Genomic DNA, 51,128 nt, shown 5'->3' with positions numbered 1-51,128 from the left:
CCATCAAACGCTACATCGTCGAGCACAACCAAAGGCCCAGACCCTTCGTCTGGACCAAACCCGCCGCTGCCATCTTCGACGCTCTCAACCGAACCCCTGAACCATCCGTCTGAGTCAGTGCACTAGCGTATTCGAGGGGCTCCTCCGGCAAAGCATCGAGATCAGGATAATGTCCGACGCTCGCAAGAGCCCGATCATGCCGGTAGCTCCGGCCCTCGAGATGCTGCTCTGCGAGCCGTGCGACATCGGCTTGGCTGAGCTTGCGATCGAAGCGAACCATCGTGAACAGGGTTTCCGTCGCATCCCAATAACGCTGAGACAGCCTCCGGGCCTCGCCGGCGGACGCATGGCCGAGCGACCGAATGATCTCACGTCGATCGAAACGGGCTCGGAAATCGTGGGGGATGATACGACGAAACAGGGCGGTCTGTCCGCGCTGACGAATGTGGATCCTGGGCAAGGCTTGAACCCTTGACGTCCTGGGGAATGGACCTGGACGGTGTGGTCGACCCGGGCGGGTCCGAAAAGCGCAGGAAGATCAGCGTTTGGCTGAGAATCTGAAGCCTTTGGCTGGGGCGCCAGGATTCGAACCTGGGAATGGCGGTACCAAAAACCGCTGCCTTACCACTTGGCGACGCCCCATCGGCGCAAGGCCGGGTGGTGTCTAGACGGAGTGGGGGAGGCTGGCAACAGGGCGACGCCGCCTTTATGAGCGGTTGCGGAGTAGGGAGCACGCGGCGGATGGCGGGACGGATCGCGATGGTGACCGGGGCCGGCTCGGGCATCGGCCGGGCGGTGGCCCTGGGGCTCGCCGAAGCCGGATACGCCGTGGTGTTGGCCGGGCGGCGGCGGGCGCGGCTCGAGGCTGTCGCCGAGGCGGTGCGGGGGCAGGGGGGCGAGGCCCTGTCCGTCGAGGCCGATGTCGCCGACCCGGATTCCGTCGCGCGGTTGTTCGCGGCGACCCGGGAGGCGTATGGCCGCCTCGACGTGCTGTTCAACAACGCCGGCGTGTTCACCCCGAGCGTGCCCGTGGACGAGGTGGCGCTGGCCGATTGGCGCGCCAGCGTCGACGTGAACCTCACGGGCGCCTTCCTGTGCACGCAAGGGGCGTTCCGGCTGATGAAGGCGCAGGACCCGCGCGGCGGACGCATCATCAACAACGGCTCCATCGCCGCCCAGGTGCCGCGCCCGAACTCGGCGCCCTACGCCGCCACCAAGCACGCCATGACGGGGCTGACCCGCGCCACCTCCCTCGACGGGCGCGCCCACGACATCGCCTGTGGGCAGATCGACGTCGGCAATGCCGAGACCGAGATGACGCGGGCCTTTTCGCACGGCGCCCGGCAGGCCGACGGCAGCATCAAGCCGGAGCCGGTGATGGACGCGGCCCACGTGGCGGACGCCGTGGTCTACATGGCGGGGCTTCCGCTCTCGGCCAACGTCCAGTTCATGACCGTGCTCGCGACGAAGATGCCGTATATCGGCCGGGGCTGAGCCCATTCCGGCGGCTTTGCGCTTCCCCCCGGAAACGCCTACACAGCCCGCTCTCTCGGGTCGCCGTCCGGCGGCCATCGTCCGCCCGCCGCGGACCCGGAACACCGTTGCCCGCCATGCTGATGCAGACCGAGACCAAATCCGCCGAACACAAAGCGCCCGACCCGAAGAGCGATCCCGTCGCCCGGCGCCGCACCTTCGCGATCATCTCGCACCCGGATGCCGGCAAGACCACGCTCACGGAGAAGCTGCTGCTGTTCGGCGGCGCCATCCAACTCGCCGGCGAGGTCAAGGCCAAGCGCAACCGCGTCTCCACCCGCTCCGACTGGATGGGCATCGAGAAGGAGCGCGGCATCTCCGTCGTCACCTCGGTGATGACGTTCGAGTACGGCGACTGCGTCTTCAACCTCCTCGACACCCCGGGCCACGAGGACTTCTCGGAGGACACCTACCGCACGCTCACCGCCGTCGACTCCGCCGTGATGGTCATCGACGCGGCCAAGGGCATCGAGGCGCGCACGCGAAAACTGTTCGAGGTCTGCCGCTTGCGCGACATTCCCATCGTCACCTTCATCAACAAGCTCGACCGCGAGGCCCGCGACCCGTTCGAGCTGCTGGACGAGATCGAGAAGGTGCTGGCCCTCGACGTAGCCCCCGTCACCTGGCCCATCGGCCGGGGGCGGAGCTTTGCCGGCACCTACGACCTCGGCAACGGCCGGGTGCGCCGCCTCGACGCCGCCGACGATGCCGGCACCGTGCCGGTGACGGGCGTCGACGATCCGCTGTTCGATGGGCTCCTGACGGAGGAGGGCGAGGTCGCCACCTGGCGCGAGGAGGCGGAGCTCGCCGAGTCCGGCCTCAAGCGCTTCGACCTGGAGGCGTTCCGCGAGGGGCACCTCACGCCGGTGTTCTTCGGCTCGGCGCTCCGCAACTTCGGCGTGCGGGATCTCATCGACGGGCTCGCCCGCTTCGCCCCGCCGCCGCGCGGCCAGGACGCCGACAAGCGCCTTGTGGAGCCCACCGAGCCGAAGATGACCGGCTTCGTGTTCAAGATCCAGGCGAACATGGATCCGAACCACCGCGACCGCATCGCCTTCATGCGGGTGTGCTCGGGCCGGCTCAGCCGGGGCATGAAGGCCAAGCTCGTGCGAACCGGTAAGCCCATGTCGCTCTCCGCGCCGCAATTCTTCTTCGCCCAGGACCGCGCCATCGCGGACGAGGCGTTCGCGGGCGACGTCGTCGGAATCCCCAACCACGGGACCCTGCGCATCGGCGACACCCTGACGGAGGGCGAGGAGATCGTGTTCCGCGGCGTGCCGAGTTTCGCCCCCGAGATCCTGCGGCGGATCAAGCTCACGGACGCGATGAAGGCCAAGAAGCTGCGCGAGGCCCTGCAGCAGATGGGCGAGGAGGGCGTGGTGCAGGTGTTCCGGCCCCATGATGGGTCCCAGGCCATCGTTGGCGTGGTCGGCGCCCTGCAGCTCGACGTGCTGAAGGAACGGCTCCAGGCCGAGTACGGCCTGCCCATCGACTACGAGCCGACCCGGTTCTCCATCTGCCGCTGGATCGAGGCCGACAAGGAGACCGATCTGGACAACTTCATCGGCAGCCACGGCTCGGCCCTGGCGAGCGACCTCGACGGCGCGCCGGTGTTCATGGCCACCACGGCGTTCTCCCTGCGCTACGAGGAGGAGCGGGCGCCCGCATTGCGGTTCTCCGACATCAAGGATTACCAGAAGCGCGCGGTGGCCTGAGCCGGTTTCGGGTTCGCGGGCTTCGGGCGCAGGCTCACGCGGCCCCGCCCAGCTTGATGCCGGAGCGGCGGAAGAATTCGAGCAGCAGGTGGTTGAGTTCGCTGCGGGTCACGTCGCTCTGCGACACGTCGTGGACGAAGACGCGCGCCTCGACTTCGAGATTTTCGCCGAGCTTCGTCAGGAGCAGCACCGGCGCGGGGTCGGCCGCGACGTTGGGATGACGGGCGGCGACGGCGACGAGGATGTCGCGTGCCAGCGCGAGATCCGTGTCCTGGGCCAGCACCACCGGCAGGCGCAGGCGCTGGGACACGTCCGTCAGGGTCTTGTTGCGGACGATGGACGTGATGATGTCGGTGTTCGGCACGATGAGGTCCGTGCGATCGCCCGTGGCGAGGAGCGTCGAGCGGACGCTGATCTTCTTGACGCGCCCCTCCTCGCCCTTGACCGTCACGAGGTCGCCGACCCGGATCGGGCGTTCGGCCAGGACGATCAGCCCCGAGACGAAATTCGAGACGATGCTCTGCAGGCCGAACCCGACGCCGACGGAGAGCGCGCCGGCGATCACCGTCAGGCTCTGCGGATTCACCCCGAGCTGACCCAGCGCCAGGAGGAGGGTGAGCACGAGGCCGCCATAGCCCACCACCGTGATCACGGAGTAGCGGGCGCCGGCGTCGAGGCGCGTCTGCGGCAGGACCCTGCGGTCGAGCCAACCCGTCGCGGCCCGCGTCAGGGCCACGCCGACGATGGCGGTCAGGGCGGCGAACCCCGCAGCGCCGACGAGGGTGCGGACATCGCCCGGATGGGTGCCGAGGAACGCGTCCCGGAACGGGTTGAGTTCGCCGTAGGCGAGGTTCCAGGGGCCGATGACGACGAAGATCATCGCGGTCACCACGAGGACGTTCAGCACGCCCGAGACCACGGCCGAGCCGAGGGCCAGGGTGTCGGGCGGCACCGCCAGGGCCCGGCTCAGGCGCAGCAGCCGCGGGCTGGTCTCGATGTCGGCCCGGGTCACGAACAGGGCGTCGACGCAGATCAGCACCACCCAGCCCAGGGCGAGGAGCAGGCCCGTGACGATCAGGCGGCCGATGAGGAAGCCGCCGAGGGCCGTGTAGCCGGCGAGCATCGCCGCGAACGAAACCGCGACCACGGCCCAGACGACGGGCGTCAGGATCGTGAGGGAGGCGGCCGACCGCGCCGCCGGCATCGCGTCCGACTCGGCCGGGGCCTCGTCCCGGCTCAGGCGCAGGAGGGCCAGCCCCAGGAGCGCGCAGCACAGGGCGATCATCGCCATGGTGGCGGCCTGACTGATCACGATTCGGAAATGCGCCGCGACGGCGAACTCGGCGAACACCAGATCGGCGGCGTAGACCAGGATCAGGGCGTGGCCCGTACGCGCGACGATCAGGGCCGTCCCGTCGCTGACGGCGAGGAGCCGGTGGGCCGGATCGCGCGGCGCCACCATGGCCCGGAGGATGCCCGCCCCGAGGAGGGCGCCCGCGACGGCGGCGAGCACGCGGAAGATGATCGCGTCGAGGCTGCCGGGCGTGAAATCGATGTCGTCGTTCAGGACGAGGAGCAGCACGACCGCGAGGGGGAACGAGCAGACGGTAAGCGTCATGTCGAGGAGGGCGTGCACGGCGGCGCGTCGCCGGGGGCTGATGCTCGTCCGCGCGGCGAAACGCTGCCAGCGGTCCAGGGCGTACCGGCGCGCCTTCCGGATCGCCGCGTAGAGCAGCAGCAGGCCCGTCAGGACCACCGCGGCGCCGATGGCGATCTCGGCGGCGTCGTCACCCTCCTGGCCGGCCGCCATGGCGGTGCCGAGATCGGACAGCTTGCCGGCGACCTGCGGCAGCGCCCGGTCGACGAGTTCGCTCCAGAATCCGAAGGAGAGCGGGCTTGCGCCGCGGGCGAACAGGCGCGCGGCGAAGAGCCTGCGCCGCGCCTCGGTGATGCGATTGCCGAGGCCGTCGAGGTCGGCCGCGAGGGCCTTGTCCGCCTGGACCCGCTCCTCGGCGGACCGGAGGGCGTCGTCGGCCGCCCGGATGGCGGCGTCGCGCTCTGGTGGCGGTTCGATTCGGCCGGCGTCGAGCCGTGCCGTCCGCGCCCGTTCCAGGGCCGCCGCGTCCCGGGCCTGCACCTCGCGGCTCTCCGCCGCCAGGGCCTCGGCCCGGTCGCGGAGCGCGGAGAGCCCGGCGAAGTCGGCCTGCCGGAGGGGGAGTTCGGCGGCGATCTCGGAAAGGGACCGGCGCAGATCCGGGCGCGGGCCGTCCTGCGCCGCCGCGCCGCCGCCGACCACGCCGAAGAGGAGCGCGAGGATGAGGGACACCCGCTGGGCGAGCCGCCCGGCCGGGCCGGTGGGAGGGGCGATCATCGGGGACGGGCCGGCGCGTCGGAGCGGGTCCGCTCAGAACTTGCCCAGCATGGGGAAATCCACGCTGAGGGCGGACTCGGCGGCCAGCGGCGCCTCGCGCTTGCGCGGTTTGCGGTTGATGACCTGCTTCAGCTTCGACTTCAGCACCGACATGTCGAACGGCTTGAGGATGAAGGCGTCGGCGCCGGCCTGGTGGGCGAGGTTGATGTCTTCGAAGTCGAACGAGGCTTCGGTGAGGATGAAGGGCGTGTTCATCAGGGCGTCGTCGGCGCGGATCTCGCGCAGGAAGGCGAGGCCGTCCATGGGCTCCATGTCGAGGTCGGAGATCACCAGGGCGTATTTCCGCGTCCGCAGGCGCTCCAGGGCCGTCGGCGCATCGTTGACGCCGTCGACATCGGGAAACCCCAGCCGGTTCATGAGCAGGATGACGAGCTTCAGGAGCTTCTCCTGGTCGTCGACGATGAGGATCGGGGGCGTCTCGCTCATGGGTTTCGCGTCTCAAGGCCGGGGGCGGCGACGGGGCGTCCGGATGGGGTTCAGACGAACAGGTGGTCGATGCCCTGCTTCGACATGGATTCGCTCTGCAACTGCATGGCCAGGGCGTGGATGCCCGTGGCCTTCGGGGTGCCGCGCTGGAACATCGGCATGAGGTTGGCCTTCACGAACACGGCGTCGTTGGCCGGTCCGCGCACGCCCGTGGAGAACGAGTTCACGAATTCCCGCTTCACGATCTCGCGCCACTCGACGATCTGCACGTCGCGGTGGCGCGTGTCGTTGCCGATGCGGTTGAAGGTGTCGTTCACCGAGGCGCGTTCGCCCTCGATGATCTGCGCGGCGAAGTTCTGCTCCACGATGAGGAAGCTGGTGATGACGGAGAACTCGTTCTTCTTCTGGGCCTGACGGGTGATCTCGCCGAGCTGCCGGGCGCGCGTCGGCGCATCGGCGGCGAGGTTCAGCCGGGAGAAGTAGATGAGATGGACGAGACTCGTCCGTTTGGCGCGCATGATCGTGGCCCGTGATGGTCGCGTCCCGAGCCTAGACGCGCCGGCCATAACGGAGCGTAAAGACGCGCCACCCCGGATTCCTACAGGCTGCGCGACAGCACCAGGGGCTGGCTGCCGCCGTGGCCGGCGCGGGCATAGGGGGAGGGGGCGTGCGACGGGCGGCCGTAGATCGTCGGCGCGCGGGCGCGGCCCACCTCCTCGGCCAGGGACTTCACCAGACCCTCCGAAACGGAGCGGGCGGTGGCCAGCACCATCTGGTTGGCCTCCACGGCCTTGGTGAAGCGCCGGTGCGCCGCCTTCAGGGCCTCGATCCCCTCCGGCGCGAAGCGCGTCAGCGCGATGGCGTTGGCCTTGATGGTCTCCAACCCCTGCAGATAGGCCGCCGACAGGCCGGTCTTCCGCTCGGTTTCGGCCAGCCCCTCGTGCAGGCGCCCGACGCGGATGTGGTCGCTCTCGCGGGCCAGCACCGCCTCCAGGGCGTCGAGGGTCTCCATGACGCGGGCCACCAGGGCCCCGGCTCCGGCGCGGTCGACGATGCGCAGGGGGCCCTCAGTTGACGGAGCCATTCGCGCCCTCCTGCATCTTCATCATCTCGCGAAACACCTGATCGCCGATGCCGACGCCGCCGCTCTTCACGATCTGGCCGGCATATTCCTTGGTGAGCATCGAGCGGTAGACGCCGCCGCCCGTGCCGTTGTCGCCGAGGGGGCCCTCGGTGCCGTCGGACTGGGTCAGCCGGTCGAGGCTCTGCTCGAGGAACATGGTCTCGAACTCCGAGGCGGCCTTCCGGGCCTTCGCCTCGGCGGCGCTCTTGGTCGTCGCCGCCGCGCCGGTCGCCGGAGCGTTGGCCGCCGCGGCGGTCTTGGAAGCGCCCGCGGCGGCCCTGGTGGCGCCCGTGACGGTCTTGGCGATGTCGCCGACGATGGCTTTTCCGACGCCGATGGCGGCGGTGGCGGCAAGGGGAGCGAACAGCATGGTCAACGCCTCGTGCTGGGGGAGGGGGAAGAGCGCATCACATCACCTCTATGTCGGCCTGCAGGGCCCCGGCGGCCTTGATCGCCTGGAGGATCGAGATGAGGTCGCGGGGGCCGACGCCGAGCGCGTTGAGCCCGTCGACGAGCTCGCGCAGGGTCACGCCTTCCTTGACCAGGGCGAGCTTGTTGCCCTCCCCGGTATCGACCTTCACGCCCGTGCGCGGCACCACCGTGGTCTGGCCATTGGACAGGGGGGCGGGCTGGCTCACCTGCGGCTGCTCGGTGATGGTCACCGTGAGGTTGCCCTGTGCGATGGCGACGGTGGAGACCCGGACGTCGCGGCCCATGACGATGATGCCCGAGCGCTCGTCGACGATGACCCGCGCCGTCTGGTCGGGCTCGACCTTGAGCTGCTCGATCTCGGTGACGAGGCGGATCATGTTGCCGTTGTACTTCGGCGGGATCTGCAGGGTGACGGTGGCGGGGTCCGTGGGCTCGGCGGTGTCGGCGCCCATGAAGTCGTTGATGGCGGCCGCGATCCGCTTCGAGGTGGTGAAGTCGGGGTTTCGCAGGGACAGGCGCAGGGAGCGCATGTCGTTCATCTTGAACGCCATCTCGCGCTCGATCATCGCCCCGTTGGGCACCCGGCCGTTGGTGGGGACGCCCCGGGTGATCTTGGCGGCGTCGCCCTCGGCCGAGAAGCCCGCGATGGCCACCGACCCCTGGGCCAGGGCGTAGACCTCGCCGTCGGCGCCGAGGAGCGGCGTCACCAGCAGGGTTCCGCCCTGGAGCGACTTCGCATCGCCCAGCGACGACACCGTGATGTCGATGCGGTTGCCCTGCGTGGCGAAGGGCGGAAGGCTCGCCGTCACCATCACGGCCGCGAGATTCTGGGTCCGCATGGTGGCGCCGCGGGTGTTGACGCCGAGGCGCTCCAGCATCGATTGCAGGGATTGCCGGGTGAACGGGATGTTGTTCAGGGTGTCGCCGGTCCCGTTGAGGCCGACCACGATTCCGTAACCCACGAGTTGGTTCTGGCGCACGCCCTCGATGCTCGCCATGTCCTTCACCCGCGACAGGGCGAAGGCCCGGTCCGGGGCCGCCGTCAGCCCGGCGCAGGCCAGCGCCAGGAGGCAGCGGGCGATGGAGCGCCAGGCGAAGCGGAACGTCGAGCGGGGCATCTGAATGCGCATGGTGCGTTTCGATGGAGGGCGCGGTCTTGGGAGCCAATCTGCCAGGAGCGTGCCAAACCGACCGTTCCGGCAAACCCCTGTTTTTGAACGAATTTTTCTGAGGAGGTCCGGCGCCGGGACGGACGCGGCCACCGTCCTTCGTGCCGACCCGGCAGGATCTGCCGGGGGCTTTACCCGCGGTTAACCAATCCGGCCGGATTCTGCCGCCTCGTACCGATCCCGGGGCCGCGCGAGCGGGGGCCCGAATCGGCCGTCCCCCGGCGCCGCGCGGCTAGGGAGCGGATGGAACCGGCCGCGCGGATACGGAACGGTCGTCCCCCATGCGCATCGACCCCCGATTCGCCGCCGCCGCCGCGGGGGGCGCCACCGCACCGCGCCGGACCGAGGCGGGCCCGGCCTTCGCCCTCGGGCAGGCGCCGGCGACAGCGACCAGCGCCGCGGCGACGCCAGCTTCGTCCCTCGCCGGCCTCGATGCGATCCTCACCCTCCAGACCAATTCCGATACGCCGGAGGAGCGCCGCCGCCGCGCGACCCGGCGCGGCCACGACCTCCTCGACGGCCTCGACCGCCTGAAGGCCTCCCTCATCATGGGCCGGGTCTCGACCCGCGATCTCCAGGCCATCGCGGGTCGCCTCGCCCAGCGCTCGGGCGAGAGCGGCGACCCCCGCCTCGACGGCCTCATCGCCGACATCGAATTGCGGGCGGCGGTGGAACTGGCCAAGCTTCAGGCCCGCGAAGCGGCCTGATCCGGTCCTGAACGCGCCCCGACATTGACGCCCCCGCCACGATCCCCGACAAGCCGAGCCGTTCCCGGCCCCGGACACGCGGACGGGTCGCGATCCGTCGCACCCGTGACCCGGCGCGCATGCTGTTCAACTCGACGATCTTCCTGCTCGGCTTCCTGCCCGTCGCCCTCGCGCTCCACGGCCTCGTGCTGCGGTGGCGCCCGTTCCTGCGGCCCGACTGCCTGCTCCTGCTCTCGTTCGTGTTCTACGGCTGGTGGGACCCGCGCTTCGTGCCGCTCATCGCCGTGTCCATCGGAGCCAACTGGCTGGTGGCCCGGGCGTATCTCCGCGGCCGCCCGCGCGGGCTGATCCCGATCGCCATCGCGGCGAACCTCGTGGCGCTGGCGGTGTTCAAGTACCTCGATTTTCTCGCCGGACTCGTCGCCTGGGTGCCGGGCCTCGCGCTTCCCCCCGTCGGCCTCGCCCTGCCCCTCGGCATCTCGTTCTTCACCTTCCACCACTGCATGTATCTCGCCGACCTCCGGGCCGGCCGAGCGCCCGCCTACGGCCTTCGCGACTACGCCCTCTACATCGCGTTCTTCCCGCAGGTGCTGGCCGGGCCCCTCGTGCGCTGGCGCGAGGTGATGCCTCAGTTCGCCGAGCGTGGACCGGTGGCGCCGGAGCGCTTCGGACAGGGGGTGATGCTGCTCTGCATCGGCCTCGCCAAGAAGGTCTATTTCGGCGACCCCCTGGCCCAGGTCGTCAATCCGGTCTTCGAACTGGCGGCGGGCGGCGCCGGCGTGACGGTGGCGCAGGCGTGGCAGGCGACCCTCGGCTTCACCTTCCAGATCTACTTCGACTTCTCGGGCTACACCGACATGGCGCTCGGCCTCGGCCTGATGTTCGGCGTGATCCTGCCTCAGAATTTCGACGCGCCCTACCGGGCGACGTCCCTGCAGGATTTCTGGCGGCGGTGGCACATGACCCTGTCGCGCTTCCTGCGCGACTACCTCTACGTTCCGCTCGGCGGAAACCGGCACGGCCTCGCCCGCCAGATTCTCGCGCTCCTCGCCACCATGACCCTGGGCGGCCTCTGGCACGGCGCCGGCCTCACCTTCGTGGCCTGGGGCCTCGCGCACGGGATCGGCCTCGCCCTTGGCCTGCTGTGGCGGCGTGGCGGCCTGCCCATGCCGGTGCCGCTCGGCCGGCTCCTCACCTTCGGCTTCGTCGCGGCGACCTGGGTCCTGTTCCGCGCGCCCGATTTCCCGAGCGCCGTGCGCATCTTCGACGGCCTCGTCGGGCACGCGCCCCTCGGCACCGGCCTGCCGTGGCGCACCCTGGCGCCGGCCGCCGCCATCGCCTGCCTCGGCCCCACGGCCTGGAGCGTCGTCCAGCGCACGCCGCCGACCCGGTTCGCGGCGCTCGGCTTCGGCCTGCTGTTCGTCGCCCTGCTCCTGCGGATCGGCGAGGACGCGAACTACGCCTTCATCTACTTCCAGTTCTGAGCACTTCGGGACCGGCGCCGGTCGGCCGTTCTGCGGGGAATTTCGCAGGGTGGCGCCCGCGAAACGCGGGTATCCCGGTCGGTCGGGCAGCGGGCCCGGGTGCATCGGCACGCCATACATCCGTTGCGTGTTTGCCGCAGGGCGCGGATGCCTGTTACGAACCGGCCCGCCTGTGGTATCGGCGCGTTGTCGTGGACCGATCCCTGCATTATAGCGACGCAAAATATCGCCGCAAACTGGCCGCGACAGACTTGCGAGGGGCGCGAATGGCGAAGATCACACTCGAGGACGGCTACGTACCCAGTGAGAGCGAGCCGTTCATGAACGATCGGCAGCGTGAATATTTCCGGCGTAAGCTTCTCGGCTGGAAATCCGACATCATGCGCGAGGCCCAGGACACCCTCGTCGCCCTCCAGAGCGAGAACGAGAACCATCCAGACCTCGCCGACCGGGCCTCGTCGGAGACCGACCGGGCCATCGAGCTGCGGGCCCGGGACCGCCAGCGCAAGCTCACGGGCAAGATCGACGCCGCCCTTGCTCGCATCGAGGACCGCTCCTACGGCTATTGCGAGGAGACCGGCGAACCGATCTCCCTGAAGCGCCTCGACGCCCGCCCCATCGCCACCCTGTCCCTGGAAGCCCAGGAGCGCCACGAGCGGCGCGAGCGGGTCTACCGAGACGATTGAGGTCGCCGGGCACAAGATCGGGACGAAGGCCGCGGCCGAACCCGATCCGGTTCGGGCCGGCGCCGTTCGGCGCCAATTCGGATGAGCGGCGGTGGCCTCGGCGTCGAAGACTGGCGTCGACTTGGTCGGATGCCGGGCGTCGTTCGCGGAACCTTGGGACCGTGGTTCGGCTTCCCCACGATAACACTATCGTCAGGGAGCCAACGCCGTGAACAATGAAGTTCTCATTCTCGTCCTCGCCCTCGCGACCCTCGGCATCGTCATCGGTGTCGCCCTGTGGCAGCGCGCCCGCGTCGCCGCCAAGAAGAACGACCCGGAACGCTCCGCCTTCACGAAGACCCACGGCGAGGCGCCGCGCCCGAACCGGCCCGGCACGGAGCACTAGATTTCCCCGGGGACGATCGTCCCCGGGCGAGGGCTCGCGGTGCCGTCCGGGACCGCGTCAGAACGGCAGCAGCACGTCGACGATCTGCTGGCCGTAGCGCGGCTGCTGCACGTCGGTGATCTGGCCGCGGCCGCCATAGGCGATGCGCGCCTGGGCGATCTTGGTCGACTCGATGGTGTTGTCGGATTCGATGTCTTCCGGGCGGACCACGCCGGCGATGATGAGTTCGCGCACTTCGAAGTTGATGCGGATCTCCTGCTTGCCCTCCACCACGAGATTGCCGTTCGGCAGGATCTGCGTGACGATGGCGGCGATGCTGGTGGTGACGGTCTCGTTGCGCTGAACCGAGCCGGTGCCGTCGCTCGACGTGGTCGAGGTCGCGTCGAGGAGCTTGTCGGCGGCGATGCCGGCGGCCGCCACGGCGGGGTTCTTCTCAAGGCCGAAGGCGTTGGGCAGGCCGAACCCCTCCGCGTTGGAGCGCGAGCGCTTGGTCTCGTTGTTCAGGTTGGCCCGGTCGGTGACGTTGACCTTCACGGTCACGAGGTCGCCGATGCGGGCGGCGCGCTGATCCTTGAAGAACGCCCGCGATCCCGTGCGCCACAGGGAGTTCGGCGCGTAGGAGACCGGCTGGACCTCCGGCATCGGCAACCGCACGGGCTTGTAGCCGGCCTGCGCCGTCGGGTCCTCGATGGCCGACAGGGCCGGGGTGGCGCCGATCTGCGACAGCCGATCGGCGGTGTTGCAGGCGGTCAGACCCGTGCACAGGAGCGCGACGGCGAGGGCGGGGCGAACGCGGTGGGTCATCGGGACCGTGCCTGAGGCGATTCGAAGGGGGAGGATCAACGGGTGCCGTCGAGGGCGGCGTTGGCTTGGCGCTGGATCGGCGCCGGCGCCGGGCCGACGGAAACGCGCCCCGGCCCGATCACGGTGGCGGGCAGCACCTTCTTGGAGACCGGGTTGGTCACGGTGATCGCGGCACCGAGGCGGCCGCTCTCGTTGGCCTGGCCCCGGAGGGACAGGGCGAGGCCAGGCGCGTCGAACACGATGGTGACGGCTTCGCCGCGTGCGACGAGGTCGGGCGGCGCGACATCGCCGCCGCGCAGGATCGCGCCCGCGCTCAAGCCCCGCTGCGCCACCTGTCCGGGCAGGTCCGCCGCGCCCGTCCGGGCATCCGTCGGCACCGCCTCCTTCGGCCGCCGCTCGACGGTGAAGTCTGCCGGCGTGACGGCCTCGCCCCGGTTGAGCTGGCGCCCGATGACCACCACCTCGCGAATCTCCATGACGAGGCCGGTGACCCGGAGCGAAGCCTGGCGGTCGCCGAGCGTCACCAGGGCGGCGAGGCGCCGGGACCGCGGATCGTAGGTGAGATCGACGGCCGAGGCCTGTCCGTCGAGGTCGACGGGGGCGAGCAGCACCGGCGCGTCGCCATCGAGACGGATCGCCACGGTGCGGCCGTCGAGGCCGTAGGCGGTCTCGAGGGACCGCTTCAGGGCGGCCTCGATCTCCGGTTGGGCGACGCGCCGGGCGGCGCGCTGGACCGCGACCTGGACGCGCCCGCCCGTCTCGATCTCGCCGAGCCCGAGGGCCGCGACGGCCTCGGCGATGCGCCGGGCCTGGATGGTGCCGTGCCCCCCGAGGGATGGCGCACGGAACAGCGGGCGCACCGAAAGATCGGCGCTCGCCCCCTCCACGAGATCGCCCAGCGTCAGCACGTCGCCGCGCGCCGTGACGTCGCCGCGCAGGCGAAGGCGCTGCGCCGGGCCCTCCGCCAGAACCGGGAGGGTGAGCAGTCCGAATGCCAGGAGCGCGAACAGGGCGCGGGCCACCATCGCCGGATTGACCGGCGAGACGCGGGGCCGAAGGGTCGGGGAAACGTATCTCAGGGCGTACATCTTGATGGCGCTCCCGATCAGCCGCGGAACATCTGCGAGGTGGTGGACATCATCTGGTCGGCGGCGGTCACGACCTTGGAGTTCATCTCGTAGGCCCGCTGCGCCGCGATCAGGGACGAGATCTCCGTCACCGCGTTGACGTTGGCTTCCTCGAGGTAGCTCTGCTGGAGATTGCCGAAGCCTTCCGCGCCCGGCGCAGCCGCGATGGCCGGGCCCGACGCCGCGGTCTCGATGAACAGGTTGTCGCCGATGGATTCGAGGCCGACCTTGTTGACGAACCGCGCCAGCTGAAACTGCCCGAGCGCCTGCGGCGCCGTCTGGCCCGGCACCGTCGCCTGCACCGCCCCCTGGGCGCTGATGGTCACGGAGGTGGCGTTGTTCGGCACCGTGATGCCGGGATCGACGAGATAGCCGTCGCGGGTGACGAGCTGGCCCTGCGCCGAGAGGTCGAACGAGCCGTCGCGGGTGTAGGCGGTGCGCCCGTCCGGCATGGTGACGCGGAACATGCCCTCGCCCCGGATGGCGACGTCGTAGTCCTTCTGCGTCGAGGTCAGGGTGCCCTGCGACATCACCCGGGCCGTCGAGGTGGTCTTCACGCCCGAGCCGATGGCGAGGCCCGCCGGCAGTTGGGTGTTCTGGTCCGACGTCGAGGAACCGGCCCGGCGCAGGTTCTGGTACAGCAGATCCTGGAAATGCGGCTGCTGACGCTTGTAGCCGGTGGTCCGAAGGTTGGCGATATTGTTGGAGATGACCTGGACGTTGAGTTCCTGGGCCGCCATGCCGGTGGCGGCAGCGTAGAGCGCGCGCATGTGTGCTGATCCTCAGGCGACTTCGGCGAGGCGGCGGATCGCCGTGCCGCGCAGTTCATCGAGGCGCGAGATCACGCCCGACACCATGGAGTAGGTCCGGTTGACGTCCATCAGCCGCGTCATCTCGATGACCGGCTTGACGTTGGAGCGCTCCAGGGCCCCCGACTCGACGCGGCCGGCGAGCCCTGCGGCCGTCGGCGCGGCCGTGGAGGCGTAGAGGTTCGCGCCTTCGTTGGTCAGCGCCTGCGGGTTCGCGAACGTCACGAGGCGCACCCGCCCGCGGATGCCGAGGTTGGTCGAGACCGTTCCGTCGGGGCCGATGGCGAGGCCGGTTTCCTGGGGGCCGATCTGGATCGGCCCGCCATCGCCCTGCACGGGATAGCCGTCGCTGGTCACGAGGTTGCCCTGGGGGTCGGTCTCGAAGGCGCCGTTGCGGGTGAAGCGGTCGCCGGCCGGCGTCCGCACGACGAGGAAGGCTTCGCCCCGGACGGCGACGTGGAGGGGGTTTCCGGTCTGCTCGATGGGGCCCTGACCGAGATCGAGGGCCGTGCCCTGGTCGATGACGTAGGACACGCGCCGATCCGGCTTCGGGAACGAGTCCGCGCTCGCCACCGGCATCAAGTATTCCTGGAACCGCGAGTTGCGGGCCTTGAAGCCGTTGGTCGAGACGTTGGCCATGTTGTTGGCGATCACCTCCAGCTCGCGCTGAAGCGCGACCTGGCTCGAGACCCCCACGAACATTGCGTTCTGCATGACACGATCCAACTGCGACGAGCGGTATTGATCGAACCAGTCCGCACGCGGCGTGCCAGCCGGCGCTACCATTTTTTGCCGAACGAAAACAAAGAGTTGTCCGATATGCCCGACCGGGCCGGTCGAGCCGTCCCCCGTCCTCGCGGCAAGTCCGACCCGGCAGCTTTTGCCGCCTTAACGACCCGTTAACCCTGCGGGCCGATATCTCGACACCAGGAGTTTCACGTTGACGCGGGACTCGAGGACGGCGGCGTTCCAGTCAGGGCAGGATCGATGGCGAAGAAGCCGACAAAGGCCGCCGTGGACGGTGAGGAGGGCGCGCCTCCGGCCGGTTCGAAGAAGAAGCTCATCATCATCGGCGCGGTGGCGCTGCTCGCCCTCGGCGGCGGCGGCGTCTTCGTCATGAAGAAGAAGGCCGGCGACGCGCACGCGGCGACCGCGGTAGAGGTCAAGGCCCCGATCGTCTTCCTCGACGTGCGGGAGATGATGGTCAACCTGTCGAGCGAGGCCGGTCAGGACAAGGCGCGCTTTGCCAAGATCAAGATCTCCATCGAGCTCAAGGACGCCAAGGTCGAGCAGGAAGTGAAGCCGCTGATGCCGCGCATCGAGGACGCCTTCCAGGTCTACATGCGCGAGTTGCGCGCGAGCGACCTCGCCGGTTCGGCCGGCCTGTACCGCCTGCGCGAGGAATTGCTGCGGCGGGTCAACGTGGCGATCCATCCGGCACGGGCCGAGGCGGTGCTCTTCAAGGACGTGATCGTCCAGTAGTTTCGGCCTCCTTCCACCACCGCATTCGGGACTCCCATGGCCGACGCCGACGAGGACGACTGGGCCGCAGCCCTCATTGCCCAAAACGAGGCCGGGGGCGATACGTCCCTGGCCGACGAGTGGGGCGCGGCGCTGGCCGAGCAGGGCACCACGACGCATGCGAGCGACGTCGCCGCCGAATGGGCGACGATGATCGAGGACGGGGAGACCGACAATCTTCCCGAACTCGCCGGCAACGACCGCATCCTGAACCAAGATGAGATCGACGGCGTCCTAGGGTTCTCCCTGCGCGAGCTGTCGGCCTCGGGCGCCGGCGGCGTGCGTGCCATCGTGGATTCGGGCGTCGTCCAGTACGAACGCCTGCCGATGCTGGAGATCGTCTTCGACCGGATGATCCGGTTGCTGTCGACGAGCCTGCGCAATTTCTTCCAAGACAACGTCGAGGTGACCCTCGACAACATCACCTCGGTGCGCTTCGGCGATTACCTCAACGCCATCCCCCTCCCGACGCTCCTGGGCGTGTTCCGGGCCGACGCGTGGGAGAATTCCGGCCTCGTCACCGTCGAATCGAACCTCGCCTACTCGACGATGGACCTGCTGCTGGGCGGCAAGCGCGGCGGCACCTCGACGCGCCTCGACGGCAGGCCCTTCACCACCATCGAGATGCAGCTCGTCCGCCGCCTCGTGGAGATCATCCTCAGCGACCTCGAACTCTCGTTCCAGCCGCTCTCCCCCGTGCGCTTCGCCATCGACCGGATCGAGACCAACCCGCGCTTCGCCACCATCACCCGCCCGGCCAACGCCGCGATCCTGATCAGCCTCAAGCTCGACATGGACGGGCGCGGCGGCCTGCTTCAGATCCTGTTCCCCTACGCCACCATCGAGCCGATCCGTGAACTGCTCATGCAGAGCTTCATGGGCGAGAAGCTCGGCCGCGACCACGTCTGGGAAAGCCATCTCGCCACGGAGATCTGGCAGGCGGACGCGACCATGGAGGCGGTGCTGCACGAAACGATGCTGCCCCTGAAGAAGGTGCTGTCCCTCAAGGTCGGCGACACCCTGATGTTCGACACCAAGCCCTCCGACCTCATCTCCGTGCGCTGCGGGGACTGGGCCCTGACGCAGGGCCGCATCGGCAGGGTCGACGACAGTATCGCCGTGCAGTTGACCCGGCCGCTGCGCCGGTCACGCACCACGTTCCAGGCCTTCGAAGCCTCCATGAACAACCGCAACGACGGGTGAGCCCACCATGAGTCTCCTCGTCACCCTGACGGCCGACGTTCTCGTGGCCATCCTGCTCGTCGCGACCATCGTGTCCTGTATCCGCCTCAGCCGACGCATCGCGCGCATGAAGGCCGACGAAGCCGGCATGCGGCAGACCATCGGCGAACTGATGGTCGCCAGCACCACCGCCGAGCGTGCCGTCGCGGGCTTGCGGGCGACCCTCGACGAATGCGATCGGACCCTGGCCGACCGCCTCGCCACCGCCGAGCGTTACGCCGCCGACCTGTCGACCCACGTCGCCGCCGGCGAAGCGGTCATCGGCCGGATCTCGGCCATCGTCGCCCAAGCCGGGGGAGGGCAAACCGGCGCGGGTCGAACCCAGGCGAGCACCCTCAGGGCACCGCCCATGGCCGACACGGCCGTCCGGCCCCATCCGCAGATCGTCCCGCCGCAGACCCGTACGCCCGCGGAAGTTCCGGCGAGCCCCAACGGTGAACGCCTCGGCGCCGCCGCCGCCGCCGCCCTCGCCATGTCGGAGCGGGCCCTCGGCCGCCTGCGGAGCAAGGCCGCATGACGACGCCGGTGCCGACCCGGATTCCCAGCCAAGCCAAGAAGCCCGGTCCGGCCAAGCAGCCTGGATCGTCCAAGAAGCCCGGTTCGGCGGGGAAGCCGAGCCTGCGGCTTCGCTTTCCGCAGCCGCGCCCGATCAAGCTTCGGCTCGTCGATGCCGTCACCCTCGCGGCCGTCGGCCTTCTGGTGCTGAAGCTCGCCGCGCTGACGGTCGAGGATGCGAAGCCGGTGCCGGGTGCGCCCCTGCCGGACTTCGCCCGTGTTCTCTCCAAGGCACGCACGGGGTACGAGCCGTCGGATCCGGCCACCACCGGCTCCGTAACGCCCAAGGAACCGGAGAAGCCGGCCGCCGAGCCCACGAAGGCACCGACCCGGCCCCCACCGCCTCCGGAAGCGATGCCGGAATCCGAGCGCGCGATCCTCGAACGCCTGTCGACGCGCCGTGAGACGCTCAAGCAGCGCAGCGATGCCCTCGATCTGCGCGAGCAGCTGATCGGTACGGCCGAGCGTAAGCTCGAAACCGGCATCGATGCCCTGAAACAGGGTGAAGGCAGCGCGGAGGGCGGCGCGACCCAGCGGGCGGAGGCGGAGAAGGCGGCGCTGAAGAACATCGTCACCATGTACGAGACGATGAAGCCCAAGGACGCCGCCCGGGTGTTCGACCGTCTCACCCTGGAGGTGCTGGTCCCCATCGTGCTGGCGATGAACCCGCGCAAGATGGCGGAGGTTCTCGCCCTGATGCAGTCGGAGCCGGCGGAGAAACTCACCGTCGCCCTCGCCAACCGCGCCCGCGGCATGGCGCCGGCACAGGCCCCGGTGGTCGCCGGCCTCGGCCCGAACGAGCTGCAGGCCATCGAGCCTTCCGGCCGGGTGGAACCGAAGCGCTGACGCTTGGGTCTCAGACCATCCTTATGGTTGCGCGCGCCGGGCGTCGGGGTTAGGCGGCAGGCTCGGATGCCACCATACGGCACCGCCCGCCGTCGATCGGAGGGCGGGCTTTCGCGGGAGTGGCGTCGCACACGCTCGAGACGCATCCCTGGAGGCCCAGCTTGTCGCCGCTCTATCCGTTCCGCCCGCAGACCGCCGCGCTCTTCGGCCTGTCCCTGTCGCTCGCACTCCTACCGTTCCTGACCACGCAGACCTTCGCTCAGGACGAGGGCGAGCCGGAGGCGCCCGCCGTGACGGCGCCGAAAGCCAAGCCGAAACCGAAGCCCGCCCCGGCGGCCAAGCCCGCGCCTGCGGCCAAACCGGCTCCCGCCACGACGGCGCCCGCCGCGACGGCGTCCACGGCCGTCTGGCCTGCCGGCGCGAGTTCGGTCAGCGAGGTCTACGGCGACTGGACCGTCGTCTGCGCCCGGGAAGGCGCCGGGCCGTCGACCTGCACGCTGATGCAGGCCCAAGGGTCGAAGACGGATGGACGCCGCTCCTTCGCCATCGAACTGCGCTCGCCCGCCGAGGGCCGTGCCGCCGGACTGATTCTGATGCCGCTCGGGGTCAACATCGAGGGCGGCGTCCAGTTCAAGCTCGACGAGGCGGTTCTCGGACAGGGTGCGCCCTATCTGAGCTGCAGTCAGGAAGGCTGCATCGTCCCCGTCAGCTTCCCGACCCTCGCGACGGACACGATGAAAACGGCCAAGGCTCTGACGGTCACGGCCACGCGGCCGGACGCCAAGGAACCGGTGGTCATCACCGTGCCCCTCGGGGGCTTCGGTCCCGCCCTGGCCCGCGCCGCCGCGTTGGCGGGCTGACACCGATGCGGTGGTGATCCGGCGCGCGCCGGCACCGCCGACGAACCGACCGAGAGCCAAGCGCAACAAAAATCCGCGCCCGACGAGACCATCGGCTCGGTCACACTCACAAGGAAACGCCCATGAAGTCCGTTCTGACCGCCTGCGTGTTCGCCGCCCTGGCGACGGCGCCCGCCCTCGCCCAGACGACACCGGACGCCCCGCCACCCGATGCCGCCGCACCGGAGAACAGGCCTCCGGAAACGAAGGCCGAACGCCAGCGCAACAGCGCCGCCAAACTCTCCGGGCTCCTGTACTTCGTGCAGAATGCGTGTCCGGACCTGCAGCCCGACTACGCCCGCTTCAAGACCGTGGTCTCTAGCCTCGGGGTGACACTGGAAGACCTCTCGGCCGGCGACCTCCTGTTGCGGTCGCGCACCTACACCGAGGTCTACACCAAGGACACGCCCGCGAACTGCACCCGGGCCGAGGCCAATTTCGGTCCGGCCGGGACGACGATCCCCGGGCTCGTCGTCAAGCGGGCGGCACAGTAGCGCCGCGCCCGGCTTTTAAGCCCACGTTAGCCCTGGCCTGAGAGAGTACCAGGACGGTGTGGCGTATGGCGCCCGTCTCGCGGTGCGAGTCGGGTGCCCCTCGGGTTTGGCGAATTCTGCGATGGGTCTGGGTGCCGGTATCGCGACTCGACGGCGTCGGCCCCTGGCCGGCCTCGCCGCGGCGTCGATCCTCGCCGGTCTGGTCCTGTGCGGACCCGCCGATGCAGGGCGCCTGACATCGGCTGCCGGCACGCAGGCCGAGCGCTACGGCCGTATCGCCCTGAGCTTCGACACCGCCGTCACGGTCAAGGCCCGGATTTCGGGGGCGGTTCTCGTCATCACCTTCTCCGAGCGCAGTCCCGCCTTCGCGGAACGCCTCGCCGCGCAGATGCCGGACTACGTGTCCGTGGTCCGGCGGGATCCCGACGGGGCCGGCCTGCGGCTCGCCCTGCAACGGCCCTATCGCGTCAACGTGCAGAGCGCGGGCGAGACGACGTTCATCGATCTCCTGCCCCTCGACTGGGCCGGTCTGCCGCCCCCCCTGCCGCCCGAGATCGTGGCCGAGCTGTTCGCCCGGACCCAGGCCGCCGAGGCCGCCCTGCGCGCTGCCCGTCCGAAGCCGCCCGAGCCCGTCCGGCTGCCCCTGGAACTGGCCCTTCGCCCCAACCTCATGCGCCTCAGCCTGCGTCTGCCCGAATCCGCGACGGCGCGGTTCGAGCGCGACGGCGCGGCCACGCGCCTCGACCTGCCCGGCGCATGGCGGATCGACGACACCGCGACGCGCGGACGTCTGAAGCCCGCGGTGGCGGCCCTGTCCGTGGAGGGGGATACGGCGGGCGCCCGTCTGCTGGTGACTCCCGCGGACGGGTACGAGGTCACCCATACGCGCGACGCCGACGGCGTCACCCTCGATCTGATCCCCAAGGCCCGGGAGACGAAGCCGTCCGAGGCCCGCGCGGCGGACCCCACGGCCGACGTCAAGCCCGCGGCGGTTGAGCCCAACCCGTCCTCCGGCGCGCCCGCGACCGCTCCGGTGCAGCCGGTCGCAGGCGCGCCGGCAAAGCCGCCGGCCGCCGTGGCGCGAGCGGCCGTGATCCGTCCCGCCGGCCCCGGGTTGGTGTTCCCCTTCGAGCGGATGCCGGCCGCGGCCCTGTTCGAGCGGGCGGGCATCGCCACCCTCGTGTTCGAGACGCCGGCCCCCGTGAGCGTTCCATCGGGCGATCCGATTCTGACGCCCCTGGGGCCGCCCGTGCGAACGGGTGGTTTCGTCACCATGCGGTTCCCCGTCCCGCGCGAGCGTCTGCTCGACCTCGTTCCGGTCGGCCCCACCGAGGCTCCGACGGGCTGGGAGCTCGTGGCGGGCACGGATCTCGCGGCGAGCGAATCCCTGTCGGCGGTTCGGAATGCGGGGGCGAACGGGCGCCTCGGCGTCGGGGTGAAGCTGCCCAGCCCCGGCGGTGCCACCTGGCTCGACCTCGACGGAGAACGCATCGGCGTCGTCACCGGTCACGGTCCGAAGCCCGCCGGCATCGCGAAGCGTCAGGCCTTCGTCGATTTCGAGTTGCTGCCGAGCCGGCAGGGCATCGCCGTCCTGGCGCAGGCGGACGATCTGCTGGTCCGGCCGGACCTCGACGGTGTCTCCATCGGCCGGGATTCCGGCCTGGCCGTGTCGGGCGTCGCGCGGGCGACCGATGCACCGCTGGCGGCCGTCGCCGATCTCGCCGTCGATCGCGGCCCCTGGGAGGCCTCGCGCCGGGGTGACGTTCGGGAGCTCCTGCGCCACCAGCTCGAAGCGGTGACGGAGGCGTCCCGCGTCGCCCGCGGCCCCCTGCGCCTGACCCTGGCCAGGAGTTTCCTCGCGAACGGCCTCTCGATCGAGGCTTACGGCGTCCTCAAGGTCGCGGTGGCGGAGGATCCGGTGCTGGCCGGCCAGCGCGATGTCTCCCTTCTCATCGCCATCGCGGCCGCCCGCATGGGCCACACGGGCGAGGCACGGCGCATTCTGGAGAGCGACGGCCTGAAATCCGATCCGGAGGTGCGCCTGTGGCAGGGCTACCTCGATGCCCTCGCGGGCCAGTGGGCCAAGGCCGACGGGGCGTTCCGGGAGACCGCCGGCATCCTCGAACGGTACCCCGACGATCTGCAGATCCTCCTGCGCAGCGCGGCCGCCGAAGCGGCCATCGAGGCGGGCGACTGGGACTCGGCGAGCCGCCACATCACCCTGGCGGGGGCGCGCTTTCCGGAGCGGCCGCTGCGCGATCGGCTCGCACTCCTGCGCGCCCGCATCGACGAGGTCACGGGCCGCACCACCGTCGCCCTGGAGAGCTACCGCCGCCTCGCGGAAGCGGGGGACGGCCCCGTCGCGGCGGATGCCGCGTTGCGCGCCGCCATCCTGGGCCATGCCTCGGCCAAGCTGCCGCTCACCGAAGCCATCGACCGGATCGAGACCCTGTCGCTCACCTGGCACGGCGACGAGATCGAGACCCGGGCGATCGCGGCCCTCGCCAATCTCTACAAGGAGGCCGGGCGCTGGCGTCAGGCCTTCACGGCCGCGCGACGGGCCGACGCCCTGCGCGGCCAGTCGCCCATCGCCCGCACCCTGCACGATTCGGCCCTGACCCTCTTCGACGAGCTCTATCTGGGCGAGCGCGGCGCGAACCTGTCCGGCGTCGAGGCCCTGGCGCTGTACTTCGACTTCAAGGACTACGCCCCGATCGGTCGGCGGGGCGACGAGATCGTGCGCCGCCTCTCGGATCGCCTGGTGGAGCTCGACCTCCTCGACTCCGCCGGGGACCTGCTGCAGCATCAGGTGGACCACCGCCTCGCCGGGCCGGCCCGTGCCGAGGTGGCCGCGCGGCTCGCCACCATCCGGCTCATGGACGAGAAGCCGCTGGCCGCGCTCCAGGTCCTCGACGCGACCTATCTGCCCGAACTGCCGGAGGATCTGCGCCGGGCCCGCGCGCTCCTCCGGGCACGCGCCCTGTCCGACCTTTCGCGGACGGACCTCGCCCTGGAGACCATCGAGGGCGAGCCGGGGGCCGATGCGGCGCGCCTGCGGGCCGACATCCTGTGGACCGGACGGCGCTGGCGCGAGGCCGGCGAGGCGCACGAGACCCTGGTGAGCGAGGCTTGGCGCCAACGGGCCCCCCTGGACGACAAGGAGCGGACCGACGTCCTACGCGCCGCCATCGCGTACGGGCTGGCCGGCGAAACCCTGAGCCTGGAACGCCTGCGGGCGAAGTTCGCCGACCCGATGGCGGACAGCATCGACGCGCGCACCTTCGCCCTGCTGACCCAGCCCAATGCCGTGCGCACGGCGGGCTTCCGCGAGATCGCCCAGAAGGCCACGAGTGCCGAGACCCTGCGATCCTTCCTCACGGAATACCGCAAGCGCTATCCCGACGCCGCCGTGCCCGAGCGGGGCAAGCGCGAGGGCGAGGCCCGCGCCGATGCGCAGGGACCGGCAACCCCGCCCGGCTGATCGGGACCGCCGGGCTGACCGGCGCCGAGCCGCCAGGCAAGTCTTCTTCGTCGCGCGGCATTTTCAGGTGCCGTAGCTCTGCACCAGGGACCCGGCCACCAGGGTCCAGCCGTCGACGAGGACGAAGAAGATCAGCTTGAACGGCAGGGCCACCGTGGCGGGCGGCACCATCATCATGCCCACCGCCATGAGGATCGACGCCACCACGAGATCGATGATCAGGAACGGGATGAACAGGAGAAAGCCGATCTCGAAGGCCCGCCGGAGTTCCGAGATCATGAAGGCCGGGGTGACGATCTCGAGGCCGATGGCCTCAGGGCCGGACGGGACCGGCACCTTCGCCATGTCGAGGAACAGCTTGAGATCCTTCTCCCGGACGTTCTTCAGCATGAACGCCTTGAACGGCGCCGAGGCGCGCTCGAACGCGACGCTCTGGGTGATCTGACCGGCGATGAGGGGCTCGATCCCGGTGCGGTAGGCTTCCCGCCCGACGGGGGCCATGACGAAGGCCGTGAGGAAGAGCGCGAGGCTCGTGACCACGGCGTTGGGCGGCGCGCTCTGGGTGCCCAGCGCCGAGCGCAGGATCGAGAACACCACCACGATCCGGGTGAACGAGGTCGCCATCACGAGGACCGAGGGCGCAAGCGCCAGGACCGTGATGAGGGCGACGAGCTGCAGCGCGCGCTCGGTGACGCCGCCGGCGCCGAGATCGACGGAGAGGCTCTGTGCCGTGGCCGCGCCCGCCGCCAGGGTCAGGCCGAGCGCCGTCGCAGCGAGCGCGACGGCGCAGCGTTTGGATCGGATCATCGTGGTTCCGCAGGGATCTGGCGGGGCGTCGCGCGATGCGATTCCCCGGAACGTCGCGTCCTCCACCGCAAACCTGTCGGTGTCATGACCGAAGCGGGGCCAGCCGAAGCGGGCCCGGCGGTCAGCTCTTCTTGTCGAGGGGACGGCCGAGCAGCCGGGCGAATTCGGCCTCGATCTCCTCGACGGAGAACGGGTTCGGTGCCGGAGCGGCCTTCGTCGGCGCGGGCTTGACCGGATCGGGCTTGACCGGCTCGGGCGCCGGCGGCGGGGCCTCCGGCGCGAGGGGTGGCGCCACCGGTCCGTCGGGGGGCAGCGCGGAAGGGTCCAAGTCGAGTCCAGAACGGTCGAGTCCGGAACGGTCCGGCTCGGTCACGGGGGCGGCGGGTTGGGGGGCTTCGAACAGGTCGTCGGCCTGCCCCGCATCGAGCTCGGGCGCCTCGGCGGTCGCGGCCATGGCGGCGGCGATCGGGTCGACGGCTTCGGGCTCGGCCGGCCGGGGCTCCGCGAAGGTGGGGGCGGCGGCCGGTTCGGCGACGGCGGCGACGGGGGTGAACACCGCCTCGGGTTGCGCCCGAGGCTCCGCCATCATCACGGGCGCGGGCGCGGGGATCGGAGCCGGCTCCGGGGCGACCACGAAGGTCGGCGCGGGCGGCGCCGGCACGGGTTCGCGGTTCGGCTCGGGCAGGCGCGGGGGCGCCGCGGCGGGAGACGGGCGGCGCACGGCCTGTTCGAGCTGGCGGGCCATGTCGGAGAGGATGGCCGCGTCGAAGCTGCGCTGCGGCACCGGCGCCTCGGGGCGAACTTCAGGAATCGGCTCGGGATCGGGGCGGGACGCATCCTCGGCGGCCTGGGCACGCTTGGCCGCGCCGGGCACGAGGTTGGCGAGGGAGGGCGGCAGGCGACGAGCCGGGCGCGACGCGGGGGGGTCGGTGCGGGGCGCCGGCTCGGTGGCCGGTTCGCGGATGCGAGCCGTCTCGGCGGCAAAACTCGGTTCTGGGGAACGGGTCGGCTCGGGCGCGCGCGGCGGCTCCGGCACGAAGATGTCCGCCGTGTCGGGTGCGGAGAGGTCGAGAGGGCGGCCGACGCTCGCCCGGCGGGTGGTCGAGCCGGGCAGGGGCGGGGCCACCACCACCGGCATCTCGAACGCCGGTTCGAAGGCCGGCTGGAACCGGGGCGGCTCGAGGGAGGCGGCGGGCTCCGCCTCGGATTCCAGCTCGGGCTCCCGGCGGGCCGCCTCGTCGGTGCCGAGCCGCGCGCCGACGCCGCGCGAGATGTTGCGCTCGATCACGACGTCGTTGGGGCCGCCCACGAGGAGCAGGTGCTCGACGTTGTCCCGCCGCAGCAGGATGAGCTGACGCTGCCGGTCGAGTTCGTAGATGTCGACGATGCCGAGGCGCGGCTGGCGTCCCCGCGCACCGAGTTTCGTCGAGAGGGCGTGGCCCCGGCCGGTCAGGCGGCGAAAGGCGAACACCACGGCGGCCAACACCGCGAAGATCACGATGAAGATGATCGCGAACTGGATCGTCGAGGAGCCGTCTGAACTGAAGAACGAAGACAAGACCGGGGTCTCTCGCTTTTTAGGGGCCACCGGCCCGACGCAACGCTGGTGGAAGCACTATCACGCCCGCGCCGAGCCGGGGCAACAACGTTAAGACTTCGTTAACAGGCTGTTGATGCGGCGGCCGACTGTTCCGCCGGCGCAGGATCTTAACGCGGCGTTAACCATGGGCACGGCAGATTTTGCCCATCGCCCGGCAATTCCAACCGGGCGCGGTCGCTGGAGATCGCACCGTGTCCGTCACCGACCTGCCCACCCTCGGCATGCTGCGCACCCGGATGCAGTGGCACCAGACCCGCCAGAAGATCCTGGCCGAGAACGTCGCCAATGCCGACATGCCGGGGTTCAAGCCGCGCGACCTGGCGAACCCCGATCTCGGTCGCGGCGGCGGCGGCGGTACCCTGGCGATGACCCAACCCGTGGGCGCGTCGGGGGGCAGCCTCGCGGTGACGAGCCCGGCGCATATCGCCCTCGCCGGGATGGGGGAGGGGCCAGGCGCCGATCCGCGCCGGGTCCGGGGCTTCGAGATCAGGCCGAGCGGAAACGGTGTGAATCTCGAGGAGGAGATGATCAAGGCCGCCGACAACCAGGGCAGCTACGGCCTGGCCTCGTCCATGTACCAGAAGAGCCTCGAGACCCTGAAGATCGCCATCGGCAAGCGCTGACCGACCCGCCGATCCTCCGCCCGCTGAACGCCCCTCGACGACGGTAGAGCGCCATGGACTTCCTCAAATCCCTCACCACCTCGGCCTCCGGCCTCAAGGCCCAGTCGAGCCGCATGCGGGTCATCGCCGAGAACATCGCCAACGCCGAATCGGCCCCCACCACGCCCGGCGGCGAGCCCTATCGGCGCAAGATCCCGACCTTCACCCAGCAGGTCGACCGCGAGACCGGGGCGAGCCTCGTCGAGACCGGGCGCGTGCGCCGCGACTCAGCCCCGTTCCGGGTCAAGCACGATCCGGGCAATCCGGCCGCCAACGCGAAGGGCGACGTGAGCCTGCCCAACGTCAACGGGCTCATCGAGAACATGGACATGCGCGAGGCCCAGCGCTCGTACGAGGCCAACCTCAACATGGTCACCGCCACCCGTCGGATGATGGCCAAGACCCTCGAGATCCTCAAAGCCTGATCCGCACTCCCTCGCGCGAAAGACACTCCATGGCCACCAACGCCTTCGCCGCCGGAGCCTATGCCGCGGTCCAGAACATCGGCGCCAAGGGCGCGATGGCCAAGGCCGCGCCGGTCGCCAGCCCGCAGGGCATGAACTTCGGCGCGATGCTGTCCTCGACCCTGGATTCCGTGGGCGAGGCCGGCCGCCGGGCCGACACCCAGGCCCTGGCGGTGGCCGGCGGCAAGGCCAACGTCGTCGACGTGGTCACGGCGGTGGCCGAGAGCGAGACCGCCCTCCAGACCATGGTCGCCGTGCGCGACCGCATGATCTCGGCCTACGAAGAGATCATGCGGATGCAGATCTAGGGGTAAGACCCACGTCCGCTTCTCCCTGCGCGAGGGCGGGACGATCTGAGGTGAACCGCACCGTCTTTCCGGGGCGCCGGAGGCGAAGCCGGAACCCAGAGCCGCCGACAGCGGAAGACCTTGCAAAACGTGAGTTTCTTGATCCCGGGTTCCGCTGAGCGGCCCCGGGATGACAAGGCCCCGGGATGACACGGGGCCGGAGATTTCCGAAGGCCCGAGCCGTCGAACGCGTTCAACTTTTCCACCTGCTCCTCAGAATCCGAAACGAAGCACCCCCATGACCGGCCTCGCCATCATCGACGTCGCGCGCGACGGCATCTTCGTCTTCCTGAAGGTCGCGGGGCCGACCATGCTGGTCGCCCTCGTGGTCGGCCTCGTGATCTCCCTGCTGCAGGCCCTGACCCAGATCCAGGAACAGACCCTGATCTACGTGCCCAAGATCGTCGCCGTGTTCGCCACCCTGCTGTTCATGCTGCCCTTCATGGGCGACGCCATGGGTGGCTACATGACCCGCATCGCCGCCCGCATCGTCTCCGGGGGGTGACGCCTGCCATGACGGGCCGCGAACCTGCCGTGAAGGGCCGCGAACCTGCCATGACGGGCCGCGAACCTGCTATGACGGGCCATGAACCTGCTCCTGCCCGGCATCGCGGCGGCCTTCCTCCTCACCTTCGCGCGGGTCGGCACCCTGGTGATGCTGCTGCCGGGGGTCGGCGAGCAGCTCGTGTCGCCGCGCCTCCGCTTGGCCTTCGCGCTGCTGCTCACCCTCGTGCTGTTCCCGACCGTGCGGCCGCTCCTGCCGATGCAGGGCGAGGCCATCGCCGGGCCGGGGCTCATCGCCCTGCTGTTCGGCGAGGTGCTGGTCGGGCTGGTGCTCGGCCTCAGCGTGCGGATGGTGCTCGCCGCCCTGCAGGTCGCCGGCGTGGTGATGTCGCAGCAGCTCGGCCTGTCCTACGCCATGACCGTCGATCCGACGCAGGGCGGCCAGCAGACGGCGCTGGGCAATTTCCTGGCGCTCCTCGGCGTCACCCTCATCGTGGCCACCGACCTGCATCACATCGCCCTCGCGGCCATCGGCCGGAGCTACGTGCTGCTGCCGCCGGACGGCGTACCGGGGTTCGGCGAGGCGGCGGCCCTGGCCCTGAAGGCCATCGCGCGGGGCTTTGCGCTGGGCGTGCAGATCTCTGCGCCGTTCATCGCCTTCGGCATCCTGTTCAATGTCGGGCTCGGCGTGCTCGCCCGGCTGATGCCGCAGATGCAGGTGTTCTTCGTTGCCGTGCCGGCCTCGGTGCTCATCGGCATGCTCGTGCTGCTCGGGAGTCTGGGCGTGATGATGGGGGTGTTCCTGGACGATATCGGGCGTTACCTCGCGGACCTCGCCGGGCGATGAGCCGCGCTTCCGGCAGCACGGGGGCCTGACCCATGTCCGACGATGCGGATCCGGAAGACAAGACCGAAGACCCGACTCCGCGGCGCATCGAGAAGGCCATCGAGCAGGGCAACGTCCCCAACTCGGTCGAGATCAACACGCTCTTCATCCTGGCGGCCTTCACCCTGGCCCTGGTGATGGCGTCGGGCTCCATCGCGCGCGAACTCGTGGCCGGCATGCGCGGCTTCCTCATGAACGCCCACGCGGTGCCCTCCGACCCGCACGTCTACGCCGCCATGGGCCTGCGCACGATGCTGCTGTACGCCCAGGCGCTCGCCATCCCGGTGGGGCTGGTGGTGGTGGCGGGGCTGGCCGCGGGCCTGCTCCAGCACCCCCTGGTGTTCTCCGTCGAAGCCATCGGGCTGAAATGGGAGCGGCTCTCACCCATGGCCGGCGTCAAGCGCATCTTCGGCAAGGAGGCGATGTTCCAGTTCGTGAAGGGGCTGGCCAAGCTCGCCATGGTGGGCATCGTCGGTGGCACCATCCTGTGGGGCGAGCGCGACCGCCTCGACGCGTTCGTGCGCCTCGACCTCACCGCCACCCTGGCGGCGATCCTGGCCATCTGCCTGAAGCTCATGGGCGGCATGCTGGCGGTGTTCGTCGTCATCGCCATGGGCGACGCCCTGTACCAGCGCTTCCAGTGGCGGCAGAAGCTGCGCATGTCCAAGGAGGAGATGAAGCAGGAGCACAAGGAGAGCGACGGCAACCCCGAGGTGAAGGGCCGGATGAAGCAGATCCGCGCCCAGCGGGTGAAGAAGCGCATGATGGCGGCCGTGCCCACCGCCACCGTCATCGTCACCAACCCGACCCACTACGCCGTGGCCCTGCGCTACGAGGCCGGCATGCAGGCGCCGATCTGCGTCGCCAAGGGAGTCGACAGCCTGGCGCTCCGCATCCGGGCGCTCGCCAAGGAACACGGCGTGCCGGTGCTGGAGAACCCGCCGCTGGCCCGCGCGCTGCACGCGACCGTGGACATCGACGAGGAGATCCCGGCCGAGCATTACCGGGCCGTCGCTGAGGTCATCGGCTTCGTCATGCGCCTGCGGCGCCGGGCGGCGTGAGCCTTTCGGCGCGTGCGAGATCGGCCAAGCACCACGGTTTGTGCACCTTTTTCCCCGCAATTTAACGGAAGCCGTGGCGGGATGACCCTTGCCGCGCGTGCGGACCGGGCGCTAACCGGTAGGCGCAAGAAAGGTGGATCGACCCGGGATGGCTGAGTTCAGCGGACCAACCAAGGCCGCGTCGAACGCGATCGACCGGTCCGAGCGGCCGGGCCGCGTCGGATTGCTCCTGGTCCTGGCGGGGCTGCTGGTGGGGGCGGCCGTCGGCCTGTCCTTCGTCGCCAACGAGCAGGCCCAGCCGCTCATCCTCGGCCTCCTGGCGCTGCTCGCCATGGCGGGCGTGTTCTGCCTGTTCGCGCTCGCCATCGGCGCGCTCCAGCTCGCCGGGCAGACGGGGCGCGACGACATCACCAAGGCCATCGTCGACGCCTCGCCCGAGGGCACCATCGTGGTGGAGGAGGGCGGCCGGCTCATCTACGCCAACGAGGCCTACCTCACCATCGCGGGCGGCGAGAGCTTCGCCAACCTGCGCGCCGTGGAACGGGTCTTCGTCGGCTCGCCCGAGGTGTCGGAGGCGGTCTACCGCCTGGCCCAGGCCGCCCGCGAGGGCCTCGGCCACGGCGAGGAGATCCGCATGGCGCCGCCGCCCGACGGGGCCGGCGACCGCGCCTTCGCGTGGTACCGCATCGCCGTGCGGCCCATCGACCGGCCGCGCCGGCCCGCCGCCCTGTGGACCGTGAGCGACATCACCCACGAGCGCGAGCGCCAGGAGAACGTCTTCCAGGAGCTCCAGCACGCCATCGACTACCTCGACCACGCCCCCGCCGGTTTCCTCTCCATCGATCCGGCCGGGTCCGTCGTCTACATGAACGCCACCCTGGCGACCTGGCTCGGCTACGACCTCGCCACCGTGGGCTCGGGCGGCCTGCGCCTGCCCGAGATCGCGCCGGGCGCCGACGTGCTCACCGCCACGGGGGGACAGCCCGGCGAGGTGCGGACCGACCGGTTCGACCTCGATCTGCGCCGCCGCAACGGCCACCCCCTGCCGGCCCGGCTCTACCACCGCGTCGCCTTCGGGCAGGACGGCAAGCCCGGGTCCTCGCGCACCATCGTGCTCAACCGCTCGGCAGGCGCGGAGACCGACGAGCCCCAGCGCGCGGCGGAAGTGCGCCTCGCGCGCTTCCTCAACAACAGCCCCATCGCCATCGCGACGGTGGACCACGCCGGCCACATCGCCCGCGCCAACGCCTCGTTCGCGCGCCTGTTCGGCGGCACCCCGCGCCAAGCGATGCCGGACGGGCACGGCAGCCTCAACGCCGAGCCGACCATCTGGGACGCCCTGGTGGAGCGCGACCGCGCCGCCCTGGAGACGGCCCTGACCAAGGCGTCCGGCGGGCTCGCCGCCATCGAGCCCATCGAGGTGATGCTGACGGGGGCGGGCAACCGCTCGGCCCGGGTCTGGCTCAGCCCCGCCGGCGTCGAGGGCGCCGCGGAAGGGGCTCCGGCCCCAGGTACTCCCGCTCAAGGCACGCCCGGTCAAGGCACTCCCGGTCAAGGCACCAAGGCCGACGAATCCGGCGACCGCGAACGGGTGATCCTCTACGCCCTGGACACCACCGCCCAGCGCCAGCTCGAACAGCAGGTCGCCCAGGCCCAGAAGATGGACACCGTAGGCCAGCTCGCCGGCGGCATCGCGCACGACTTCAACAACGTCCTGCAGGCGATCATCGGCTACTCGGACCTGCTGCTCGCGAGCCACCGGCCCACCGACCCGGCGTTCCAGGACATCATGCAGATCAAGCAGAACGCCAACCGGGCCGCCAGCCTGGTGCGTCAGCTGCTGGCCTTCTCCCGCCGCCAGACCCTGCGGCCCGAGGTGATGAGCGTCGGCGAGGCCCTGTCCGACCTCACCTTGCTGCTGAAGCGCCTGCTCGGCGAGCGGGTCGACCTCGACCTCAAGCACGGGCGCGAGATCTGGCCGATCAAGGCCGACGTGAACCAGTTCGAGCAGGTCATCGTCAACCTCGCGGTCAACGCCCGCGACGCCATGCCTGAGGGCGGGCGTCTGCTCATCCGCACCGCCAACGTGGTGCACGATTCCACCCCTGAGGAGGCGCGCCTCGGCATGCCGGCGGGCGACCACGTCCTCATCGAGGTCATCGACACCGGCCAGGGCATCCCGCCCGACGTCATGGAGAAGATCTTCGAGCCCTTCTTCACCACCAAGGAGATCGGCAAAGGCACCGGCCTCGGCCTCTCGACGGTGTTCGGCATCGTCAAGCAGAGCGGTGGCACCATCGACGTGCGCTCGACGGTGGGGGAGGGCACGACCTTCCGCATCTACTTCCCCCGCCACGAGCCCGTGGCCGAGCCGGAGCCGGCGCCCCTGCCGGCCACGAGCACCACGGGCGAGATCGCCGCCCACCGCCTCAAGGGCACCCCCGAACTCGCCGCCCCGTCGCCGAGGAAGCCCGCGCCCGACCATACCGGCCAGGGCGTGATCCTGCTGGTGGAGGACGAGGATCCCGTGCGTGCCGTCAACAGCCGCGCCCTGTCGGCCCGCGGCTACACGGTGCTGGAGGCGGCCTCCGGCCTCGATGCCCTCAAGATCATCGAGGACAAGAGCCAGACCATCGACCTCGTCGTGTCCGACGTGGTGATGCCCGAGATGGACGGCCCGACCCTGCTGCGGGAACTGCGCAAGCACCACCCCGACCTCAAGGTGATCTTCGTCTCCGGCTACGCCGAGGACGCGTTCCGCAAGAACCTGCCCGAGGGCGAGGACTTCAACTTCCTGCCCAAGCCCTTCAGCCTGAAGCAGCTCGTCGAGACGGTGAAGGAAACCATCGCGCGCTGATTTTTACGGGGGGCAACGAACCGTGCGACTCGGGGCTTCGAACCTGACGTCAGATAAGTTGGCTGGAGGCCGATGACCTCCACGCCGTCATTCGGGGGCCGCGGAGCGGAACCCGGAATCCAGAGCCGCGACGCGCGTTCGACATGGCCCTTCCTGTGTTTCTGGATTCCGGGTTCGCCTGCGGCGACCCGGAATGACTGCGTGGGTGTCGTGACCGACCACGCAATCCGGCGAGCGGTCCGCCATCGTTTTGAAGCCGTCGCTCCGAAACCACGTCTGCCAGCCTTGCGGAATTAGAACAAAACGAGTACATCAATCGTCATCCGAGGCGCATTGAGCCTTGCTCCCACCCCATGCATAAGGATGCCGACGAATGGCCCAGCCAGCGCTGAAAGTTGTGGACGCTCCCATGGTGGACAAGGACAAGGCGAAGGCGATCGACGCCGCGCTGTCGCAGATCGAGCGCGCCTTCGGGAAGGGCTCGATCATGCGCCTGGGCAAGAACGCCCAGGTGGCCGAGGTGGAGGTGGTTTCCACCGGCTCCCTCGGGCTCGACATCGCGCTCGGCGTCGGCGGCCTGCCGCGCGGGCGCGTCATCGAGATCTACGGCCCGGAATCCTCGGGTAAGACCACGCTGGCGCTTCACACCATCGCCGAGGCCCAGAAGAAGGGCGGCGTCTGCGCCTTCGTCGACGCCGAGCACGCCCTGGACCCGATCTACGCCCGCAAGCTCGGCGTGCAGCTCGACGACCTGCTGATCTCGCAGCCCGACACCGGCGAGCAGGCCCTCGAGATCACCGACACCTTGGTGCGCTCGGGCGCCATCGACGTCCTCGTGGTCGATTCCGTGGCGGCGCTGACGCCCCGCGCCGAGATCGAGGGCGAGATGGGCGACAGCCAGCCCGGCCTCCAGGCCCGGCTCATGAGCCAGGCGCTGCGCAAGCTCACGGGCTCGATCTCGCGCTCGAAGTGCATGGTGATCTTCATCAACCAGATCCGCATGAAGATCGGCGTGATGTACGGTAGCCCCGAGACCACCACGGGCGGCAACGCCCTGAAGTTCTACGCCTCGGTCCGCCTCGACATCCGCCGCGTCTCGACCCTGAAGGATCGCGACGAGGCCATCGGCAACCAGGTCCGCGTGAAGGTGGTGAAGAACAAGGTCGCCCCGCCGTTCAAGCAGGTCGAGTTCGACATCATGTTCGGCGAGGGCGTCTCCAAGGTCGGCGAACTCATCGACCTCGGGGTCAAGGCCGGCATCGTCGAGAAGTCGGGCGCCTGGTTCTCCTACAACAGCCAGCGCCTCGGCCAGGGCCGCGAGAACTCGAAGGGTTTCCTGCGGGACAACCCCGACATCGCCGCGAAGATCGAGGCGGCGATCCGCCAGAATTCCGGCATCCTCGCCGACAAGATCCTCGATACGGCCAAACCCACCGAAGAGGATCTGGACGAAGGCGAAGCCTGAGTTCCGGACCCGTCACCCGACACGAGAAAGCCGCCGGGCCCCGTGCCCGGCGGCTTTCTCGTGGTGCCTCGCTATTCACGCCGCCCGCGCCATCGCGAGGAAGCGGACGATTTTGGCGGGCAAATGCCCCGAATGACACGAGCGTGCCGAGGCGGCCTCGGCGACGTCACGGACGATGTCCTGGGTCGTCGGACCCTGCTGCTCGCGGGAGGCCGCGATGGTGGAGGCGACGCCGTTGATTTCGCGATCTCGCGATCTTGCAGATACGTGCCGTGATGGCGGCGATCGCCGAGACTGCCTGACTCGTGGCGGACTGGATCTCGGCGATCTGGCAGGAAATGTCCTGGGTGGCCTGCGCCGTCTGCCTCGCGAGCCTCTGCACTTCCACGGGCGCCTGGATTAGGCCGCGGCGCGTCCCCCGACCGTCAGCCCGGCGGCAGCATCTCGATGGCGATGCCGGCATAGAATGCCGCGAGGTCGGCGATCTCGGCATCCGACAGGCCCTTGGCGACGACGTTCATGATCGCGTTGCTCCGGCGTCCGTCGCGGTACTCGGTGAGCGCCTTGACGAGGTACGGCTCGACCTGCCCCGCGAGGTTCGGGGCTTCCGGCAGCTTCGACAGCCCGTCCATGCCGTGGCAGGTCTGGCAGGCGGTGGCGGCCTTGCGGCCCGCCTTGGCATCGCCGGCCCGCGCCGGACCGATGGCGAGCCCGCTCAGGAGCGTGGCGGCGAGGAACAGGGCGGCGGCGGGATGGGGCATGCGGACTCCGGGTTCTGGGGCGATCGAGATATCCGCGCGCAGGCCGTCGAACCAGAAGCCGCAGGGCCATCGGGCAGACGCGACCTGCGGCCGGTGAGCCGGGCGGGCGCGCGGCCCGCCCCCCAAAAGGTCACTTCCCCTCGTACGAGATCCGGTAGATCGCCCCGGCCGTGTCGTCGGCGACGAGCAGCGAGCCGTCGAGGAACACGGCCACGTCCGCCGGGCGGCCGAGATACTCGCCGTCGCCCGTGAGCCAGCCCTCGGCGAACGGCACCGGCGCGCCCGCCTTGCCGTCCTTCTCCACCGGCACGAACATGATCCGGGCGCCGATGGGCGTGGTGCGGTTCCAGGAGCCGTGCTCGGCGATGAAGATCCCGCCGCGATAGGCGGCCGGGAACTGCTTGCCGGTGTAGAACGCCATGCCGAGATCGGCCGCATGCGGCGGCAACTCGGCCTGCGGGAACACCGCCCCCTTCGGAGGCTCCTCGTCCTTGTACTCGACGGTGCGGACGGCGCCGCCGCCGAACCACGGGAAGCCGAAGAATTCCCCGGCCTTCGTGGCGCGGTTGAGTTCGCCCGGCGGGGTGTCGTCGCCCATGCCGTCGACCTGGTTGTCGGTGAACCACAGGGACTTGTCGGCGGGGCTGAAATCCATGCCGACGGAATTGCGGATGCCCGTGGCGAACACCTCGCGGTTCTTCCCGTCGGCATCCATCCGGACGATGCCGCCGATGCCGGTTCTGGCGTAGAGGTCGCGCTTCTCCGCCGGCGGCACGTTGTAGGGCTGGCCGAGGGACACGTAGGTCTTGCCGTCGGGGCCGATGCGGCAGATCCGGGCGGTGTGGTTGTAGCTCTCCTCCGCGGCCGGGATCAGCGCGCCCTGCTTGACCAGCACGCCGGCGGCGACGTCGGGGCTCTCGTAGAAGAACTCCGCCGCCGGGAACGACAGCACCCGGTTCTGTTCGGCGATGGTGAGCACGCCGTCCTTCGAGAAGCAGACGCCGTTGGGGATCTTGAAGTCGATGCCGGGCGCGAAGGCCCGGACCTCGTCGGCGACCCGGTCCTTGTCCCGGTCGGTCACCGTGTAGACCTTGGTCTTGCGGGTGCCGACGAACAGCACGCCGGCGTTGGGCCCGACCGCGATGGAGCGGGCATCGGGCACCACGGCGTAGAGGTCGATCCGGAAGCCCTCGGGCAGCTTGATCTTGGCCAGCGTCCGGCGGAGCGCATCGGCGCGGCGCCCGGTCTGGGGGATCTCGGGCGCCTCGGCCGTGCCCGTGCTCTGCATACCCTGGAGCTTCTCCAGGGCGTCGGCCTTGGCCTTCGTCTCGGCGGGGGCGGCCCCCTGCGCCTGCGCCCCGAGGGGGGCCGAACCGAGGGTGACGCCGGCCAGAAGCGTCGCGACGAGGACGGATCGCATGGGGTACTCTCCCGGCTCCGCCCGCATGATCGGGGCGGTTGCCGGACGGACGTTACGGGCTTGCCGGTGGTCTCCACAAGGGGAGGGCCGTCCCCCGCGGGGGACGGCCCTCCCCGGGATGTCAGTACGGCAGGATCTTGACGAACAGGCCCCACAGCACGAGCAGGATGCCGACCACCGAGACGCCCCAGATGATGGAGCGGATCTTCGGCACGCCGAAGCCGTAGACCGGCAGGTAGGCGAGGCGCCCGAAGAAGTAGAGGTAGGCGCCCAGCACCACGGCGGTGTTGTGGCGCCCCGTGGCGACGCAGGCGAGCACCAGGGCGGCGAAGATCGGGAACGTCTCGAAGAAGTTCTTCGAGGCCTTCTCCAGACGGGCGGCCGCGCCCGTCACCTCCGGCGTCCGGCCCTCGCGGTTGCCGGCGGCCCAGGTGAAGCCGCCGCGCTGCTGCAGGCCGCTGTAGGAGGCGGCGATGATGTGGACAAGGCCGAGGAAGCAGGACCAGGCAAGGAGGCGGATTTCGACGGGCATGGGCGCGGTGTGTCCTTGGTCGGTGGTGATCCCCGTACCTAGACCATCGCGCGGGCGAGGGGCACCCGCCGGTGCGAAACGTGAAACCGCCCGTGACTTGAGCCGGAACCCTCCGTATGAGACGCCTGCGCGCGGACTAGCCGTCATGGCCGTCAGCACCGACCCGGCAGGGCCCACCGACAGAGTCTATACAGCGATGAGCGGCGTCAACGAGATCCGGTCGACCTTCCTCGACTACTTCGCAAAGGCGGGCCACGAGGTTCTGCCGTCCTCGTCGCTGGTGCCGCGCAACGACCCGACGCTGATGTTCACCAACGCCGGCATGGTGCAGTTCAAGAACGTCTTCACCGGTGTCGAGAAGCGGCCCTACAATCGCGCCACCACATCGCAGAAATGCGTCCGCGCGGGGGGCAAGCACAACGACCTCGACAACGTCGGCTACACCGCGCGCCACCACACCTTCTTCGAGATGCTCGGCAACTTTTCCTTCGGCGATTACTTCAAGCCGCAGGCCATCGAACTCGCTTGGGATCTGATCACCAAGGAATTCGGCCTGTCGAAGGACCGCCTGCTGGTGACGGTCTATGCCGACGACGACGAGGCCGCCTCGCTGTGGAAGAAGATCGCCGGATTCTCCGACGACCGCATCATCCGCATCGGCACCTCGGACAACTTCTGGCAGATGGGCGACACCGGCCCGTGCGGCCCGTGCTCGGAGATCTTCATCGACCAAGGCCCCGGCCTGCAGGGCGGCCCGCCCGGCTCGCCCGACGAGGACGGCGACCGCTTCCTCGAATTCTGGAACCTCGTGTTCATGCAGTACGAGCAGGTGGAGCCGGGCAACCGCCTCGCCCTGCCGCGCCCCTCCATCGACACCGGCATGGGCCTGGAGCGCATGGCCGCCATCCTCCAGGGGGTGACGAGCAACTACGAGACGGACCTGTTCCGCGCCCTCATCGACGCCGTGAGCCACGCCGTTGGCCGCCCGCCGGAGCCCGCCACCCGCGCCTCCTACCGGGTCGTCGCCGACCACCTGCGCGCCGCGTCCTTCCTCGTCGCCGATGGCGTGCTGCCGGGCAACGAGGGCCGGGGCTACGTCCTGCGCCGGATCATGCGCCGGGCCATGCGCCACCTCGAACTCCTGGGCTCCCGCGAGCCGGTGATGTACCGCCTGGTGCCGACCCTGGTGCGCGAGATGGGTCAGGCCTACCCCGAACTCACCCGCGCGGAGACGCTCATCGGCGAGACCCTGCGGCTGGAGGAGACCCGGTTCCGCCGCACCCTGGAGCGGGGGCTGGCCATCCTCGACGCCGAGACCCGCGACCTCGCGCAGGGCCAGAACCTGTCGGGCGAGACGGCCTTCACCCTCTACGACACCTACGGCTTCCCCCTCGACCTGACCCAGGATGCCCTCAAGGCGCGCGGCATCGGCGTCGACACCGACGCGTTCGGGGCCGCCATGGAGCGCCAGCGCAAGGCCGCGCGCGCCGCCTGGACGGGCTCCGGCGAGGCCGCCACCGAGACCGTCTGGTACGGCCTCAAGGAGCGCACCGGCGCCACGGAGTTCCTGGGGTATGAGACGGAGTCGGCCGAAGGCATCGTCACGGCTCTGCTTCGCGACGGCGCCGAGGTGGAGGCCCTGGAGGCCGGCCAGACCGGCCTCGCCCTCGTCAACCAGACCCCGTTCTACGCCGAATCCGGCGGTCAGGTCGGCGACACCGGTACGCTGACGGCCGCCGGCCTGAAGGCGCGGGTGACGGCCACCGAGAAGAAGCTCGGCGACCTCTTCGTCCACCACGTCACCGTGGACGAGGGCCGGCTCGCCCTGAACCAGCCCGTGGAACTCTCCGTCGAGGCCGATCGGCGCGCCGCCATCCGGGCCAACCACTCGGCGACCCATCTCCTGCACGAGGCCCTGCGCCAGGTGCTCGGCGACCACGTCGCCCAGAAGGGCTCCCTCGTCTCGGCCGAGCGCCTGCGCTTCGATTTCAGCCACCCCAAGCCCCTCGACGAGGCCGAGATCCGCGCCGTCGAGGACATCGCCAACGCCGTGCTGCTGCAGAACACCCCCGTGGTGACGAAGCTCATGGCGCAGGACGAGGCCGTGGCCTCCGGCGCCCGCGCCCTGTTCGGCGAGAAGTACGGCGACGAGGTCCGCGTCGTCTCCATGGGCCTGCCTGGGGCGGGCGGTAAGGCGTTCTCGGTGGAGCTTTGCGGCGGCACCCATGCGGCGCGCACGGGCGAGATCGGTCAGGTCTCCGTCGTCGCCGAGAGTGCCGTCGGCGCGGGGGTGCGCCGCATCGAGGCCCTGACGGCGAATTCCGCGCGGCGCTTCCGCGCCGAGGAGGGCCGCACCCTGTCGCAGATCGCCGGCCTGCTGAAATCCGCCACCGCCGACGTGCCCGAGCGCCTGGCGAGCCTCATCGAGGACCGCCGCCGCCTGGAACGCGAACTCACCGACGCGCGGAAAAAACTCGCCATGGGCGGGGCCGGATCGGGCGGTGACGAGATCGTGGAGATCGGCGGCGTGAAGCTCCTGGCCCGCGTGGTCGAGGGCGTCGAGATGCGCGACCTCAAGAGCCTGGCCGACGAGGGCAAGAGCCGGATCGGCTCCGGCATCGTCGCCCTGGTGGGCGTCGCCCCCGACGGCAAGGCCGGTCTCGTCGTCGGCGTCACCGCCGACCTCACCGAACGGTTCGACGCCGTCGCCCTGGTGCGGGCGGGCGCCGGCCACCTCGGCGGCAAGGGCGGCGGCGGTCGCCGCGACATGGCCCAGGCCGGAGGACCGGAAGGCACGGGCGCGGCGGCGGCTCTGGACGCGATCCGGACGGCCCTGGCCGGATAGGATCATGGTGTGCGCGTCGTCGGCCGGTTCGGTGAATTGCCGAGCCCAACGTGCGACGCCGCAGCGGTACCGCGCACTGCCTTCGATCGCGCGCACCGTGCCGCAAGCTCGGTCCACGGGATCTGCCCCGCACGCCGGGGAATGCCGACGGGCCCCCCGTGGGCACACGGTCGCGCGGCGCATCCCAGCACGGACCCGGGGGAGCCGACGGCCGACGATTCCTCGCGGCTTGCGGAGGCAGCGGCATGGAAGAGCGCCATCCCCGATGCCACCGGGCCTCCGACCCGCCCCTGAAGTTGCCTGCGGATTAGGCATATGACCTCAGCGTAGGCGCCGGCCTGGCCTGGGAATCCCGCCCGCCTTACCGCGTCGCGGCTGGAGGGCGTGGTGCGGTTTGTGCAGGATCGGCGATACGCTTCCCGGGCCGTTCGTGCGCGGCGAACGGTCCCGTGTGGCGTGGGCGGGCGCGGCCCCGCAACACCGGACCTCGCGCGCGCTCTGCCCCTGTGTCACCGCCCTGACCCGGACGTTCCATGCCCGAATGCCTCGTCTTCCGCGTGCCGACCCGGCACCCCGCCGACGTCTCGGGGGTGATGGACCTCATCGCCGCCGGCGCCGTGGCGGCGGATGAGATCGTGGCGATCTTCGGCAAGACCGAGGGCAACGGCTGCGTCAACGATTTCACCCGCCAGCTCGCCGTGATGGCCCTGGAGACCGCGCTCGCCGGCGCGATGGCGTGTACGCCCGAAGCCGTCGGCGGGCGGGTCGCCCTGGTGATGTCGGGCGGCACCGAGGGCGGCCTTTCCCCCCATCTCCTCGTATTGGCGCGCCGCGACGGCCCGGCCGTGCCCGGCGCGACGGCGCTGGCCATCGGCACCGCTTTCACGGCCGATTTCCGGCCCGAGGAGATCGGCCGCATGGCGCAGGTGCGGGCGACGGCAGCGGCGGTCGCCGAAGCCATGGCCCGGGCCGGGCTCGACGACCCGGAGGCCGTACATTTCGTCCAGGTGAAGTGTCCGCTCCTGACCAGCGCCCGCATCCAGGAGGCTGCCGCGCGCGGACGGGACGTCGCCACCCACGACACCTACGCCTCCATGGGCCTGTCGCGCGGGGCCTCCGCCCTCGGCATCGCCCTGGCCCTTGGCGAAGTGGCGGACGAGGACCTCGCCGACGCCGCCATCGGTGCGCGACGGGACCTCTATTCCGGCCGCGCCAGCGCCTCGGCCGGCATCGAACTCATGCGCAACGAAGTCATCGTGCTGGGCAACGCGCCCGGCTGGACCGGCCCCCACGCCATCGCCCACCGGGTCATGCGCGACGGCATCGATTTTTTCGCGATTCAGGGCGTGCTGGCGGATCTGGGCTTTCCCGGCTCCGGCCAACTGACGCCGGAGGAGTCGGAGCGCGTGGTCGCCCTGCTCGCGAAAGCCGAGCCCTCGCATGACGGCCTGATCCGCGGCCGGCGTCACATCATGAACGACGACAGCGACATCAACGCCACCCGGCACGCCCGCGCCCTGGTCGGTGGGGTCGCCGCCGCCGCCATCGGGCGCACCGACCTGTTCGTCTCCGGCGGCGCCGAGCACCAGGGACCCGACGGCGGCGGCCCTGTTGCGATCATCGCCCGCGTGAGGGACTGAAGCGATGCCCGACTTCGATCTCGCCATCCGGGGCGGCACCCTCGTCACCGCCACCGATACGTTCAGGGCCGATCTCGGCATCCGCGACGGGCGCATCGCGGGAATCGCCGAGCGGATTACGGATGCGGCCCGCACCCTCGACGCCTCCGGGCTCCTCGTGCTGCCGGGCGGCATCGACAGCCACGTCCACATCGCGCAGGATTCCGGCCCCGGCATCGCCATGGCGGACGACTTCGCCTCTGCGACCCGTGCGGCGGCGGCCGGCGGCAACACCTGCGTGATGCCGTTCGCGCTCCAGCCCCGCGGCGCCTCCCTGCGCGAGGCGACCCATGCCTACCGGGCGCTGGCGGAGGGCCAGTGCCACATCGATGTCGCCATCCACCTCATCGTGTCCGACCCGACGCCGGCGGTGCTCGGCCAGGAGCTGCCGGCCCTGATCGCCGAGGGCTACACCTCGTTCAAGGTGTTCATGACGTACGACGATCTGGTCCTGAACGACCGCCAGATCCTCGACGTGTTCGACGTGGCCCGCCGCGAGGGCGCGCGCGTCATGGTCCATGCCGAGGGCTACGACGCCATCCGGTACATGACCGAGAAGCTCGAGAAGGCCGGCGAGACCCGCCCAATCGGGCATGCCCTGTCCCGGCCGCAGGTGGTGGAGCGCGAGGCGGCGCACCGGGCGATCGCGCACGCCGAACTCGTGGATCTCCCCATCGTCATCGTCCACGTCTCGGGCGCGGAGGCCATGGAGCAGATCGCCTGGGCCCGGGAGCGCGGCCTGAAAATCCACGCCGAGACCTGCCCGCAATACCTGACGCTCACCGCCGACCACATGAAGGGCCTCGGCGCCGACGACCCGATGGCGGGGGCGAAATACGTCTGTTCGCCGCCGCCCCGCGAGGCCTCCAACCAGGCCGCGATCTGGCGCGGCCTCCAGACCGGCCTGTTCGACGTGGTCTCCTCCGACCACTGCCCGTTCCGCTACGACGACGTTCAGGGCAAGCTGAACCCGCGCGCGAGAAGCGCGTTCCGCTGGGTGCCGAACGGCATCCCGGGCATCGAGACCCGTCTGCCGATCCTGTTCTCGGAGGGCGTCTCGGCGGGCCGCATCTCCCTCAATCGCTTCGTCGAACTCACCGCCACGAATCACGCCAAGCTCTACGGGCTCTACCCGCGCAAGGGCTCCGTCGGCATCGGGTTCGACGCCGACCTAACCCTCTGGGACCCGAACCGGCGCGAGACGATCCTGCAGGCCAACCTCCACCACGGCGCCGATTACACGCCCTGGGAGGGCTTCGCGGTGATGGGTTGGCCGGTGGTGACCCTCGCGCGGGGTGAGATCGTCGCCGAGGACGGGCGGGTGACCGGCGCACTCGGCCATGGGCGGGTGCTCGACCGGGTTGTGCAAGCCGGTCCCTTGGCCTGACCGGACGCCGCGACATCGGATGCGAATCGGGTATCGTCTGGCCCGCCCCTTGCTGGGATGCGGGTCGGGAGACAACGCATGGACGTCGAGCTGATCCGCCTGACCAAGCGCTACGGCCACACCACGGCCGTGGACGGCATCGACCTTAAGGTCCGCTCGGGCGCCTATTGCTGCCTGCTCGGCCCCTCGGGCTGCGGCAAGACCACCACGTTGCGGATGATCGGCGGGCACGAGACCGTGTCCTCCGGCGACGTGGTCATCGGGCCGAAGGCGGTGGGCGATGCCACCCCGGCCGAGCGCGGCACCGCGATGATGTTCCAGAGCTACGCCCTGTTCCCCCACCTCAACTGCCGCGACAACGTCGCCTTCAGCCTGAAGATGCGGGGCATCGGCAAGACCGAGCGCCGGGCCAAGGCGCTCGCCATGCTCGACCTCGTGCAGATGGCGCATCTGGCCGAGCGTCTGCCGGCCCAGCTCTCCGGCGGCCAGCAGCAGCGCGTGGCGCTCGCCCGCGCCCTGGTCACCGGACCCAAGGTCCTGCTCCTCGACGAGCCGCTCTCGGCCCTCGATCCGTTCCTGCGGGTGCGGATGCGGACCGAATTGAAGCGGCTCCAGGCCGAACTCGGCATCACTTTCATCCACGTCACCCACAGCCAGGAGGAGGCGATGGCGCTGTCCGACCTCGTGGTGGTGATGAACGGCGGCCGCATCGAGCAGGCGGCCGACCCCCGCACGATCTTCGAGCGCCCCGCCACCGCCTTCGTCGCCCGCTTCATCGGCGGCCACAACATCATCCGCCTGCCCGATGCGACGGAGGTCGCCGTCCGGGCGGACCGGATGCGCCTCGGGGCGGAGGCGGGGCCCGAGGCGGTGCCGGCGCGCGTCGTCTCCATCGAGTATCAGGGCACCAGCGTGCATGTGGGCTTCGAGGCCGACGGCCTCGGCGGGAGCGGCGCGACCGCGCTCACGGCCGTCATCGACGACGGCGCCTATGCCGGCCACCCCCTCGCGCTGGGCCAGACCGTGCCCCTCGGCTGGGATGCCGCCGCCGCCCATCGCCTGAGCGCCTGAACCGTTTCTCACTGCGTACGAGGAATCCGCATGACGACCACGATCAAGCTGAGCCGCCGCACCCTGCTGCAGGGCGCGGGGGCCACCGGACTGGCCCTCGGCGCCGGCCCGATCACCGGCTTTCCCAACGTGATCGCCGCCGAGCCCGTGACCCTGCGCTACCTCGGCACCGCCGTGAACCAGTCCGGCGACATCGCCCGCAAGGTGAAGGAAGATCTCGGCATCACCCTCGAGTACATCCCCGTCGTCACCGACGAGGTGACGAAGCGCGTGGTGACCCAGCCGAACTCGTTCGACCTCCTCGACACCGAGTTCTTCAGCCTGAAGAAGCTCATCCCGTCGGGCAACATCCAGGGCATGGATGCGCGCCGGATCAAGCAGGCCGACAACATCACCCCGGTCTTCACCAAGGGCGAAGTGGCCGGAAAGAAGATCGGCGACCAGGGCACCGCCCCGAAGAAGGTGTTCTACCTCGAGGGACAGAACTCGAAGAATTTCGCCGGCTCGGCCACCGAGTGGATCACCCTGATCCCCACCACCTACAACGCCGACACGCTCGGCATCCGGCCCGACCTGATCAAGCGCCCGATCACGAGCTGGAAGGAACTCTTGAACCCCGAGTTCAAGGGTAAGGCCTCGATCCTCAACATCCCCTCCATCGGCATCATGGATGCCGCCATGGTGATCGAGGCCACCGGCGACTACACCTACCCCGACAAGGGCAACATGACGAAGGCGGAGATCGACCGCACCATCAAGCTGCTGATCGAGGCCAAGCGCGCCGGCCAGTTCCGCGCCTTCTGGCAGGATTTCAACGAATCCGTGAACCTGATGGCGTCCGGCGAGACGGTGATCCAGTCGATGTGGTCGCCCGCCGTCACCAAGGTGCGCTCGCAGGGCGTCGCCTGCACCTACCAGCCCCTCAAGGAGGGCTACCGCGCCTGGGCCACGGGCTTCGGCCTGCCCAAGACCCTGACGGGCCGCAAGCTGGATGCGGCCTACGACTTCATCAACTGGTTCCTGTCCGGCTGGGCCGGCGCCTACCTCAACCGCCAGGGCTACTACTCGGCGGTGCTGGAGACGGCCAAATCCCACCTGGAGCCCTACGAGTGGGCCTACTGGATGGAGGGCAAGGCCGCCGAGAAGGACATCAAGGGCCCGGACGGCGGCGTGCTGGAGAAGGCCGGCGCCACCCGCGACGGCGGCTCCTTCGAGGCCCGCATGGGGGGCGTCGCCTGCTGGAACGCGGTGATGGACGAGAACACCTACATGGTCCGCAAGTGGAACGAGTTCATCGCCGCGTGAGCGGGGTGATGCACCAGGCACGGAGCGCGCTTCCCGCTCCCCGCCCGGCGGGGAGAAGGCCTCGTCGTCCCCTTGTCGGGAGGCGAGGCGAGCCCGGCAGGGCGACGGTGAGGGGGTATCGCCGGTCGTGCCTCTTACGGTTGCGCCCCCTCACCCTCGCTGCCGCTCGGCTCGCCCCCGACAAGGGGGGCTCGCCCCTCTCCCCGCAAGCGGGGAGAGGTTCTGCGCTCGGCTGGAGTGAGCCATGACCGACACTGCACTCTCCTCCCTCCCCGCCATCGCGAAAACCCCGGCCGTGACGGCCCCCACCACGAGCCTCACGGCCAAGACGCGGCGGCGCCGCGCGCTGGCCTATCTCCAGGCCGCCCCGCTGGCGTGCGTGTTCCTGGTGTTCTTCGTGGTGCCGCTGGCACTGACCCTGATCGTCAGCTTCTGGTCCTACAACGAGTACGAGATCATCCCTGCCTTCACGGTGCAGAACTACATCGACGTGTTCGAGGGCTGCCTCAACACGGCGGACGCCTGCACCACCGTGCGGACCTACCTCTCGACCCTGAAGTTCTGCGCGCTGACCTGGGCCTGCACCCTCGTGATCGGCTTCACGGTGGCGTATTTCGTCGCCTTCCACGTGCGTTCGAAGACGATGCAGATGGCGCTGTTCCTCGTCTGCACGATCCCGTTCTGGACCTCGAACGTGATCCGGATGATCTCCTGGATCCCGCTGCTCGGCCGCAACGGCCTCGTCAACGACACCCTGATGGGGATGGGCCTCATCAAATCCCCCATCGAGGGCCTGCTGTACTCCGACTTCTCGGTGGTGCTCGCCTTCGTCCACCTCAACACGGTCTTCATGATCGTGCCGATCTTCAACAGCATGGCGCGGATCGACCGCTCGCTCATCGAGGCGGCCTACGATTCCGGTGCCACCGGCTGGCAGACCCTGTGGAACGTGGTGGTGCCGCTGGCCAAACCCGGCATCGCCATCGGGTCGATCTTCGTGATCACCCTGGTGATGGGCGATTTCGTCACCGTCGGCGTCATGGGCGGACAGCAGATCGCCTCCGTCGGCAAGGTCATCCAGGTCCAGATGTCGGCCCTGCAACTGCCGGCGGCGGCGGCCAACGCGGTGGTGCTGCTCGGTGCCGTGATGCTGATGATCGTGGCGATGACCCGCCTGATCGACCTGCGGAAGGAACTCTAGCGTTGAGCGACCGGCCCCGCTCCCCCGCCTTCTATGCCCTCGCGGCGTTCTTCGCCCTGTTCGTCGCCTTCCTGTACGGCCCGACGCTGACCATCCTGGTCCTCAGCTTCCAGGGTCCGCAGGGCGGCCTCACCTTCCCGATGAACGGGGTCTCGACGCACTGGTTCGGCAAGCTCTGGGCCGGTCTCGGCATCGTCGATATCTGGGGGGCGCTGTGGCGCTCGCTCCGCCTCGGCCTCGTGGTGATGGGCCTCACCGTGGTCATCGCGTTCTTCGCCGGCCTCGCCTTCCGCAAGCGCTTCCGCGGCGAGGGCGCGCTGTTCACCATCGCGGTGGCGAGCCTGATCGTGCCCTCCATCGTGGTCTCGCTCGGGATCGGCCTGGAATTCCGCCTCCTCGACGATGCGGTGAACTGGGCGGCGGCCGCCACCGGCTGGGGCTGGCTGCAGGAGCACGGCACCCTGATGGGGCTCTACACCTCGGCGCTGGGCGCGCACCTGACCTGGACGCTGCCCTTCGGCCTCCTCATCATGTTCGCGGTCTTCAACCGGTTCGATCCGGCCTACGAGGAGGCCGCCCGCGATCTCGGCGCCACCGGCGCCCAGACCCTGCGGCACGTGGTGGTGCCGATCCTCGGACCCTCGCTCGTCGGCGTCGCCCTGTTCGGCTTCACCTTGTCCTTCGACGAACTCGCCCGCACCAGCCAGGCCATCGGCGGCCGCAACACCCTGCCGCTCGAACTCCAGGGCCTCACCACCACCGTCACCACGCCGGAGATCTACGCGCTCGGCACCCTGACCACGGGCATGTCGCTCGCCGTCATCGGCCTCGCCCTCGGAACGAGCCTTTATCTCCAGCGGCGCAAGGCGAAGGCCGGGCTGCGCCTCGGCTAGGAACTTCCGCGAACGGTTCGGGGCGGAAAGCCCGTGCGGGCTATCCTGGGATAATGCGTGCGCAGGGAGGACGCTTACGATCCGCGCATCATCGGCGTTTTTGCAATAGGGGCTGGTGACCGGGAGAGATTTGGGCTTCCGCCTATGTGGCAAAGCGAAGTTGCTAATGCACCCGGTTTCCAACAACGCTCCCATGACCATGCTGCTGCGCAAGCTCGACAGCATCGCCACCCTCTCGGATGAGGAGCAGGAGGCCGTTCGCAACCTGCCGGTCAGAATCCGGACCCTCGAGCCGAGACAGGATATCGTGCGGGAGGGCGACATGCCCTCGCAATGCTGCCTGGTCCTCGAAGGCTGGCTGTGCCGCTACAAGGTGTTGGGGGACGGGCGCCGCCAGATCTTCTCGTTCCACATTCCCGGCGACACCCCCGATCTGCAGAGCCTCCACCTGCCGGTGATGGATCACAGCCTCGGCACCATGACCGTGGCCACGGTGGCGTTCATCCCGCACGACAGCCTGCGCGACCTGACCCTGCGCTTCCCGCGCCTCGGGGCGGTGCTGTGGCGCGACACCCTGATCGACGCGGCGATCTTTCGCGCATGGATGACCGGCATGGGCCGCAAGTCGGCCTATGGCCGGATCGCCCACCTGTTCTGCGAGATGTACCTTAAGCTCGAAGCGGTGGGCCTCGCCGGCGATCACCGCTGCCCCCTGCCGATCACCCAGACCGAACTCGGCGAYGCGCTCGGCCTCACCACCGTGCACGTGAACCGCACCCTGCAGGAGATGCGGGGCCAGGGGCTGATCACCCTGCGCAGCAGCACCCTGGTGGTCAACGCCTGGAACGACCTGTGCCGNGCGCTCGGCCTCACCACCGTGCACGTGAACCGCACCCTGCAGGAGATGCGGGGCCAGGGGCTGATCACCCTGCGCAGCAGCACCCTGGTGGTCAACGCCTGGAACGACCTGTGCCGCTCCGCGGAGTTCGAYCCCACCTACCTCCATCTGAAGAAGCAGGCTGACGGATGAGCCTCCACCTCCAGCCTGTGCAGGTCGCGACGGGCAGCAACGATACCGAGAGCCATCTCGTGTTCGACGATGGGTTCCTCGTGGCGATCCTGGTTCACCTGTGCGAGCAGCACGGGTCGGACGCCGGCCGGTGGTTCCTCGAAGCCGGATTCGGCCGCGTCGACCACCCGAACCCGCCGACCTTCGCCAGCCTCGNACCTGTGCGAGCAGCACGGGTCGGACGCCGGCCGGTGGTTCCTCGAAGCCGGATTCGGCCGCGTCGACCACCCGAACCCGCCGACCTTCGCCAGCCTCGGCGCCGCGCAGGACTGGATCACGCACCGCCTCGCCACGACGGCAAGCTCCGCACTGTGATGCCGAGGCCGGGTGCCGATCCGCATGGGCGGCGGCAAATCGCGCCACACCGACCACCATCCCGGTGGCGCCGTCGCCGATGCGGCCGCATTCCGGTGCGTTCGCTCGGGATCGTGGGCACCCACGCCCGGCGTAGCATCCGCGCAGCGAGCGAGCTGCGGTGCGTCCATGTCCGGACCGCGAGCGGGGGGCCGTGTCCGCTGCGCCCTCGAAGGCGTCGGCGCGACTGCATCGCGCCACCGGCAGGTGCCGGCTGATCGCGACGGCATCGCTCACCCCCTGGTCCGGGTGGCGCACCGGTCCGCCGGGATGGCGGCGGTCGGACGCCGCGCCGCGGTGCGGGCCCCGGTGCCGCGTGTGGTGCGTGCATCATGGCCCACTCCGCCCCCGCGGCGGCGGCCCGGCGCCCTCGTTGGCAAGCCCCGCAGGGTCGTGGGCAAGCCCCGCAGGGTCGTTGGCAAGCCCCGCAGGGTGGCAGGCGCGGCCGGCGGCACGGCGCGCTTTCGCGAGGGCCGCGAGGGTCCTGGGATCGGCACCGTCCGCGCGGGCCTGCGCCTCCCACGCGAGAAGATCGGCGAAACGCCGCTCCTCACCGGTCAGCGGACCCTCGGCGAAATCCTCCCGTATCGCCGCCCGGTTTCGCTCGCCCAGCGGCCGCTCCGTCGTCGCCGGAGGCCGGGAGGGCGCCCGCTCGGCCATGGGTCTCACGCCAGTTCGGAGGTGGTCCGATCGACGGCCGGCGCGCGCACCCGTCCATCCCGCCGGGGAATCTCCGCGTCGATCCGCCGGAACGTCGCGAGCGCCTGTCCGACGATCTGGTCCATGTTGTAGTAGCGATAGGTGGCGAGCCGGCCGACGAACCAGACATTCCGCTCGTCGCGGGCGCGTTGCTCATAGCGCTTGTAGAGCGTCTGATGCGCGGCGCACGGGATCGGGTAGTAGGGCTCGCCCTCGGCGGACGGATACTCGTAGGTGAGGGCCGTGCGCGGATGCGTCTGCCCGGTGAGGTGCTTGTATTCGGTGACCCGAGTGTAGGCCTCCGTCTGCGGATAGTTGACCACGCCCACCGGCTGGTGCCACGCGACGTCGCGTGTGACGTGCTCGAAGCGCAGGCTGCGATAGGGCAGGGGGCCGTAGCAGGTGTCGAAGTAGGTTTCGATCGGACCGGTGAAGATGGTGCGCCACGCCCGTGCGGTGGGACCGAGGCTGCGGAAGTCGGTGCCGAGCGCCAGCGTGATGTTGGGATGGTCGAGCATTGCGGCGAACATCGCCGTGTAGCCGTGCTTCGGCATCGCCTGATAGCGATCGGTGAAATAACGGTCGTCCCGGTCGGTCCGGGTCGGAACCCGAGCGGTCACCGACCGGTCGAGCTCGGAGGGATCACGGCCCCATTGCTTGCGGGTGTAGCCGCGAAAGAACAGCTCGTAGAGTTCGCGGCCCACCGTCGAGACGACGACGTCCTCGGCGGTTCGGATCTCCTCGACGGGCTCCGCCCGGGCGGCGAACCAAGCTTCGAGCTCGGGGGACGTCAGAGACAGTCCGTACAGCCGGTTGATCGTGTCGAGGTTGATCGGGATCGGCACGCGCCGGCCGTTCACCTCGGCGAGGACCCGGTGCTCGTAGGGCCGCCAGGCCGTGAAGTCGGACAGGTACGCGAACACCGCCTGTGCGTTGGTGTGGAAGATGTGCGGCCCGTAGCGGTGGATCAACAATCCGTCGGCGTTGAGACAGTCGTAGGCGTTGCCGCCGATGTGGTCGCGCCGGTCGACCACGAGGATTCGCTCGCCCCGCTCGCGCGCGAGGCGCTCGGCGAGCACGCTACCGGCAAAACCGGCTCCGACGATCAGCCAATCGTACATCGGTCTCGAGCCTCGACTGTTCGGGCCGCGGGGAGGGCGCGCAGCGGACGGCCCCATCGCGGACGGGAGGGGATCAGACGGTCTCGCGCATCACCGGACGCGGCGAATCCGACATCGGTTCGCCGAGGACCGCCATCATCCGCGCCTCCATGTCGGCCCAGGTTCGATCTTAGAGGCTGTTATGAACCGCTTGCCAGTTGAGCGGCCTGTTTGAGCATGAGTCAGACGAAGGCGACGATGTGGAGATCGGCGAGTGTGCTGGGATAGCG

Annotated in this window: 45 protein-coding genes, 1 tRNA gene and 2 pseudogenes; 31 read left to right on the top strand and 17 right to left on the bottom strand. The window is 70.0% G+C overall.

The features are described 5' to 3' along the window. Both ASG60_RS22615 and ASG60_RS22610 read left to right on the top strand, forming a co-directional pair. Positions 1–113: pseudogene (locus ASG60_RS22615) on the top strand (IS630 family transposase); the annotation flags it as partial. A gap of 56 nt (positions 114–169) precedes the next feature. Next, positions 170–475 (top strand): hypothetical protein, encoded by a 306-nt coding sequence (locus ASG60_RS22610; protein ID WP_156398852.1) that lies wholly within the window; start codon positions 170–172, stop codon positions 473–475. A 92-nt stretch (positions 476–567) separates the two neighbouring features. Here ASG60_RS22610 and ASG60_RS10180 read toward each other — a convergent pair. Continuing rightward, positions 568–642: transfer RNA gene (locus tag ASG60_RS10180), tRNA-Gln, on the bottom strand. 99 nt (positions 643–741) lie between these two features. Here ASG60_RS10180 and ASG60_RS10175 point away from each other — a divergent pair. Together ASG60_RS10175 and ASG60_RS10170 are read left to right on the top strand one after the other, a co-directional pair. Then, positions 742–1,494 carry an SDR family oxidoreductase gene (locus ASG60_RS10175; RefSeq protein ID WP_056385363.1) on the top strand — a complete coding sequence of 251 codons (753 nt, stop codon included), beginning with the start codon at positions 742–744 and terminating at the stop codon, positions 1,492–1,494. A 116-nt stretch (positions 1,495–1,610) separates the two neighbouring features. Next, positions 1,611–3,248, top strand: a complete 1,638-nt coding sequence (locus ASG60_RS10170; RefSeq protein WP_056169275.1) for a peptide chain release factor 3 — start codon at positions 1,611–1,613, stop codon at positions 3,246–3,248. Between the two features lie 34 nt (positions 3,249–3,282). Here the strand turns inward: ASG60_RS10170 and ASG60_RS10165 are convergent, their stop codons facing one another. The 6 genes from ASG60_RS10165 to ASG60_RS10140 all read right to left on the bottom strand — a co-directional run bounded on the left by ASG60_RS10165 (position 3,283) and on the right by ASG60_RS10140 (position 8,790). After that, a complete protein-coding gene (locus ASG60_RS10165) occupies positions 3,283–5,619 on the bottom strand; it encodes a DUF3772 domain-containing protein (RefSeq protein WP_056385361.1) in 2,337 nt (778 codons plus the stop codon). A gap of 33 nt (positions 5,620–5,652) precedes the next feature. Beyond that, entirely contained in the window at positions 5,653–6,105 is a 453-nt protein-coding gene (locus ASG60_RS10160; RefSeq protein WP_056385359.1) for a response regulator, read from the bottom strand. A 50-nt stretch (positions 6,106–6,155) separates the two neighbouring features. After that, positions 6,156–6,623: a BLUF domain-containing protein gene (locus ASG60_RS10155; protein ID WP_056385356.1), complete on the bottom strand. Its 468-nt coding sequence runs from the start codon at positions 6,621–6,623 to the stop codon at positions 6,156–6,158. A gap of 80 nt (positions 6,624–6,703) precedes the next feature. After that, positions 6,704–7,189, bottom strand: coding sequence for a hypothetical protein (locus ASG60_RS10150; RefSeq protein ID WP_056169293.1), 486 nt, complete (start codon positions 7,187–7,189; stop codon positions 6,704–6,706). Then, positions 7,173–7,598 (bottom strand): rod-binding protein, encoded by a 426-nt coding sequence (locus tag ASG60_RS10145; protein ID WP_056263845.1) that lies wholly within the window; start codon positions 7,596–7,598, stop codon positions 7,173–7,175. The genes ASG60_RS10150 and ASG60_RS10145 overlap by 17 nt, the downstream gene beginning before the upstream one ends. A 37-nt stretch (positions 7,599–7,635) precedes the next feature. Beyond that, positions 7,636–8,790, bottom strand: a complete 1,155-nt coding sequence (locus ASG60_RS10140) for a flagellar basal body P-ring protein FlgI (protein ID WP_056169299.1) — start codon at positions 8,788–8,790, stop codon at positions 7,636–7,638. A 320-nt stretch (positions 8,791–9,110) separates the two neighbouring features. Here ASG60_RS10140 and ASG60_RS10135 point away from each other — a divergent pair, with 320 nt between their 5' ends. The 4 genes from ASG60_RS10135 (at position 9,111) to ASG60_RS23135 (ending at position 12,091) form a co-directional block, all read left to right on the top strand. After that, positions 9,111–9,536, top strand: a complete 426-nt coding sequence (locus tag ASG60_RS10135; RefSeq protein WP_056169302.1) for a flagellar assembly protein FliX — start codon at positions 9,111–9,113, stop codon at positions 9,534–9,536. A gap of 119 nt (positions 9,537–9,655) precedes the next feature. Continuing rightward, the gene (locus tag ASG60_RS10130) at positions 9,656–11,020 is read left to right on the top strand and encodes an MBOAT family O-acyltransferase (protein WP_056385354.1); all 1,365 of its coding nucleotides are present in this window, start codon (positions 9,656–9,658) and stop codon (positions 11,018–11,020) included. 266 nt (positions 11,021–11,286) lie between these two features. Further along, on the top strand, positions 11,287–11,706 hold the full coding sequence (gene dksA, locus ASG60_RS10125; RefSeq protein WP_056169307.1) for an RNA polymerase-binding protein DksA: 420 nt from the start codon (positions 11,287–11,289) through the stop codon (positions 11,704–11,706). 208 nt (positions 11,707–11,914) lie between these two features. After that, positions 11,915–12,091 carry a hypothetical protein gene (locus tag ASG60_RS23135; protein WP_200918727.1) on the top strand — a complete coding sequence of 59 codons (177 nt, stop codon included), beginning with the start codon at positions 11,915–11,917 and terminating at the stop codon, positions 12,089–12,091. Between the two features lie 57 nt (positions 12,092–12,148). Here ASG60_RS23135 and flgH read toward each other — a convergent pair whose 3' ends face one another. From flgH to flgF, 4 genes are read right to left on the bottom strand one after another with little or no spacing between them, the layout of a single operon-like run. After that, entirely contained in the window at positions 12,149–12,895 is a 747-nt protein-coding gene (gene flgH, locus ASG60_RS10120) for a flagellar basal body L-ring protein FlgH (RefSeq protein WP_056169311.1), read from the bottom strand. Between the two features lie 35 nt (positions 12,896–12,930). Then, positions 12,931–13,983 carry a flagellar basal body P-ring formation chaperone FlgA gene (gene flgA / locus ASG60_RS10115; RefSeq protein WP_056263849.1) on the bottom strand — a complete coding sequence of 351 codons (1,053 nt, stop codon included), beginning with the start codon at positions 13,981–13,983 and terminating at the stop codon, positions 12,931–12,933. 17 nt (positions 13,984–14,000) lie between these two features. Beyond that, complete coding sequence (gene flgG / locus ASG60_RS10110) at positions 14,001–14,792, bottom strand: flagellar basal-body rod protein FlgG (RefSeq protein ID WP_056169314.1); 792 nt, start codon at positions 14,790–14,792, stop codon at positions 14,001–14,003. 12 nt (positions 14,793–14,804) lie between these two features. Next, positions 14,805–15,545, bottom strand: coding sequence for a flagellar basal-body rod protein FlgF (gene flgF / locus ASG60_RS10105; protein ID WP_056169315.1), 741 nt, complete (start codon positions 15,543–15,545; stop codon positions 14,805–14,807). 273 nt (positions 15,546–15,818) lie between these two features. On the opposite strand from flgF, the gene fliL reads away from it, so the two are divergent. The 7 genes from fliL to ASG60_RS10070 all read left to right on the top strand — a co-directional run bounded on the left by fliL (position 15,819) and on the right by ASG60_RS10070 (position 23,869). After that, a complete protein-coding gene (fliL, locus tag ASG60_RS10100; RefSeq protein ID WP_056169319.1) occupies positions 15,819–16,313 on the top strand; it encodes a flagellar basal body-associated protein FliL in 495 nt (164 codons plus the stop codon). Positions 16,314–16,349: 36 nt separating this feature from the next. After that, complete coding sequence (gene fliM, locus ASG60_RS10095; RefSeq protein WP_056169321.1) at positions 16,350–17,555, top strand: flagellar motor switch protein FliM; 1,206 nt, start codon at positions 16,350–16,352, stop codon at positions 17,553–17,555. Positions 17,556–17,562: 7 nt separating this feature from the next. Next, entirely contained in the window at positions 17,563–18,111 is a 549-nt protein-coding gene (locus ASG60_RS10090) for a DUF6468 domain-containing protein (RefSeq protein ID WP_056169323.1), read from the top strand. After that, on the top strand, positions 18,108–18,995 hold the full coding sequence (locus tag ASG60_RS10085; RefSeq protein ID WP_244474252.1) for a hypothetical protein: 888 nt from the start codon (positions 18,108–18,110) through the stop codon (positions 18,993–18,995). The genes ASG60_RS10090 and ASG60_RS10085 overlap by 4 nt, the downstream gene beginning before the upstream one ends. 161 nt (positions 18,996–19,156) lie before the next feature. Beyond that, a complete protein-coding gene (locus ASG60_RS10080; protein WP_244476628.1) occupies positions 19,157–19,855 on the top strand; it encodes an invasion associated locus B family protein in 699 nt (232 codons plus the stop codon). A 122-nt stretch (positions 19,856–19,977) separates the two neighbouring features. Further along, a complete protein-coding gene (locus tag ASG60_RS10075) occupies positions 19,978–20,388 on the top strand; it encodes a hypothetical protein (RefSeq protein WP_056169326.1) in 411 nt (136 codons plus the stop codon). A 121-nt stretch (positions 20,389–20,509) separates the two neighbouring features. Next, complete coding sequence (locus ASG60_RS10070) at positions 20,510–23,869, top strand: hypothetical protein (protein ID WP_056385352.1); 3,360 nt, start codon at positions 20,510–20,512, stop codon at positions 23,867–23,869. Positions 23,870–23,932: 63 nt separating this feature from the next. Here the strand turns inward: ASG60_RS10070 and fliP are convergent, their stop codons facing one another. Continuing rightward, positions 23,933–24,676, bottom strand: a complete 744-nt coding sequence (fliP, locus tag ASG60_RS10065; protein WP_056304620.1) for a flagellar type III secretion system pore protein FliP — start codon at positions 24,674–24,676, stop codon at positions 23,933–23,935. Positions 24,677–24,797: 121 nt separating this feature from the next. Next, a complete protein-coding gene (locus ASG60_RS10060) occupies positions 24,798–26,234 on the bottom strand; it encodes a hypothetical protein (protein WP_056385350.1) in 1,437 nt (478 codons plus the stop codon). A gap of 233 nt (positions 26,235–26,467) precedes the next feature. Between ASG60_RS10060 and flgB the strand changes: the two genes are divergently transcribed. The 8 genes from flgB to recA all read left to right on the top strand — a co-directional run bounded on the left by flgB (position 26,468) and on the right by recA (position 34,522). Beyond that, a complete protein-coding gene (gene flgB / locus ASG60_RS10055) occupies positions 26,468–26,899 on the top strand; it encodes a flagellar basal body rod protein FlgB (RefSeq protein WP_056263887.1) in 432 nt (143 codons plus the stop codon). 53 nt (positions 26,900–26,952) lie between these two features. Then, entirely contained in the window at positions 26,953–27,363 is a 411-nt protein-coding gene (gene flgC, locus ASG60_RS10050) for a flagellar basal body rod protein FlgC (RefSeq protein ID WP_056169338.1), read from the top strand. Positions 27,364–27,392: 29 nt separating this feature from the next. Beyond that, positions 27,393–27,710, top strand: a complete 318-nt coding sequence (gene fliE, locus ASG60_RS10045; protein WP_056169341.1) for a flagellar hook-basal body complex protein FliE — start codon at positions 27,393–27,395, stop codon at positions 27,708–27,710. Between the two features lie 277 nt (positions 27,711–27,987). Then, positions 27,988–28,254: a flagellar biosynthesis protein FliQ gene (gene fliQ / locus ASG60_RS10040; protein ID WP_056169344.1), complete on the top strand. Its 267-nt coding sequence runs from the start codon at positions 27,988–27,990 to the stop codon at positions 28,252–28,254. An 81-nt stretch (positions 28,255–28,335) separates the two neighbouring features. Further along, on the top strand, positions 28,336–29,100 hold the full coding sequence (gene fliR, locus ASG60_RS10035; RefSeq protein ID WP_056169349.1) for a flagellar biosynthetic protein FliR: 765 nt from the start codon (positions 28,336–28,338) through the stop codon (positions 29,098–29,100). A 32-nt stretch (positions 29,101–29,132) separates the two neighbouring features. Then, positions 29,133–30,200: a flagellar biosynthesis protein FlhB gene (gene flhB, locus ASG60_RS10030; RefSeq protein WP_056263861.1), complete on the top strand. Its 1,068-nt coding sequence runs from the start codon at positions 29,133–29,135 to the stop codon at positions 30,198–30,200. Between the two features lie 148 nt (positions 30,201–30,348). Then, a complete protein-coding gene (locus ASG60_RS10025) occupies positions 30,349–33,057 on the top strand; it encodes an ATP-binding protein (protein ID WP_056385348.1) in 2,709 nt (902 codons plus the stop codon). Between the two features lie 373 nt (positions 33,058–33,430). Further along, positions 33,431–34,522, top strand: coding sequence for a recombinase RecA (gene recA, locus ASG60_RS10020; RefSeq protein WP_056169360.1), 1,092 nt, complete (start codon positions 33,431–33,433; stop codon positions 34,520–34,522). Positions 34,523–34,947: 425 nt separating this feature from the next. Here the strand turns inward: recA and ASG60_RS10015 are convergent, their stop codons facing one another. The 3 genes from ASG60_RS10015 to ASG60_RS10005 all read right to left on the bottom strand — a co-directional run bounded on the left by ASG60_RS10015 (position 34,948) and on the right by ASG60_RS10005 (position 37,235). Beyond that, entirely contained in the window at positions 34,948–35,283 is a 336-nt protein-coding gene (locus ASG60_RS10015) for a cytochrome c (protein ID WP_056385345.1), read from the bottom strand. Positions 35,284–35,413: 130 nt separating this feature from the next. After that, positions 35,414–36,703 carry a PQQ-dependent sugar dehydrogenase gene (locus ASG60_RS10010; RefSeq protein WP_056385343.1) on the bottom strand — a complete coding sequence of 430 codons (1,290 nt, stop codon included), beginning with the start codon at positions 36,701–36,703 and terminating at the stop codon, positions 35,414–35,416. 121 nt (positions 36,704–36,824) lie between these two features. Further along, the gene (locus ASG60_RS10005) at positions 36,825–37,235 is read right to left on the bottom strand and encodes an MAPEG family protein (protein WP_056263868.1); all 411 of its coding nucleotides are present in this window, start codon (positions 37,233–37,235) and stop codon (positions 36,825–36,827) included. Positions 37,236–37,431: 196 nt separating this feature from the next. Between ASG60_RS10005 and alaS the strand changes: the two genes are divergently transcribed. From alaS to ASG60_RS09965, 8 genes and pseudogenes are all read left to right on the top strand, one after another. Beyond that, positions 37,432–40,080, top strand: a complete 2,649-nt coding sequence (gene alaS, locus ASG60_RS10000) for an alanine--tRNA ligase (protein ID WP_056385342.1) — start codon at positions 37,432–37,434, stop codon at positions 40,078–40,080. Positions 40,081–40,613: 533 nt separating this feature from the next. Next, positions 40,614–41,720, top strand: coding sequence for a ring-opening amidohydrolase (locus ASG60_RS09995; protein WP_056385340.1), 1,107 nt, complete (start codon positions 40,614–40,616; stop codon positions 41,718–41,720). Between the two features lie 4 nt (positions 41,721–41,724). After that, complete coding sequence (gene hydA, locus ASG60_RS09990) at positions 41,725–43,146, top strand: dihydropyrimidinase (RefSeq protein WP_056385338.1); 1,422 nt, start codon at positions 41,725–41,727, stop codon at positions 43,144–43,146. Positions 43,147–43,224: 78 nt separating this feature from the next. After that, positions 43,225–44,217: an ABC transporter ATP-binding protein gene (locus tag ASG60_RS09985; protein WP_056385336.1), complete on the top strand. Its 993-nt coding sequence runs from the start codon at positions 43,225–43,227 to the stop codon at positions 44,215–44,217. 30 nt (positions 44,218–44,247) lie between these two features. Beyond that, positions 44,248–45,522, top strand: a complete 1,275-nt coding sequence (locus ASG60_RS09980; protein WP_056385334.1) for an extracellular solute-binding protein — start codon at positions 44,248–44,250, stop codon at positions 45,520–45,522. Between the two features lie 244 nt (positions 45,523–45,766). Continuing rightward, entirely contained in the window at positions 45,767–46,723 is a 957-nt protein-coding gene (locus tag ASG60_RS09975; RefSeq protein ID WP_056304628.1) for an ABC transporter permease, read from the top strand. A 2-nt stretch (positions 46,724–46,725) separates the two neighbouring features. After that, positions 46,726–47,616, top strand: a complete 891-nt coding sequence (locus ASG60_RS09970; protein WP_056169388.1) for an ABC transporter permease — start codon at positions 46,726–46,728, stop codon at positions 47,614–47,616. A gap of 166 nt (positions 47,617–47,782) precedes the next feature. Further along, positions 47,783–48,474 (top strand): annotated as a pseudogene (locus tag ASG60_RS09965) (Crp/Fnr family transcriptional regulator); the annotation flags it as partial. Positions 48,475–49,704: 1,230 nt separating this feature from the next. Here the strand turns inward: ASG60_RS09965 and glf are convergent. Continuing rightward, on the bottom strand, positions 49,705–50,859 hold the full coding sequence (gene glf / locus ASG60_RS09950; protein ID WP_056385328.1) for a UDP-galactopyranose mutase: 1,155 nt from the start codon (positions 50,857–50,859) through the stop codon (positions 49,705–49,707). Between the last annotated feature and the right edge of the window lie 269 nt (positions 50,860–51,128).

The sequence above is a fragment of the Methylobacterium sp. Leaf469 genome, from assembly GCF_001424745.1.
GTDB lineage: Bacteria > Pseudomonadota > Alphaproteobacteria > Rhizobiales > Beijerinckiaceae > Methylobacterium.
This window is presented reverse-complemented; position numbering and strand designations above follow the sequence as displayed.

Excerpts from the sequence above, each read along its gene's own strand:
- ASG60_RS10070 (WP_056385352.1), top strand. The coding sequence starts at position 20,510 with ATGGGTCTGGGTGCCGGTATCGCGACTCGACGGCGTCGGCCCCTGGCC.
- flgG (WP_056169314.1), bottom strand. The coding sequence starts at position 14,792 with ATGCGCGCGCTCTACGCTGCCGCCACCGGCATGGCGGCCCAGGAACTC.
- flgA (WP_056263849.1), bottom strand. The coding sequence starts at position 13,983 with ATGTACGCCCTGAGATACGTTTCCCCGACCCTTCGGCCCCGCGTCTCG.
- glf (WP_056385328.1), bottom strand. The coding sequence starts at position 50,859 with ATGTACGATTGGCTGATCGTCGGAGCCGGTTTTGCCGGTAGCGTGCTC.
- flgF (WP_056169315.1), bottom strand. The coding sequence starts at position 15,545 with ATGCAGAACGCAATGTTCGTGGGGGTCTCGAGCCAGGTCGCGCTTCAG.
- ASG60_RS10015 (WP_056385345.1), bottom strand. The coding sequence starts at position 35,283 with ATGCCCCATCCCGCCGCCGCCCTGTTCCTCGCCGCCACGCTCCTGAGC.
- ASG60_RS10135 (WP_056169302.1), top strand. The coding sequence starts at position 9,111 with ATGCGCATCGACCCCCGATTCGCCGCCGCCGCCGCGGGGGGCGCCACC.
- fliM (WP_056169321.1), top strand. The coding sequence starts at position 16,350 with ATGGCCGACGCCGACGAGGACGACTGGGCCGCAGCCCTCATTGCCCAA.
- ASG60_RS10090 (WP_056169323.1), top strand. The coding sequence starts at position 17,563 with ATGAGTCTCCTCGTCACCCTGACGGCCGACGTTCTCGTGGCCATCCTG.
- ASG60_RS10010 (WP_056385343.1), bottom strand. The coding sequence starts at position 36,703 with ATGCGATCCGTCCTCGTCGCGACGCTTCTGGCCGGCGTCACCCTCGGT.
- fliL (WP_056169319.1), top strand. The coding sequence starts at position 15,819 with ATGGCGAAGAAGCCGACAAAGGCCGCCGTGGACGGTGAGGAGGGCGCG.
- ASG60_RS10160 (WP_056385359.1), bottom strand. The coding sequence starts at position 6,105 with ATGAGCGAGACGCCCCCGATCCTCATCGTCGACGACCAGGAGAAGCTC.
- ASG60_RS10170 (WP_056169275.1), top strand. The coding sequence starts at position 1,611 with ATGCTGATGCAGACCGAGACCAAATCCGCCGAACACAAAGCGCCCGAC.
- ASG60_RS10085 (WP_244474252.1), top strand. The coding sequence starts at position 18,108 with ATGACGACGCCGGTGCCGACCCGGATTCCCAGCCAAGCCAAGAAGCCC.
- ASG60_RS10075 (WP_056169326.1), top strand. The coding sequence starts at position 19,978 with ATGAAGTCCGTTCTGACCGCCTGCGTGTTCGCCGCCCTGGCGACGGCG.
- dksA (WP_056169307.1), top strand. The coding sequence starts at position 11,287 with ATGGCGAAGATCACACTCGAGGACGGCTACGTACCCAGTGAGAGCGAG.
- fliE (WP_056169341.1), top strand. The coding sequence starts at position 27,393 with ATGGCCACCAACGCCTTCGCCGCCGGAGCCTATGCCGCGGTCCAGAAC.
- ASG60_RS10175 (WP_056385363.1), top strand. The coding sequence starts at position 742 with ATGGCGGGACGGATCGCGATGGTGACCGGGGCCGGCTCGGGCATCGGC.
- ASG60_RS09995 (WP_056385340.1), top strand. The coding sequence starts at position 40,614 with ATGCCCGAATGCCTCGTCTTCCGCGTGCCGACCCGGCACCCCGCCGAC.
- hydA (WP_056385338.1), top strand. The coding sequence starts at position 41,725 with ATGCCCGACTTCGATCTCGCCATCCGGGGCGGCACCCTCGTCACCGCC.
- ASG60_RS22610 (WP_156398852.1), top strand. The coding sequence starts at position 170 with ATGTCCGACGCTCGCAAGAGCCCGATCATGCCGGTAGCTCCGGCCCTC.
- ASG60_RS10165 (WP_056385361.1), bottom strand. The coding sequence starts at position 5,619 with ATGATCGCCCCTCCCACCGGCCCGGCCGGGCGGCTCGCCCAGCGGGTG.
- fliP (WP_056304620.1), bottom strand. The coding sequence starts at position 24,676 with ATGATCCGATCCAAACGCTGCGCCGTCGCGCTCGCTGCGACGGCGCTC.
- flgH (WP_056169311.1), bottom strand. The coding sequence starts at position 12,895 with ATGACCCACCGCGTTCGCCCCGCCCTCGCCGTCGCGCTCCTGTGCACG.
- ASG60_RS09975 (WP_056304628.1), top strand. The coding sequence starts at position 45,767 with ATGACCGACACTGCACTCTCCTCCCTCCCCGCCATCGCGAAAACCCCG.
- fliQ (WP_056169344.1), top strand. The coding sequence starts at position 27,988 with ATGACCGGCCTCGCCATCATCGACGTCGCGCGCGACGGCATCTTCGTC.
- ASG60_RS09980 (WP_056385334.1), top strand. The coding sequence starts at position 44,248 with ATGACGACCACGATCAAGCTGAGCCGCCGCACCCTGCTGCAGGGCGCG.
- ASG60_RS10025 (WP_056385348.1), top strand. The coding sequence starts at position 30,349 with ATGGCTGAGTTCAGCGGACCAACCAAGGCCGCGTCGAACGCGATCGAC.
- alaS (WP_056385342.1), top strand. The coding sequence starts at position 37,432 with ATGAGCGGCGTCAACGAGATCCGGTCGACCTTCCTCGACTACTTCGCA.
- ASG60_RS10140 (WP_056169299.1), bottom strand. The coding sequence starts at position 8,790 with ATGCGCATTCAGATGCCCCGCTCGACGTTCCGCTTCGCCTGGCGCTCC.
- ASG60_RS09985 (WP_056385336.1), top strand. The coding sequence starts at position 43,225 with ATGGACGTCGAGCTGATCCGCCTGACCAAGCGCTACGGCCACACCACG.
- recA (WP_056169360.1), top strand. The coding sequence starts at position 33,431 with ATGGCCCAGCCAGCGCTGAAAGTTGTGGACGCTCCCATGGTGGACAAG.
- ASG60_RS10155 (WP_056385356.1), bottom strand. The coding sequence starts at position 6,623 with ATGCGCGCCAAACGGACGAGTCTCGTCCATCTCATCTACTTCTCCCGG.
- fliR (WP_056169349.1), top strand. The coding sequence starts at position 28,336 with ATGAACCTGCTCCTGCCCGGCATCGCGGCGGCCTTCCTCCTCACCTTC.
- flgC (WP_056169338.1), top strand. The coding sequence starts at position 26,953 with ATGGACTTCCTCAAATCCCTCACCACCTCGGCCTCCGGCCTCAAGGCC.
- flhB (WP_056263861.1), top strand. The coding sequence starts at position 29,133 with ATGTCCGACGATGCGGATCCGGAAGACAAGACCGAAGACCCGACTCCG.
- ASG60_RS10130 (WP_056385354.1), top strand. The coding sequence starts at position 9,656 with ATGCTGTTCAACTCGACGATCTTCCTGCTCGGCTTCCTGCCCGTCGCC.
- ASG60_RS10150 (WP_056169293.1), bottom strand. The coding sequence starts at position 7,189 with ATGGCTCCGTCAACTGAGGGCCCCCTGCGCATCGTCGACCGCGCCGGA.
- ASG60_RS10005 (WP_056263868.1), bottom strand. The coding sequence starts at position 37,235 with ATGCCCGTCGAAATCCGCCTCCTTGCCTGGTCCTGCTTCCTCGGCCTT.
- ASG60_RS10145 (WP_056263845.1), bottom strand. The coding sequence starts at position 7,598 with ATGCTGTTCGCTCCCCTTGCCGCCACCGCCGCCATCGGCGTCGGAAAA.